The sequence below is a fragment of the Acidobacteriota bacterium genome, assembly GCA_040754075.1.
Classification (GTDB): domain Bacteria; phylum Acidobacteriota; class Blastocatellia; order UBA7656; family UBA7656; genus JBFMDH01.
In genome coordinates this window covers 1-57,671 of record JBFMDH010000014.1, presented here as the reverse complement: position 1 = coordinate 57,671, position 57,671 = coordinate 1, and the positions used below count along the sequence as shown (strand labels likewise).

Here is a 57,671-nt window from a genome sequence, read left to right as displayed (position 1 = left end):
CGGTGATTGGCAATTCACAACGCCTCAGCGCCTCGCTGCAAAAACGCAAGTAAAGCAGTACGATTCGGCGGTAACCGGCGGCTCATTGTGTGTGTTCAACCCACCCGCTGCCACAGGCGCTTGCCAGAATTCATTCGTTCTTCCCGAATACCAGTTGCCTGAAAAAAATGTGCTACACTGGCAACCGTTCTTGAGAGCATTTTGCGGTTGATTTTACCGGAAAAATTTTTAAGCAAGCGGTCTTTGACCGCGATGATTTTTAACAGGCGGTCAAAGACCGCTTGCTCAACTCAAGTAGCAGTGTATTGTCAAAAAGAATTCATTCTCGCAAACGTCTGCGATGGGTTTGAGGGGAATGCTTGATGAGAAAAGATTACAGCCGCACCGCCGAGGCGGTTGCCTTAGCCCGCGCCATACAACAGAATCTGCCGCCATCCCAACGCATACTCGACGACCCTTACGCATCGGCATTTATTCAACATCCATATTTGCGCCTGGTTGCCCGCAGCCCGATGCGCTCGCGTCTGCTATCGCGCTTTCTGGATTTCTGGGCAACCGGCGGGCAGGAATTCGTTGCCATTCGCGCGCGTTTTGCCGATGAACTGGCAAGCGAGATGGTTGGTCAAGGATTGCAGCAACTCGTGCTTTTAGGCGCGGGGTTTGATTCGATGGCGTTAAGAATTCAGCAAACGCTTCGTGGCGTAACGGTTTTTGAAGTCGATCATCCGGCTACCCAAAAGGTCAAACGCAGAGTCTTGGAACGGTTGGGCATCCCCGATAATCTGCGCTTTGTCGCCGTTGATTTTGAAAAAGATAACTTCGTTGAAAAATTGCAAGAGGCAGGATGCGCCAGCCATCAACTTTCACTGATTATCTGGATGGGCGTGTCGTACTATTTGACTGAGCAGGCGATGGCGCGCGCTTTAACGCAAATCCGTTTGTTGGGAAGCCAGGGGAGCAAACTCACATTCGATTATTTCTTGCAGGAAGTCATTGACCAGACCACGCCAAATGCCGAAGCGCGATTTGCAGCGCGCCGCGTGGCGCAACTCGGTGAACCGTGGCTATTCGGATTGCAACCCGAAGCAGTCGCTGATTATTTAAAGAATTTCGGATTCCGATTGATTCACGATTATGATGCCGAAGGGTTGCGACACAAATTTCATCTGCGGCGTTTCAAACCGATTGATTACGCGCACATCGTGGTTTGCGAACACGCGGGCAAGGCTTGAATGCACAAACGGCTGTCGGGTTTTAAATCGAAATTTGCCTTTCTATTTTCATTTGCTTACCCGCAGTTAATTCTCCAGCACAGCTTCCAACCGGCTCATAATCTGCTCTTTGCTCATCAAACCAATCAGCCGGTCAACCGCTTTGCCGTCTTTGAAAATAATCAATGTCGGGATGCTGCGAACATTAAACCGCACAGCCATTGCCTGATTTTCATCGATATTTAATTTGGCAATCTGCACGCGCCCGTCGAGTTCGCTTGCCAGTTGGTCAAGCACAGGGGCGAGCATTTTGCAGGGCGCGCACCAGTCAGCCCAGAAATCAACAACAACCGGAATCGCCGATTGCTCGACCACTTCGGCAAAATTGCTGTGGTTGACCATGACCGGCTCTGCGCCCAGAGACAAAGCCGTAGCGCAACGCCCGCAAATCGGAATGAATTTTTGCTTCAACCGATCAGCCGGGACACGATTAACGCTTCCGCAGGCTTTGCAGCGCAGCAGATGAACAACATTTGAATTCATAACCACCTAATTGATTTCAGGCTCAGGCAGCCTTCGGATGATGCGTCGTTGTGGAAGCCTGCGTATCGGCGGTTTGTGACTCTTTGGTTTCCGACGCCTGGCGTTTCAGGTCACCGAGAACATCCAAACCGATGGCGATAAACAAAACCGCTACGGCAAACGGAAATGCCGTGTAAAGGTAGGTGCCAACTAAACTGCTGCCCGTAAAGGTCAGGAATATGCCCCCGCCTGCTCCGCAGAAAACCGTCAACAACAACGCCAGAATGGTTCTGATGTATTTCATATTCACACCTCTCCGTCATGTTGAATTTTGAAATAATTCAGAATCGTTAAAGCAATCACCGAACCACACAAAAAATGGGGAATAGTCCAGAAAATCGCCACTATTTGCATAGAACAGGAAATGGTGTGCGACTTATTCCCCACCCACTAAAGACGCGCGAGGATTTTTTCGCGACGGCTCTCAAATACAAAAGCTAGCACAAGTAGACCTGCGACAAGCAACCCGAAATCCTCTTTCACCCCAAAGAGAAAAGCTGCCGTTGACCCAACCAATGACCACAACAGCGGAATGATTAACAATTGCCAGGGAACTTTTTTTTGGACGAATAAGAAGAAACCCAAAGTAAAAATGGTCAACGGGCAGGGCGTCACCCCAAACATGGGTGATTGGGGATAACCATGGTCGAATACATATCCGAGTGCCGGGTACAGCGCCATTGCATAAAGTATCAACAATCCCCCCACCAGGCTGCGAAGGTTTCTGCTAAAACTAAAAGAGAGCTGTTGCTTTACAAATCCAAACCACAGTAACAGCCCCCCCTGAATTATAAATACCAGACCAAAAATGTAAGCAGCCGGGTTAAGGCTGCTGAAATACATCAAGTGATAAAAAATTCCTGTCCATAACCAGAAGGCAGCCAATATCGCAGCTACCAGTTGGTCGCGCTTTGAAAATTTTGAAAGCGCCATCAGCACAGCAACGCCGCCGAGCGCATAGGCAATCACCTGAACGGGAAAAATTGCCCGATTATATGTCTCAAAAATGCTAAAGAATTGATCTGCGCTAAAGGGAAGATTCATTTTTTCCTCCCCTATCGGTTCATTCAAGCAAGTTGCAATTCATACCAGGCAGCCTTTTCCAATTCCAGGGTTCGCGGAAAAAGAACATTATTTTCCAGGTGAATGTGCTGGTGTAAATCTGCTTCAAATGACGGCAAGGCTTCATACAAAGTTTGATAACTGATGCAGGCATCCGCCGGAACCTGATAATTGTTGGTCATGGTTCGCATAATGCGCAGCAATTCACCGACGTTATCATGTTCCATCATCATCATCCTCACGGGGTTTTTCACGGTTCCGAAAAACGGCATCGGCGGTTTATGATGATTTTTCTGCGCCGATTCCAAAGCTTTCACGTAAGGAAACAGCACGCTCTCTTCCTTCATCATATGCGGGAGTAAATCTTCTGCCAGCAATTTAAATAATTCATTCAAGCGTAAAAGTTCAGGATGATTTTGGGCGTGCGCCTTGCAAACGCTGATCAGTAATTTTTCCAACCGTTCAATCTCCTGTTTGGTAAACACATGATGGGTTTGCACAATAAAATCAACCAGTGCAATAAGCGATTCCTGTTGCCAATTGTGATTTGGCAACGGCTCATGGTTTTTATCAAGCTCCATCAGTGAAGATAAAACCTCTTCAGTTGAAACCTGTGCAAGCTGGCAGGCTTCATTTAGCGAACGATTGCCGCCACAACAATAATCGATACCCAGTCGTTCAAATATCCGCGTGGCTCCGGGCAATTTAACCGCGACTTCTCTAACCGTATTGGATAAGGTAAAGCTCATAACTCCTCCGAGTGTGTAAAGTTTAATAATCTTTGTTGTGGTGCAAAACTCATACCCGAATAAATCTTCGCGTTAATCACCATTGCTGCGAAAAATTTCACAATTCAACCGGCGAATGATGGGCGTTATCGCAACCTGTATGGTTTTCTCACTGGTATTTTTCCGCAATCCCCCGAACTTGGAATCAATTTCCCGCTGGAATAGGTTTTGCTCTCTCACGCCCGTTAGAGGAAATTATGAAAAGAGAATTAATCACCTTTGACGGCAATGAAGCCGTCGCCCACGTTGCTTATCGAATCAATGAAGTCATTGCCATTTATCCAATTACGCCATCATCGCCAATGGGCGAATGGTCTGATGCCTGGTCTGCGGCGCATCAACCGAACATCTGGGGCATCGTGCCATCGGTCATTGAAATGCAAAGCGAAGGCGGCGCGGCGGGCGCTGTACACGGCGCATTGCAAACCGGTTCACTAACCACAACCTTCACGGCATCGCAGGGCTTGCTGCTGATGATTCCCAATATGTATAAGATTGCCGGTGAACTCACACCGATGGTCATCCACGTGGCGGCACGATCACTTGCCGCGCAGGGGCTTTCAATTTTCGGCGATCATAGCGATGTGATGGCAACGCGCGCCACCGGCTTTGCACTGCTTGCGTCAAATTCGGTACAGGAAGCGATGGATTTTGCGCTGATTGCACAGGCTGCATCGCTTGAGTCGCGCATTCCCTTTCTGCATTTCTTCGACGGGTTCCGCACCTCGCATGAAGTCGCCAAAGTCGAACTGCTCACCGACGATGATATGCGCGAAATGATTGACCTCGATTTAGTGCTGGCGCATCGCGGGCGCGCGCTTTCGCCCGACCATCCGGTGCTGCGCGGCACGGCGCAAAACCCCGATGTCTATTTTCAAGCCCGCGAAACCGTCAATCCTTTCTATGACAAATGCCCGGATATTTTGCAGAAGGCGATGGATAAATTCGCGGCAATTACCGGACGGCAGTATCACCTCTATGAATATCACGGCGCAACGGATGCCGAGCGCATTATTGTTTTAATGGGTTCGGGCGCGGAAGCGGTTCACGAAACCGTCGATTACTTAAACGCCCAGGGCGAAAAGGTCGGGGTGTTGAAAGTGCGCTTGTATCGCCCGTTCGATTCTAAACGTTTTGTTGAAGCGTTACCGGCAACCGTTAAAGCTATTGCCGTGCTTGACCGCACCAAAGAGCCGGGCAGCGCCGGCGAACCGCTTTATCAGGATTGCATCACCGCGCTTCACGAAGGAATGAGCAAACAATGGGGCGAACTCGAAGTCGCGCCGAAAATCGTCGGCGGGCGTTACGGGTTATCTTCAAAAGAATTCACCCCCGCGATGGTTAAAGCGCTATTCGATAATCTCAAACATGAACATCCGAAAAATCATTTCACCATCGGCATCAATGACGATGTGACCTTCACCAGTCTCGAATACGATGACCGTTTTTCAACCGAACCCGCAAGCGTAGTGCGCGCCATGTTTTATGGCTTGGGTTCGGATGGCACGGTCGGCGCGAATAAAAATTCCATCAAAATCATTGGCGAAAACACCGATAATTTCGCGCAAGGCTATTTTGTTTACGACTCCAAAAAAGCCGGAGCCGTCACCGTGTCCCACTTACGATTTGGTCCCGAACCGATTCGTTCAACCTATCTCATCACCCAATCGAATTTCGTCGCCTGTCATCAACCGATATTCCTCGAACGTTACGATATGCTTTCGGCGTTGGTCGAGGGCGGCACTTTTCTGCTCAACACACCTTATTCAAAAGAGCAAATCTGGCACGAGTTGCCGCAGACCATGCAGGAACAGCTAATCGAAAAACGCGCTAAATTTTTCGTCATTGATGCGACTAAAGTAGCCAGAGAAAGCGGCATGGGAACGCGCATCAATACGGTGATGCAGGTCTGTTTCTTTGCCCTGTCGGGCGTCTTGCCGAAAGCCGAAGCGATTGTCGCAATCAAAGATTCCATCAGGAAAACCTATGGCAAAAAAGGCGATGAAATCGTCGCGTTGAATTTAAAAGCGGTGGATGAAACCTTGGCGCATCTCTTTGAAGTTACGATTCCCGGCGATGTGACCGGCAACATAGCGATGCCGCCGCCGGTCTCGCCAACTGCTCCGACTTTTGTGCGCGATGTACTGGGAAAAATGATTGCCTGTCAGGGCGATTTATTGCCGGTGAGCGCCTTGCCTTGCGATGGCACTTATCCGACGGCAACCGCGAAATGGGAAAAACGCAATCTCGCATTGGAAATTCCGGTTTGGGATTCGCAGGTGTGTATTCAATGCGGCAAATGCGCGATGGTCTGCCCGCATAGTGTCATTCGCATTAAAGCCTATGACGCGAAATATCTCGAAGGCGCGCCCGAATCTTTCAAATCCTGTGATGCCCGCGACCGCGAATGGCAAGGGTTGAAATACACCATTCAGGTGGCACCCGAAGATTGCACGGGTTGCGGGATTTGCGTCGATATTTGTCCCGCGAAAAACAAAACCGAAACCCGGCTCAAAGCCCTCAATATGCAAGCGCAACCGCCGCTTCGCGAAAGCGAACGCGACAATTGGGATTTCTATTTAGAGATTCCCGAACTCGACCGTCGGTTGATTAAAAACTCGACGATTCGTCAACAACAGGTGCAGGAACCGCTGTTTGAATTTTCCGGGGCATGCGCCGGATGCGGCGAAACGCCTTACATCAAACTGGTCACTCAGCTTTTCGGCGACCGCACGGTGATTGCCAATGCCACCGGTTGTTCTTCGATTTATGGCGGCAATCTGCCGACCACGCCTTACACACAAAATGGCGAAGGTCGCGGTCCCGCCTGGTCGAATTCCCTCTTTGAAGACAATGCCGAGTTTGGTTTGGGGTTCAGATTGTCGATTGACCAGCAAACTGCCTTTGCCAAACAACTGTTGCCGAAATTCGCCAGTGTGGTTGGCGACGAATTGGTCGAACACATTCTGAATGCCGAGCAAAAAAATGAAGCGGATATTTATGACCAGCGCGAACGGGTTGAAATATTGAAACAGCAACTTGCCGGTCTCGATTCGGTTGAAGCGAAACAATTACAAAGTCTCGCCGATTACCTGGTGAAAAAGAGCGTATGGATTGTTGGCGGCGACGGCTGGGCTTATGACATTGGTTATGGTGGACTCGACCATGTCCTGGCAAGCGGTCGCAACGTCAACATTCTGGTACTCGACACCGAAGTCTATTCCAACACCGGCGGACAAATGTCGAAAGCCACACCGCGCGCGGCGGTGGCAAAATTCGCTGCCGGGGGCAAGCCCGTCGCGAAAAAAGATTTGGGATTGATTGCCATGACTTACGGCAATGTCTATGTGGCGCGGGTTGCGATGGGCGCTAAAGACGAACACACGCTCAAGGCTTTTCTTGAAGCCGAGGCTTATGACGGACCATCGCTCATCATTGCTTATAGTCATTGCATCGCGCATGGCATCAACATGGCGACTGGCATGCAAAATCAGAAAGCCGCCGTCGAATCCGGTCAATGGTTGCTCTATCGCTACAACCCCGATTTAACCGAAACCGGCGAAAACCCGCTTCAGCTTGATTCACGCGCGCCGAAGATTGCCCTTGAGCAATATCTCTATCGCGAGAATCGTTTCAAAATGCTCACCAAGAGTCATCCCGAAGATGCCAAGCGGATGCTCAAGGAAGCGCAAAAAGATGTTTATGATCGCTGGCGTTTTTACGAATACTTTGCCTCGAGAAAACCGGAACCGCCGGACGGTAACGGCAATATCGGTGGAAAGGAATTAGCGAAGTTGCAAAAGTGATGCCTCAGTGCGTGGACACCGGCTGTGATACCCGTGCAGTAGTCAACAACGGTTATTGCAGCCGGGCTGAATTTTTGTAAACCGGTGGGGATGGAAATTTCAAAGCAGTGAATAACTGAAAACGAAAGGTTATCTCATGAAGCTCAACACCTCTTATCTGGGAATGAATTTACGAACGCCGCTGATTGTATCGGCTTCGCCGCTTTCGGAAGAGCTTGACAACATCAAACGCATGGAGGATGCGGGCGCGTCAGCCGTGGTTTTGCATTCGCTGTTTGAAGAGCAACTCACCAATGACCGCTTTGAGTTGAATTATCATTTGAGTTACGGCACCGAAAGTTTTGCCGAAGCGTTGACCTTTTTTCCCGAACCGCTCGATTATCATCTCGGACCCGAAGGTTATCTCAATCACATTCGCAGAGCCAAAGAAGCCGTGAACATTCCGATTATCGGCAGTCTCAATGGTTCATCCATCGGCGGCTGGACGGATTATGCGAAAGAGATTGAACAGGCTGGAGCCGATGCCATCGAATTAAATATTTATTACATCCCGACTGACCCGGATATTTCCGGGGTTGAAATCGAGCACACCTATCTCGATATACTTGAAATGGTCAAACCCCATGTCAAGATTCCGGTTTCGATAAAGCTCAGTCCATTTTTCAGCAACCTCGCCAATTTTGCCAAACGTCTTGACGGTGAAGGAGCCGATGGACTGGTTTTGTTTAACCGTTTTTATCAACCTGACCTTAACCTCGAAGCTCTGGAGGTTTTTCCCAACATCATTTTGAGCACGCCGCAGGCAATGCGCCTGCCGATGCGCTGGATCGCCATTCTTTACGGGCGCATTCATGCATCACTTGCTGCAACCAGTGGTATCCATACGGCACAAGATGTGTTAAAAATGTTGATGGTCGGAGCAAACGTCACACAGCTATGCTCAGTCCTTTTTAGGCGCGGCATAGACCATATCAAAATCATTGAGCGTGATTTAATCGAATGGATGGCAGAACACGAATATGAATCGGTTCGCCAGTTGCAGGGCAGCATGAGCCAGAAAAACTGCGCCAATCCCAGCGATTTTGAACGCGCCCAATATGTGCGGGCGCTCCACAGTTACAAACCGGCTCATTTATAATTGCGCGGTCTGTACCAGTAGTTAACTAATTTTCAGGAGGCAAAGATGAGCGCACAAACTCTCACCATTACCGATAATCGAACCGGCAAGCAGTACGAAGTGCCGATTGACAACGGCACCATCAAAGCCATCGATTTACGCAAGATTAAAACCTCGGACGATGACTTTGGCTTGATGACTTATGACCCGGCATTTACCAACACGGCATCGTGCAAAAGTAAAATCACCTTGATTGACGGCGACAAAGGCATCCTCAGATATCGCGGCTATCCGATTGAACAACTCGCCGAACATAGTTCGCATCTCGAAACCGCTTATCTGATTTTGCATGGTGAATTGCCCGATGAAGCGCAGTTAAAGGATTGGACTTGGAATATCACGCATCACACCTTTATTCACGAAAACATCAAAAAATTTATTGACGGTTTTCATTATGATGCGCACCCGATGGGCATGTTGATTGGCACCATCGGCGCGTTGTCGACGTTTTATCCCGATGCCAAAGCTATTTTCAATGAAGACTCGCGCCGCAAACAGATTTCCCGGTTGATTGCCAAAGTCGCAACCATTGCGGCTTTTGCCTATCGTCACCGCATGGGACTTCCGTATGTTTACCCGGACAATGATTTGAGCTACCCCGGCAATTTCTTAAACATGATGTTTAAGACCACGGAGTTGAAATACCAGCCCGACCCGATTCTCGAACGCGCCCTGGATGTGTTGTTTATTCTGCACGCCGACCACGAACAAAATTGCAGCACCAATGCCATGCGTAGCATCGGCAGTTCGCAATCCGACCCCTATTCGGCAATCGCCGGCGCGGCTGCGGCGCTCTACGGGCCATTGCACGGCGGGGCGAATGAAGCGGTGTTGCGCATGCTCAATGAAATCGGCACTGTTGAACGCATCCCCGAATACATCAAGAAAGCCAAAGCCGGAGAGATTCGTTTGATGGGCTTCGGGCATCGCGTCTACAAAAACTATGACCCGCGCGCCAAGATTATCAAAAAACTGGCGTATGAAGTTTTTGAAGTGACCGGCAAAAACCGTTTGCTTGACATTGCTCTGGAACTCGAACGCATCGCCCTCGAAGATGATTATTTCGTGCAGCGCAAACTCTATCCGAATGTCGATTTTTATTCGGGAATTATTTATCAGGCGATGGGCTTTCCGGTGGAAATGTTCGCGGTATTGTTTGCCATTCCGCGCACCGCGGGCTGGATCGCCCAATGGGAAGAGATGCTGCTTGATACGGAGCAGAAAATCGCCCGCCCGCGCCAGATTTATCTCGGCAGCGATATACGCGATTATGTGCCGATGAAAAAACGCGGTTAATTGTTTTTATCCGGCAAGGGCTTTGGTTACCCAGGGCGCTTGCCGGATTTGTCTGCTTATCCCGCTCAGTCAAGCCCTCGAAATTGTTTGTGAGTCGTATCACCGATTTCAGTGATTCAACTCACAGACTGCCTGTAGCAATTGCAGTAAGATGACCTCGATAACATTAGGCTTGGCAATTTGATAATGACGATGAACAGTGAGGTTCATCAGCGGTTCTCAATAATATAAAAACCGTTCGTTGATGGGCTATCGGCTTTCACCTTGTAAACAATAGGAAACATCAACCTGAACGCAGTAAAAAACTCCTACGTCGTGCTTATTGAAAAATAACGAGTCGGAGGTGAGTTATGCTGAAAAGGTCTATTTTATTGGTGTTTTTTCTATTCTTTGGGATGATGTCGGTCTCAAAAATTTTCTCGGCTGCCCCTATTCAGGATTTATCCGCATTCAAAAATAACAGTTGTGTAAATTGTCATTCGCGTGCCGAAGGGTCGGCGCTCGAAGGCAGTCGCTATTATGAATGGCATATGTCTGTCCACAAAATCGAAGGCATCGGCTGCGATAAATGTCACGGCGGCAATGCGACTTCAAATGACAAGAAACTAGCGCATATGGGCGTGCTATCGCCCAAAGCCGGTGACAGCAAATTGCATCCGAAAAATTTGCCAGCCACTTGTGGTGCCTGTCATCAACCGATAATGACGGCTTTTGTCAACAGCAAACATGCGCAACAACTCAAAGGCGCAAATGTCGGACCGAGTTGCAATACCTGTCACCAACATATGGGGTCGGAAATTATTTACTCGGTTGAAGACATCGCCACCGTTTGTTCGAGTTGTCATGATGCCAATAAGGGCGTGATGCCGCGCAACCCTGAAATCAGTAAAAAATCGGTTGAGACCTTAAACGCCTTGCGCCGCGCCAACGGCGTAGTGGTCTGGGCTGAAGGGTTGATTAAAGACGCCCAGAACAAGAAGGTGAATGTCAGCGCCGAAGAGGTCAAAGTAAAGAATGTGCGCGAGATGCTGAAAGATGCCAAAGCCAGTTGGCACACCTTTACGCTGGATGACACACGCAAAAAAGCCGATGCGGTATTTGAAGCGGGCACCCGGGTAAAAGACGTGCTGAGAAACCGTTTGTATCCGCAATAAAGGTTGGCATCTGGGAATTTTTTCGCTACTTACAGGGGAACAGTAATTGCTCTGGCAGAGGTTTCATAGGCTGCCGGAGGGAGAATTTAACCATAATGCCAATCACCAAACGGTTAAATCATCGCCTGGGGGAAAAATTCAACAACGTATCGAGATCAAGGATGTGCGCAATCTAAGAGCAGTCGGTTACAGGGTTATTGTCAAACTTGAACTGGCAATAATCAAGGTTTGTAAACTTGTTCTTTCTTAATCATTACTTTTTTACAGAAGCAGTGAACCAGCTTCCGGCTTCTGAGAAAAACTACGCACTTTTTTGGGGTAATTCATCAAATTAGCCGGTTTCCGCAGTATGGCTAGTTTGATTTTGCTGTGGCGATCTTGAGTATTTGAGCACCGAGAAAACCCAACAGCCCTTATTTGAAGTTTCGGTTTTAAAGAATCGATTCTTTTTTCACAACAGGAGGCATCATAATGCGAACTCTTAAAATAGTTGTAGTAGCATTGGCGTTCTGTTTGCTTGCTTTAACGCCGCTTATGTCATCGCCAAGCGGCGGCTCGGCAACCGTTCTGGCAGAAAGCATGCAACCTGAACCCAACTCACCGCCCGCAGATACGAGTCAATATGTTGGCAGTGATTCCTGCGCTGATTGTCACGCCAATCAGGCAACCCACCTCGGAATAACCGCGCATCGCAAGCTAAGCGGTAAAAATGGGTCGGCTGAAAAACAGGGGTGTGAAGCCTGTCACGAGGGAGCCAAAGCCCACGTTGATTATTACAAGACAGCGCAAAAACTGATGGCGGAAGGTAAAGACGCTGAAGCTCAGGCGCTCTATGCCGATACGTCGAAAGCCAACGAAGCCAAGATGCGCTCGTTTAAAAGCCTGTCGCCGGCGCAATCCAGTCAGGTCTGTTTACAATGTCACGAAAATCAGCAAGGGCGCAGCGAAGAACGCTTCAACTATCGTCGCAGTGAACACGCGCGCCACGGGGTTGCCTGTCAGGATTGTCATTCATCGCATTCACCGAAAGTGACGGAATTTTTATTGAAAGATAAAGAGCCGGAAGGTTGCTATAAATGCCACGCCGACCAGAAGGCATCCTTTGCGCGACCTTTCCATCACAAGGTTCCCGAAGGCGGCATGAAATGCAGTGATTGTCACAATCAACACGGCAGCTTCCAACAGAAACAACTACGCGGTTGGGTGGGCGGCGAAGTCGGTTGTGTGAAATGTCACGCCGACAAAGCGGGACCCTTCGTTTATGAACATGCGCCTGTAAAAGTCGAAGGCTGTCAGGCTTGTCACACGCCGCATGGTTCAACCAATCCGCGAATGTTGAAACGCAATGAAGTCAGATTGCTTTGTCTTGAATGCCATTCAAACACTCCGGGGATTCCTGAAACCGGTGCCGGAGAAGGGCCACCAACCCCTTCATTCCATAATTTAGCGGCTGCCCGTTTCCAGAACTGCACCCAGTGCCACACCTTCATTCACGGGTCGAATTCGCATCCGGCATTTTATAGACCATAAGGAGAGAAACCATGAAAATCTTTAAACCAAATCCACGAAATTATCTTGGTCAGATGGCGACGGTTTTCGCGCTCTCCTTGTCTATATTAATGGCGGGTGAGTTGAAAGCCCTGGCGCAAAGCACGGTCGAAAAACTTGAAACCACGCAACAGGCGAAAAAGTCAGAAGACGAACTGGCACTGGCGCGAGCGGCAGTCATTAAGCCCACAGACAAGTCGGAAAAGCCTGACACCGGAAGCGTCATTGGCAACTATACCGTCAAGTCATCCATCGAGTTGGGCTATCGTTGGGTCGATATCGGGGGAAATGCCGAACGCTATCGCTCGGATTTAAATGTGCGCGACGGTTTTCGCGTCCTCGATTTTTCCATTGATGCGCGTTCGATTGACCCGCAAGGCGCGTTGTTCGATTTTCTACGCGCTGATGCCTCAAACGTCGGCGGCGATCAAACGCAGTATTTTTCACTGCGGGTAGATAAAACCCGCTACTACAAATTCGACGGCAAGGTGCGCAGGTTTTACTACTATCGCTCGCAAGCCAACATTGCCAACAATCAACACAATTGGGATATTCGTCAACAGGTCTCGGATTTCAATCTGAAACTCTTTCCGCAAAGAGCCGTCCGGGTGAACCTCGGTTATGGTCGCAGTTCGGGCACAGGACCTTTCGTCACGACTTATAACTCCAACGATCAGTTTCTGGTTGAAGGCAATGCCCGTTGGGAAGCCAATGATTATCGCGCGGGCTTTGATGCCTCAATCAATAGCTGGAATATCTTTGGCGAATATCTGTTTCGGGGTTTTCGCAACGATTCCGAACAATTCCAAAAAATCCCGCTCAATCGCGGTAATAATATAACTGATACTGCCGTATTGAACTTTTTTGATCGCGATACTCCGATTCGCTCGGATTCCGTGATTGTTCGCGGCGCGATCAACGGCAATATCGGCAATCGTGTGCATGTCCTGTTACAGGGGATGCACAACGATGAAGATGCCAAAATCAATCAGTACGATATCATTGCCGGAGTTGACACTTCCAATCGAACAGTCAACCGGCTCATTTTAACCACTTCCAATGCCAAACGTCCGAGTAAATCGGTTGACGCCTTGCTGTCGGTTGATGTGGCTGAAAACGTCACCATCAGCAATACCTCAAGGTTTTACCGATACCGAATACTGGGAAACCTGGGAGGAACAACCGCAACCACCTTGCGCACGGTAGCGGGTGCCACGACGAACACTTTAACGACATCCACCTTCCGGCATACCACGGATGTCACGTCTTACTGGAACACTTTACAGTTACAGTTCGGTCGCGGCAGAAGTTTTTCCGGCAATGTCGGATGGCGTTATACTTTCAGAGATGTCAAACTGATCAACACGACCACCGCCACGACCGCAGCCGAGCCGGAAACCGAACGCGAAAATACCAACACCTTCATCGGTGGTTTGCGGTTGCGTCCGGTTGACCGGGCAAACTTCTTCTTTGATTATGAAAATGGTTCAAGCGATAACGTCTTCGTTCGGGTTGCGCCATTGGATTATCAGAGATTTCGCGTGCGCGCCAACATCGGCATCACCGATGCGCTTTCTTTCAACACCACTTTCACGGCAACCGATAAAACCAATCCGACGCCGCAGGTTGAAAATGATTCCGACTATCGCGCTTTTTCGACGACGCTCGTGTGGGAACCGCAGGCGCGATTCTGGATTACCGGCGGTTATAATTATGATTCGGTAAAATCGACTGCCAACATTGCCTACTTCATCAGCAGTGTGTTGAATACCGGAAGGTCGCGTTATTACTCGCGGCAACACTTCATGTTCTTCGATTCGCGAGTTGGCGTAACCAATCGTTTAGACCTGTTTTTCGTCTATCGTTACATCAAAGATTTGGGTGCGCCCGGAGGCGTTGGCTTCTTCCCGGCTCCTTTACCCAATGATTTCATCACCTCTCTTCCCTTGAAGAGACACAACCCGGAAGCCCGACTGTCATTTCGCATCAATAACCACGCGACAGCCAACGTGAGCTACCGGCACTATAGCTACAACGAGAAGTTCAACATTCCGTTCTTCCAGAGTTACACGTCATCTTCGCCGGTGAATGTGTCGCCGACGGTGGTAGGGTTTAACAATCCCGATTATCGAGCAAACATTGTCACCACGAGTATGCGCTTTACCTTCTGAGGTATCGAGCTGCCGGAGATGACGGGCAATCTCATCATTACTTGAGCGATACAAAAAAATTCGCTTGAGTTTTAATGAGATTGCCCGCTCGGCATTGACGGAAAAAGAAACGGGAAACCATCACCATCCCGAAAATTTCATCCATATCACTAAATACAGTGGAAACTAAATTTCTTGAGGTTCAGAGTTACGCATTTATGCGTGAATCGCTTTTTTCTCACGCCTGAAGGCATAACTTTGAACGCTGAAAAATGTCAACTTACTTAGGTTCCAATGTACTAAATAAGGAAGCGAGGGCATATGAAAATACTCAAGGCATTGTTAGTGGTCGGCATAGCCGTAGTTAGTTTTTCAATCCTGGTTGAGCAAAACGCTTCGGCGATGCGCGGCATGGCAGGGGGAGATGGTGCAGCAACCTTCAAATCGAAATGCGCCAGTTGTCATGGCGCGGATGGAAGCGGCAATACCCCAATGGGAAGGAACTTAAAGCTGCGCAACCTGGGCAGCGCCGAAGTCCAGGCACAATCAGACGCGCAATTAAACAAAATTATATCGGGTGGCAAAGGAAAAATGCCGGGGTTTGGCAAAAGCTTAGGTGGCGCTCAAATTCAGGAACTTGTGGCTTTTATTCGTTCTCTGAAAAGGTAACCAGCGTAACGCTTCCCGGTTGTCTTCAGCGTTTGCTCTATCAACTCAAAGCCTGATCACCTGCCTGTCATGAATCCTCAATTGCCGACAGTCAGATGGGGTTTGCTTTTAGGAGTCGTATGGAAAAAACCAACACGCCACTAACGACGCGACGAAACTTCATTGACTATTTTCTGGGAACCAGTCTGGGCGCTACGCTCGTGGCAACCTTCTATCCTATCTTCAAATTTCTGGTTCCTCCACAAATTGCCGAATCGACGGAATCTTCAGTGGTTGCGGCAAAGGTATCCGAGCTAAAACCCAACAGCGGAAAAATTTTCAAATTCGGCAGCAAACCGGGCATCATCGTTAAAACCCCGACCGGGGAAATTCGGGCATTTTCAGCAACCTGTACCCATTTAGATTGCACGGTGCAGTATCAGGAAGGCACTCAACAAATTTGGTGTGCCTGTCATAACGGTCGTTATGATATGGCTGGCAAAAATGTTGCCGGACCTCCGCCCCGCCCTTTAGAGCAGTTCACGGTTAATGTTCGTGGAGACGAAATCATCGTCTCGAAAGGATAAATCATGAACATGAGCACGATAGCCGACTGGGTAAATGATCGCGCCGGTCTTGCGCCGCTAAAAGAACTGGCACAAAAAAAAGAGGTTCCTTTACATCGCCATTCGCTGTGGTATTACTTCGGCGGAATGACGCTTTTCCTGTTTTTCATTCAGGTAGGAACCGGCATTTTACTCCTGCTTTATTATCGTCCGAGCGCCGAAAATGCCTTTGAAAGCGTGCAATTCATTATGACAGAGGTGCAGTTCGGCTGGTTGATACGCTCGATTCACAGTTGGTCAGCCAACCTGATGATTGCCACCATGTTCATTCATATGTTCAGCGCTTTTCTGATGAAAGCCTATCGCCCGCCCCGCGAATTCACCTGGATTAGCGGTTCGTTGTTGCTGGTGATCGTCCTGGCATTTGGGTTTAGTGGCTACCTGCTGCCCTGGAATAAACTGGCTTTTTTTGCCACCAAGGTGGGAACAGATATTGCCGGGGTGGTGCCGGGAATCGGTGATTTTCTGCTGCGGTTTTTGCGCGGCGGCGACGAAGTGACCGGCGCGACCTTAACCCGCTTTTTCGGCTTTCATGTGGCAGTGCTTCCGGCGCTCATCACCGCCATTCTTTTTATCCATCTGCTTCTCGTACAGCGACAAGGCATGAGTGTGCCGCCGAGTTTGGAAGGCAAAGCGTTAAAGAAGATGAAATTCGTGCCGAATTTTCTCTTGCGTGATTTGATGGGATGGTTAATCGCCCTCGGCGCATTGGCAGCTTTATCGGCAATTTTCCCCTGGGAGTTAGGTGAAAAAGCCGACCCCTTTGCTTCGGCTCCGGCAGGAATCAAACCGGAATGGTTTTTCATGTTCATGTTCCAGACCCTGAAATTCATTCCCGCGAAAATCGGTCCCATTGACGGCGAGGTTCTTGGAGTATTGGCATTTGGCGCAGGTGGGTTATTTTGGTTTCTGGTGCCTTTTCTCGATAGAAAAACCGCACAGGGAAAACCCAGCCGAGGGTTCACGGTTATCGGCATCATCCTGCTGGTTTATATCGTGGGCATGACAATTATCGGGTATACACAATAGGGGTCAACCTATGACAAAAGCACGCATATCAAATAACCCTTCAAGCCAGAGAACGCATCAAGCAGTTAAATTAGTTGTGACCCTGTCTTTGGTCTTGCTGTTTCTGGTTATGGTTTCAAAGGCGCAAAAAGATGTAACGCCTTCCGGCAGCAATCAACCCATCCCGACTCCTGCCTCAGAAAAAGATAGTTGTCTGGAATGCCATAAGGAAATGGGCGATCAACTTGCCGCGCCGGTCACAGCGATGGAAGAAGATGTTCATAAAAAGCGTGGGCTGTCATGCGCCAATTGTCATGGCGGCGATCCCACATCGGATGACCCGACACTGGCAATGAGTCCCGCTAAAGGGTTCATTGCGCGACCCAAGCCCGTTGAGGTCGCGCGGTTTTGTGGCAAGTGTCATAGTGATGCCGAGTTTATGAAAAGGTTCAACCCTGCCCAGCGCGTTGACCAGGAAACCGAATACAACTCCAGCGTTCATGGTAAACGAATCAAACAGGGCGACGCCAAACCGGCTACCTGTATCAGTTGCCACGGCGCTCATGGCATTCGCGAAGTCAACAACCCCAATGCGCCGGTATTCGCGCTGAATGTCGCGCAAACCTGCGGGCAATGTCATGCCAATGCCGAATACATGAAATCCTATGGCATCCCGACCGACCAATTACATAAATATAACCAGAGTGTTCATGCGGAAGCCCTCATAAAAAAACAGGACTTATCTGCGCCGACCTGTAATGACTGTCATGGCAATCACGGGGCTGCGCCTCCCGGCGTCGCCTCCGTCAGCAATGTGTGCGGGACTTGTCATGCGCGACAGGCAGAGTTATTCGATAAAAGCCCGCACAAAACCCCGTTTGAAGCGGCGGATATGGCAGGTTGTGTCGTCTGTCATCAGAACCACCAAATCCTTACTCCCGCAGACAACATGTTAGGGGTCGGCGAAAAATCGGTTTGTACCAGTTGCCATACGGAAGATGCAGGGTTTCAAGGTTCCCAAAAGATGGGAGAATTGATTGTGGGATTGAATCACCACATTAACCAGACCGAAGATTTATTAAATAGAGTCGCCATCACCGGAATGGAAGTCAGTCGCCCCATGTTTGACTTAAAAGAGGCGCGCGATAAATTGATCAACGCCCGCGTTCTGATTCACAATTTCTCGCCGAGCGCCATCGAAACCGCCGTCAATCAGGGGATGGATATATCTAAAAAAGCGAATCAAGCCGGTCAGGATGCTTTGAGCGAGTTGCAATTCAGACGCAAAGGGTTGGCAGCATCCTTAATCATTATTCTTCTGGCGGTTGCCGCTATCTACCTGAAAATCAGACAAGTCGAACGCCGCGCTTTATGATTGACGGATAATCAGGGGCTGCGCTGTGCGACTTTAAATCGCTGGCGATAGGTTGTATTTCGAGTATATTTTTAAGCGGAATATCGCCTGACCTGATAATCAATTCGGTTCGGCTGGGCTGATGCGGTTCAGAAATCAATGCGATGGTTTGCGCATTCGTTCATTGTCTCTGGCTTCCCCGGCTCAAACAATACCTCGCGCAATCGTTCAGCGATTTGACAGAGAAAAAATCCTGAGGGCGTGTTTTGAAATTCATCTTCGCTGCTAAAGCAGCGAGAAGCTTACTACCAGAGATTGTCCGTCTGGCAACCTTCTCATTGCGCCTTCGGCTCATCTTTGATTTTCAAAACACGCTTTGAGCATTTCTATTCAGCAGACGAACTTCAATCCTGTGCTGAAGGCTCTTTGCTTTGTTTCTCCTCGGACGCCTTCATCTGTTCATAATCAAGCTCATGCTCTTCTTTGTAGTATTCTTCCGAAACCAATCCGTCCACCACTGCCCAGTTCAAGGGATAGACATCCGGGTCGAAAATGACGTTGTAGATGTGCCAGACCAGTATCGCCAGGGTTGCCAGTATGGCTTCGTACCAGTGAATGGCGAGCGCAATATCGATGAACCAACGCGGCAGAAAACCGAACATCTCAACCTTGAACCAGACCATCAATCCCGTCAGCCCCATGACGAATGTGCCCCAGACGACTGCCCAGTATTCGGCTTTCTCTCCATAGCCGAAACGCGCGAACTTAGGCTTCGTTGAAGCAAGCCCCAGGTAATAGCGCACATTCTGAATCAAATCCGAAAAATCTTTCCTGCGCGGCAAGAAATCTTTCAATCCGATGCGTCCCTCTTTGGTCAAGAGCATATAGAAAATATGAAACACGCCGACGGCAATCATCATCACACCGGCAATGCGATGACTAATACGCCGAACCGCTTCACTCGATCCCAGCAAATGACCAAGCCAGGAATCCGGATACTTCAGCGCAAATCCCGTGATGACCAGAGCGAAGAAGCTGGTCAACAGCAACCCGTGTTGCCATCGCTGAATGGTGTTCATGCGCACAATGGTGCGGCGTTCCAAGCGCCGACGCTCAACGGCTTTCTTGCGCCAGACCAGAATATTATGAATTGCCATTGCGCCGATGGTTACGCCAATTAAAATCAGGTATATCCATCGCACCCAGCGCGTGGCAACGCTACCGATATCCTCTGCGGTAGGGACATCGAGATGAACTTTACCAATGATAAATTGCTCGCCCGCTCCGATATGACACTGACCGCAGGTTTTAACCAGGTTGTCGCGATTAATCATCGATTTCGGATCCGAAGAAGGCAAAATATTATGCACCCCATGACAGCTCGCGCAATCGGCTGCCACGTCAGAGCCGAACTTTCTTGCCATTCCATGATAGCTGTCTTCGTAACTGCTGACCCGTTCGCCCTGGACGCCGAATTCCTGCGTCAAACGCACTCCCTGATGGCATTGGGCGCAAGCCGTGGTGCCAAGCGTGGAGCGCGCATCAATACGTGGTTTAATCGTATGAATGCCATGACAATCGGTGCAGGCGGGGGCTTGCGAAACGCCCCTTTCGACCGCCGCGCCATGCACACTCTGAATAAATTCGTTTACGACCTGTGAATGACATTTCGCACAGGTCTTTGGAATATTGGCTTTGAAGATTGGCGAAAGGTTGTTCGAGGCGGGCAGGATGTCATGGCTGTTATGGCAATCCGTGCAAACAGCGGCACCAATCTGACCGCGTGCGATGGCGCGCGCATGGGCGCTCTCTTCATAGGCAAGGAAGGGACGGTTGCTGATACCGGTGCCCTCCATCACGGATTTCTTGCTGTGACAGGAGCCGCAGGTATTGGCGATGTTCGCCCGGTTGATGGTCGATTTGGGGTCACTTTTGGGCAGGATTGCCGACATATCACCACCCGGCGCATGACAATCGAGACAACTGGCAGCCTTACCACCGTTCTTCAAGGCTTGAGCGTGGAAACCGTGATTGTAGGCTTCGTGCGCTTCTTTATGGAATAAAGCTCCTCCCAGATAAGGAAGCGTCTTGTTAGGTCCATGACATCCGGCGCAATCGAGTTGAACCGCTTTTGTAGCATCAGCGTCGGGTAGTTGCCCTGCGACATTCGACGGTGTTTGATTCTGCGCTTCCACAGGCGCTTTGGCTTGATAGATAACAAAGAGAAAGAAGAGGAAGAGTATCAGAATTGAGGCAGAACGCTTCATAAGCTAATCCCTTTCTGAGGAGCGGAAAATGCCTCCTGTGTTTTTGTCTACAGGCAGTTCAATAGACATAAGTGGTTCTATCAGCGAACCCATCAGGAATATATCCGAGAGTTGCGTGCTGATTATCTTGACAGGATTTACTCCTTGAGCGACTGCTCAGACTCCACCAGCGCCTTTGCTGGCGTTGCATTAAGGTTGTTTCCCAAGACTGGCATTTAGAGAATGCCCTTGAGAAATATTGCCAACAGATCATGGTTACTTTTTTCAGTCGCTTAACCTTGGTATTCATTACTTTCAGTTCATCACGATGGGAATGATTCAATCTTGTGGTTCCCATCAACGATTTGAAAAGAGCAACACCTGTACCGGATAAATAGCATTAAAAAGCCGCAGAGTTCAAACCAAAAGCGAACAACCGTTGTGCTGAATCCCGTTGGTTGTGTACTTTTATCCAACTGAATGCGAAATTTTTCCCAATCCCATGAGGCGATGCCTATTCCTCAATGATGTCTGTTTATGGCAATTTCCCCACATGCACAAAGCAATTCTCGCATTTTATGGAAAAAGTTCAGGGGTGAAGCCTTTGTGGTCATTCATTTGCTTAACTATGTGTGGGGTGATTAGATGTGATGAACATCACCGACACGTTGAGGATTTTTTGATAAAGGTCTAGTATCCGGTAAACCTGCAACTTGAGGGATACCAGCAGGGGTAAAAATCAATAAAGCATAGGTCATTTGATACTCAATGAATAATCGGGCAATTAAGCTGACAATCCTCCTGACCGTTGTGTTGTCGGCTTTCGTGTTTGTGCATCCGGGTTTAACAGCTAATAATGCGGAAGCTGAATCGCAACGACGCCCATCAACCACCCGTCGCCCGACAGCAGCCAGCAAACCGGGACGGTCGGCAAATTACTCACAATTCTCCCATCAGGTGGCAGCCCATCAGATGGCTTGCAATTCCTGTCACAAGTTTCCAACCGCGAATTGGAAAACCGCGCGCAAGGGCGAAGAGGCTTTCGAGGATGTCACCGATTATCCAACTCATGATTCTTGTTTGAATTGTCATCGCCAACAATTTTTCAAAGGCGCGCAACCGGCAATCTGCACCATTTGTCACACCAACCCGGGCCCGCGAAACAGCAATCGCCATCCCTTTCCAAACCCGAGCGAGGTTTTTGACCAATCACCCAAAGGCAAAGCCGCAGTTTCGCAATTTGAAATATTTTTCCCGCACGATAAACACGAAAGCCTGTTTGGAGAACTCAGAAAGCGTTCTGCGAGCTTGCAATTTGCGGCTTTTCGTAAATCCAGGCAAGGCGCGGCAAATGCGGTTTGCGCCAACTGTCATCAACTCTACAAACCACAGGGTGAGGCGAGCGATGAATTCGTCACTCCGCCGCCGAAAAATTTAAAAGATGATGATTTCTGGCTGAAAAAAGGCACCTTCATGAGTTCGCCGGGTAGTCACGCCAGTTGTTTTTCGTGCCACGCCGCGGGCGGCGGACTGCAACCCGAACCCACCGATTGTTCAATGTGTCACAAACTTTCGCCAGCCTCAAAGTTGACCTTGGAGCAAAGCGATTTCGATGCCAAGTTCGCAACCGCGATGGCAATCCAGGATAAACCCCTGCTGGAAAGATGGCAGCGTCGGCAGGCGTCGAAATTTCGCCACGAGTGGTTCAGCCATGCCGAACTCAAATGCACCGATTGTCATAAAGTTGCAACCATCAATACCGCTGATGGCAGAGGCGCAGAGGTCGATATCCTTTCGTGCGGCGGCAGCGGCAGCGGTTGTCACATTACGCCAACTGCTGATGAAGGCGGCGCATTGAATTTTGAAATCGACCAACGCAAAGCCAAAGCCGATTTCCAATGTAGCAAATGCCATCTTGATGAAGGCAGGAAAGCCATACCGGAGTCGCACGCCAAAGCGCTTTCGGCAATCACCAAAAAATAAACGGATGCGATATGCTTGAACGACCTGAACAACCTACCACTTCTCAAGATGCGCCTCTCGTACGCCGTTCAACACGGCGGCTTTCCTTACTGGTTTTGCTGATTGGCATTGCGGTTTTCGTGCTGGCAGTTTTTTCGGGCACAACAACCGTCGCGACCACCAAGGCTGCGGCTGGCGAAACGCCGGAACTTGATTTCGCGGCAATCGAACAGGGCGGCGACTTTTCAAAATTTTCGCATCGTCAGGCGGCGCACACCCGACTTCCCTGTCTGCTTTGTCATCGCCGTGAAACCAATTTGATTCAGCCGAAACGTCCGGGGCACACGCCGTGCGCGGGCTGTCACGCCGAGCAGTTTGCCAATCAGAGCAGCCCGATTTGTACGATTTGCCACAGTAATCCGGCAACCGCAAACCCCGAGGTGAAAGCCTTTCCGCGACTTGCCAGTTTCAATATGAAATTTGCCCATACGCAACACCGAAACGTGAACTGTTCGGTCTGTCACAAACCCACAGGGCGCGGCAATGTGGCGTTATCCATGCCTTCGGGATTTAATGCGCATACGGTTTGTTACCAGTGTCACACGTCGCGCGCGCAATCCGGCGGGCGGGATATTTCTTCGTGCGGCACCTGTCATCAACTGGGCAGTTACCGCCGCGCTTCGATTGCCGCAAAGGCTTTTCGGGTGAACTTCAGCCACGCAAAACATGGCAGAAGACAACAACTCAATTGCAACGAATGTCATCAGGTGAAATCAGGAGCTTCGCGCCAGCAGGTCACTTCGCCGCTCCCGACAAATCACTTAGCGCCTGAGCACGCTCTCAGTTGTATGAGTTGTCACAACGGCAAACGGGCATTTGGCGGCGATGATTTCAAGAGTTGTCAAAAATGTCACACCGGGCAGACCTTTCGTTTTTAATAAATGATTCACAGGTCTTTGCAATCTAACGGTAGGGGTGAAGCAACTTAAAGTCGGAAAAAATGATTCTCATGATTGCTTCATCAAATTTAAAAACACGGATTGGTCGAGGCTATTCCTGCTGACTGATTCGTTGAAAATGGGAGATAAGAAAGATGAAAAGAGTAAAAGCTTTTATTACCATGGCGCTTTTTACAGGATTAATCCTCGGCGCATACGATTCATCATTCTTTGCAACCTTGACCGCACAGGCGCAGGATGCTACGAAAATGCCGGATGTTGTCAAACTCGCAAAGGATAATAAACTGGGTCCGGTGACCTTCAGTCATACGAATCACACGACTAAAAATTACAACCTCGAAGGTAACGGACCGGTCGCCTGCATTGAGTGTCACCACACCGCGCAACCGGCAGCCGAAGCGGCAAAAAATCCGCCACTAAAAACCGCCTGGCCCGCGGATCGCACCACTACACTTACCGCCGATTTATTTCAGAAAGACCCGAAAGCCGCAGGCGTCGCGAGTTGCAACAATTGCCACGTCAAAACCGGCGAAACTCCGAAATTGGTTCCGGCAATTCCGCAGATTCAGCCGGAAGGCGCATCGGCTCCCTTAACCTTGAACAACCAGATGGCTTTCCATCGCAATTGTGCAGGCTGCCATGACAAAGTCTTAAAAGCTCGACCGGATGCCAAAGCACCCGGCATGCAAAAATGCGCTGCCTGCCATAAGAAATAAATACGCTTGGGAAACCTCAGGATGGGTAAACCATCTTTGGCGATTTATCCATCCTGATTATTTTTTAGGCAATCGACAGCAAATCAATTGCTCACCGGGATAGTGGTGAGCAATTTCAGTTCGATGGATTTTCAACGAAATTCTTTTTGAACTCAGCGATTGAAATTGTTCATCAGGTGAGCGCATTAGCTGACGCAGACTAAGCGAAAATGATTTCGTCTTTACGTGGCACATCGGTCAATTATTTTCCCGGTTAATAATTTCACCAAAGTTTGTTTGTCGAGTTAGTAGCTCCCTGTTGTGGTTCCATTTTTTAATGCTTCGAGGCAATTTCCTGGTCAGTCGTTTGCTTATTGCGGTTGTGTGAATCAGCCTTTGAACGGCTAGTCTTGTCAACACCTCGCGGAGGAAAAGCATGTTAAACAGGTTGAATCGGTTAGTAAAAGGTTCGCGCACCTTACAATTAACGCGCAATTTTATCAGTTTTGTGGGAATGGCGATTGCGATTGCCAGTGTCACAGGCATCATCTTTCTGTTTCTGGCAGAATCGCTGGGTTCTCGCGAAAGCCCATACCTTGGCATCTTCACCTATATTATCTTCCCATCCGTCATGCTTTTCGGTCTTGCCATCGTTATTGTGGGGATGTTGGTTGAACGGCACAGGCGACGGAAAATCGGCGACGAATCAATCGCCTATCCTTCGCTTGACCTCAACAACCCGCAAATCCGCAGAAAATTGTTGGTCTTTCTCGGTCTCTCGTTCGCCTTTCTTTTCGTGAGCGCCTTTGGCAGCTACCGCGCTTATGAATATACCGACTCGGTCGCTTTTTGCGGCGAATTATGCCATTCGGTGATGTCACCGGAACTCACGGCTTATAACGCTTCACCGCATGCGCGCGTCAAATGTGTCGAGTGTCACGTCGGTCCCGGCGCGGGCTGGTATGTGCGTTCAAAACTATCGGGCGCTTATCAGGTGTATTCCGTCATGTTCAATAAATATCCGCGCCCGATTCAAACCCCTGTGCATAATCTGCGTCCGGCGCAGGATACCTGTGAACAGTGTCATTGGCCCGAAAAATTTCATGGCTCGCAACTGAAAGTTTTCAATCGTTATGGCTATGATGAGAAAAATACGTTGCGGCAAACCCGCATGCTGTTGAACACCGGCGGCGGCAGCACCGTCACCGGCATGGTGGCAGGCATTCACTGGCATATGAACATCGGCAACGAAGTCACCTATTTTGCAACCGACGACCACCGCCAGAATATTCCCTGGGTGCGCCTCAAAGACCAGCACGGCAACATTACCGATTATGTCCTGGAGGGCGCTAAACTCACTCCCGAACAGATTGAAAAACCGCCCAAGCGCCGCGTCGATTGTGTCGAATGTCACAACCGCCCAAGCCATATTTATGTGCCACCTGACCGCGCCGTAAACGAAGCCTTCGTCGCCGAACGTCTCGACATCACCTTGCCTTATCTGAAACGCGAAGCGGTTAAAGTGCTCGACCAGCATTACGAAACCACAGGCGAAGCTGTAGCGGCAATCAAAACCGGACTGGAGAATTTTTATCGCGCCAATTACCCGGAGGTTTATTCCGCGAAAAGAGATGCGGTTGACCGCGCGGTTGCCGAAGTGCAAAGAATATTCCAAACCTATTTCTTCCCCGAAATGAAGGTTGACTGGCAAACCCATCCCGATAACATCGGGCACTTTTATTCGACGGGTTGTTTCCGTTGTCACGATGGTCAGCACAAGAGTCCATCAGGCAAAGTGATTTCCGCAGATTGCAATATCTGTCACACGGTTTTGGACCAGTCGAATGCCGGGGTTCAAGTGCCGATTAAGAACAGCGAATTTCAACACCCGGTGGAGTTGGGCAATTTGAAAGGCTTGAATTGTACGCAATGTCATCGCGGCAACCGCGCTTTTCAACACCCGGTGAATTTGGGCGATCTTTCCGAGTTCAAATGCACCGATTGTCATGCAGGAAAAGTTCACACCGGCGGAGGGCAATAATCAGAAGCTATATAGTTATGGATACCTGTTTCCCTAAAAAATAGGGGGATTTTCAGCAATTCCCGGTTTAGAAATTGGCGATGCCAATCTGCCCATTGTCGGGGTTGCAACTGTTGAAAATATGCTCAAATATCAGGGCGCTTGCGCTAAGGTCGCTCCGATTTTGACGCCCTTACGCCAAACTGGGAATGGCTGATTTTTGCGACTCGTGGAAAATTTCTCTAATAATTTTTGCCCCTTTGACGAATAGTATCTTCAAGGATAGTTCATAAAACAAACAGTGACGAGAGCATAGTTATGGGTAAAAAAATATTTATCCTTTCCACAATACTTATTTGTATATGTTCTTCGACTTTTTGCGATGTAATTATTACTCCCATTAAACCTAAGTACCGTTCTATTCGGTTCCCTGATGATTTACATGGATGGTTAACCGGTTATGGAAGAGTCTTTTACACTACTGATGGTGGAGAAACTTGGGAAAGGCAATTTATGCCTATTGATTCCTCTAAACCTGAATCCAGTAATAAAACTCCTTTAGGATTTGTGGGGTCAATCTTATGGGCAGATCAATACAGTGCAATGGTACGAAGTGAGTCAGGAATTATTACTTTTAACGCGAACCTGGGATATGGGTATGAGAACTTTTTGGCTAAAGACATCCTTTCGAGATTAGGGTATACCTTATTCACAGATAGAGTATCAGGATGGGGTGTAGGCCCGATGGGGAAAGTTTTTCTAACTAAAGATAAAGGGGAAACCTGGAATGTTCTACAAACTCCCCAACATGATGTCTTACATAATTTGTTTGCAGTTTCACCTGAAAATATCTGGGTGGTTGGTAATAACATATTACAGAATTCTACTGATGGTGGAAGAAATTGGAGATTGTGTCAGTTACCTTTTAGCCATGATCTCTTGTCAATCAAGTTTGTCAACGAGAATATAGGTTGGGCTTGTGGTTATAACGGTTTGATTTTGAAAACTGAAGATGCAGGCAAGACCTGGCAAAAAAAAGAAACTCTATACTCACATCGTACAGTGCTTAACGAACTATTGTTTATTAATGCGCATCAGGGATTTGTTGTAGGTACTAGATGGCATAAGAATGAGAATATGGATGAAGATACGCAGGAAGGTATAATTCTTTACACTGAGGATGGAGGTGATAACTGGAAGCAACTAATTACTAAACTTGGCGAGGATTTTATTGATATTGCTTCACCTCCAAATGGTCAAGTATGGGTAATAAGCCGTCAAGGTAAATTACTTCGTACAAAAGATAATGGTGCAACTTGGGATTCGATCACCATTGAATAAAATTAAGTGAGTTTTGTTAATACACGCAAAGCTTGAAGTATGATGAGGATGTAAAAGACTTCGATGGTATGAAGCATAGGCATCTCCAGCCGAAAATTTATTAAACCACCGGCGGGCAAAAAGACTGATGCGGGATGCCTGATGACTAAGGCCGTATATTTCGGCACGGATTCCCGAACAAACCGCCAGCCTCAACGACGGCACGGGGACGATGTGGACAGCGAAGTTCGTTTACAATCAATTCCATCAAGTCACCGCCAAGACCGATGCCCGTGGCGTGGTGACGAATTATTCATACGATGCGCTCAATCGCGTGACCGATTTCTAAGAACTGATGAAGCGTTCAAGCGCCGCTTTGTTACAGATAAACAGGTTTGAGCCTTTCAATTGAATGACCTGTTTGTTTTTCAATTCACCGAACAGACGGGTTACGGTTTCCCGCGACGAGCCGATCATCTGAGCAATCTCCGTATGGGTCAAAGAGATTTTCAAATGAATGCCGTTCTCGGTGTCTTTACCATCTCTTGCGCACCAACCGAGCAATAGTCTGGCGAATTTTTCAGCCACCGAATCCGCCAGCACCAACGATTTGATTTCCTGATACATGGTTTGATAATTGCGGCTGAGAATCTGCGCAGCTCTGAGGCTGGCTGCGCCGTGGGCTTCGAGAAACTGCATGAAATATTCCCGCCGGATGAAATTGACCTGCCCCGCTTCGAGCATTTCCGCCGACGCTTCGTAAGGCGCATTGGCAAGCGTGGCGCTGAGTCCGAGAATTTCGCCGGTTTCCGCAATACGCATCAGAGATTTTCCATTGCTCGAGGTCAGCGAAAATTTCACCCGCCCGCTGCACAAAATAAATACCCCGCGAGCCAGTTGCCCTTCGGCAAATATGCGGATTCCCGGTGAATAAAAATTGGTTTGAATGATGGCATCAAAATCACGAAGCACGGTTTCCGGTAAATCACAAAACGAGCCAGCGATTCGCAAATGGCATTGAGAGCACCGGTCGATAATGTCGAATGGATGGGATAAACTCATAGAGCTTTTCATTGAGCGTTCAACTCAATCCTCCTTGGAGATGAGTGTATAGCAACGAATGTTCCGCTTCTATAAGCCCGCTTCCCGTTATAGATTTTGCGCGAAATTCCACAATCCGGTTCGATTCTACAGTTTTCCAATGACTAAATGCAGCAAAAGTCTATGCGCACATCGTCGAATTCCGCAACCCGGTTTGGCATTGGGTTTGCCCTGTATGAAGTTTCGTTCGGGTTTTATTAACGATTGGGGATTTTTTCAAGTTTCTGGGGAATTATTGGACCGGTAAGCGCAAATCTACTTGCCGGAGAGTTTTTTACACAGGCTATGACTTTTTTAACCTTAATAACCTTTCACCAAAACTTAAATGAATTATTCATCCGTCATCAGGAAGCTTTGCTTGACGGCGATATTGAAGCAGCCACCGACCGCCTCGATGAATTCATCAAACAACTTCGCGAACACATGGATTACGAAGAAAAACACCTGCTGCCAGTTTATCAACGAGCGGGAGAAATTCGCGGCGGCGCGGTTGAATTTTTTACCGGCGAACATCGCAAAATGCTTGAACTGCTAGCCCGCATTCAGGATTCGCTAAATCTGTTTGCGACAAATCCCGAAAATTTGAAACGCCGTATTATTAAATTATTCGATGAAGAAGCGGCATTCAAAAGTCTGGTCGAACATCACGATATGCGTGAAGAAAATATTCTCTATCCGACGCTTGACCGTATCACCACCCCGGAAGAGAAAAAATATCTGCTGAATGATTGTCTTCATCGACAAGCGGCACATCAGTCTTTATAAGGAGAGTATCAAATGAGCATCAGTAAAAAATTGCGGTTACCCAAAGAACACGGGGCGTGGGCAATGCTATATGTCCCGTTTGCGCTTGGCACGATTGTCGCCGCTCAGGTTTCCTGGCAATGGCTCTTTCTGTTATTGGCAGTCAGCGGGTTATTTATATCGCGTGAATCCATGCTGGTCTGGTGGCGTGCCAGAAGTCGCGGACGCGACGCCAAAGGCGCAGACCGTATGCTGATGATTTATCTGGCAATTGCCGCTGCCTTTGGCGCTCCGCTCATTCTCATCTTTAAACTTTATGTACTTATTCCGCTCGGACTCTTCGGTATGGTCTTGTTGCTCATCAATGGCAAACAGGCGGTCAATCTGGAAGAGCGTTCAATCTTTGGCGAAATCCTCGCCATTTGCGGACTCACCATGACCGCGCCTGCGGCTTATTACGTCGCCACAGGCGAATGGAATCACACGGCTTTATGGTTGTGGTTGTTAAGCGCCTGCTATTTTTCCAGCAGCGTTTTTTATATTAAAGTGCGGGTTGCCGGTCTGCATCGCAATAAACCCAATGCCTTGCAAAGGGTTTCGCAACACTGCGCCTTTTATCATACCTTTCTGATCGTTGCGCTGGTGCTTTTTACCTTTACCAAAAGTCTTGAGCTTCCTATTCTCATCGCTTTTACACCGGCTATCAGTCGCGCCTTTATCGGGTTGCTCACACCCGGACGCAAAGTGAATCTGACACAGGCAGGTTTTTTAGAAGTGGTTTACTCGCTGATCTTTTTGATTTTCACGACGCTCACTTTCAGTTAAGCAAAAAAGCGTCAGTGAGATTTTGTTGAAGCGCGGTCAAAGACGGCTTTCTCAACCCAATAAAATATCAAAGCAAAATGCCGCGAAAACTAGCTTCCTCGCGGCATTTTGCTTTGACGATTTTTTTATATCAACGCAAAGCTTTTTGTCCTTTGCGCGAAAAATCTATCGATTCACCCAGAATTCTCGCGGCTTCCTGTGGCGCATGAAAACCCGTCGAATTTTCCGCTTCAACGAAATCCAGATAAAACTGCGCGAGACGTTGAAAATCCTGCGCGCCTGCCAGTTGTTCATCGGTTTTCCCGGCAGCCTTTGCCGCTTTGATGTCATTGATTAAATCCATCAACGCATCCATCGCCACATTGCGCAATTTAAACGTTCTCTCCTGAATCGTTTCAACGCGGGCTTTGAGTTCCTCTTCCGACCATTTGTGACAGGTCTGACAGGCAAGGTTGATATTGAGCAACGGCGAGCGCACATGATGGTCGCTGATTTTCAATGCGCCGACCCGTTTATAAGGCATATGACAATCGGCGCAGGCAACTCCCGAACGCGCATGGATGCCTTGATTCCACATTTCAAATTCAGGATGTTGAGCTTTCAAGACAGGCGCGCCGGTGTCTGCATGCGTCCAGTCCTTTTGTTTGACTTCATCGTAATAAGCCATGATGTCATCAATCTTCAAACCCTTTTGCCAGGGGTAAACCAGGCGTTTTTCGGGTCCTTTGAAATAGTATTCAACGTGACATTGTCCGCAGACGAAAGCGCGCATTTCCTGCCGGGTTGCCATTTTGTTGACATCATAATTGGCAATGCCCTGCGAAGCTTTGAGTGCTGCCATGCCTTCGATAAAGCCCGGACGGGTGACGCGCAATTGCATATTCGAGGGGTCATGACAATCGATACAACCGACCGGATGTTCGACCAGTTTGCGAGCTTCGGTGTAAGACATCTGATTCATCGCTTCAAAGCCTTTAATCAAATCGCCGCCGCCCAGTTTTTTATAAGGCACATAGACCGACGCATGACATTGCATGCAGGTGCCCGGCTGTTGGGCTGCCTGCTGACGTTCGGTGAAGGTCTGGTCATCAAGCATATAGGCGTGCCCGCGTTCTTCGCGAAAATCTTTTGAAAAGGCATAACCCGCCCACATGGCTTTAAGGCGCGGGTCTTCTTCGAGTTTCGATTGCGCGACCACCGAGCGCGGGTCGGCTTGCGTCGGCGAACGCGGCAAGGCTTCACTGCCGCCGTAGCGCGTGCGAATCTGGTCGACCGTGCGTTTATACCCGTCATATTGCAGAGGGAAATTTTTTCCCCAGACTTCCGGGTCTTCGGTCTCATCCGTCAAGTCAACGACGCGATAGAAAGGATTCCGACCTTCCTGTTTGCGTTCAAAGATATTGATGAGCAACGCTGCCCCGGCAATCGCGCCGAGGGTTGCAATCAGTGCCGTAATTAAAACAAATTTTCGGGTACTCCAGGTTCTTGCAGCAGGTGGTTTTTCATTGATGGATTCGCTCATAGTTTTCTCTCAACATTTCAATGAAGATGTCCGACGTTGCGATGGCAACGCAGGCAGGATGTCTCATTCTGCTCACTCATCGCATGCGGGTTCTCGATGGCATCGACAATCTCTTGATGACATTTGCGACAGGCTTTTTCGGTTATGTCCCGATTATGCGGTTTGATTTGAATCGGCTCGTGAAAACGACCGGTGGTAAAGCCAAATGAATGCCAGAAACCATTCGAGGCTTTGGAATAATATTTCGCAAAAAAACCGGGCGGCGTGTGACAATCATTACAGGTGGCAACCGACCGGTGACTGGATTTTTCCCAACCGTCGTATTGCTCCTGCATGATGTGGCAATTTGCGCAGGACGCGGGGTCATTGAGCAGGTACGAATAACCTTTGGCGTAAATGAAGGTGTATGACCCTAAACCCACAGCCAGTCCAACCATAACGCCAAGCACAATGCTTTGAATGGTGCGTTTATTCATTCAACCCTTCAGCTAAATCGAAAATTTCAGGTTATCACTTCAAGTTAATGAATTAGGGAATAAATATACTAGGGTGACCAATTATTTGCTTAACTAAAGCAATTATTTTTAACCGCGTTTTCAATAAAGAGCATGACGGTTTAGCACCGGCATTATAAAAGCTTTTGCCATTTTTGTATATCGATGCCGCGCCGCGCCGCCATCTCACTGCCAATTAAAGCGAGTTCCCGGGCATTCAGCAAGTTGCCGGCAAGCGGAAATATTTCTGTATCTTCGACGGTGATATGTCTTTGATAAATGGTTTGCAAATCTTTGAGCAATTGGCTCAAGCGGTGCAAGCGTTCAGGCTCAAGCCGCCCTTCATCAAGCCACGCCTGACCAAGCGTTTCAACCTCAGCATGAAGTTTTTCCGCAATAAGATGTTCCTCATGCAAGGGTTCAAGTTTTGCCAAAGCATCGGTAACCGCTGCCGATTCCGAAGCCAGCATTCGCGGAAATACCGACTCCTCTTCATCGAGCGTATGATTCGGCGCGGAACGTTGAAAATAATCGAGCGCCTTTTGCAAAGCTTCGCGCTGTTCATCATTCAAGGCAGCGCCTTGGGCTTGTTCCGTGACGGTATTGAGCAGGCGCAAAAATTTTTCGATGCGCCGATGGCAATCACTGAGCATCCCCAAAGGATTAGTAAAATCATTTTCCGGTTTGTTGCCGATAGAAATTGGCATCGCTGTTTTTCCTCTCTGAACCGGTCGGGAAAAACATTTCAGATTTCCCGACCGACTTCAAAAAGATTTTACTTCAATCTTGTGCCATTGGGCACATCTTCGCCGAAGGTCGCAAGCACCGGGCGACCGTCTTCGCCTACGGACGCGGCAAGCAGCATGCCGTTTGATTCAAAACCACGCATCTTGCGCGGCGCAAGATTTGCCACAATGATGATTTTGCGACCGACGACTTCTTCGGGTTGGTAATACTCAGCAATGCCAGCGAGAATCTGGCGCGGCGCGGCTTCGCCGACATCAATCTGCAAGCGCAAAAGTTTATCGGCTTTCGGCACCCGCTCAGCTTCCAGAACGGTCGCGGCGCGCAGTTCGACTTTAATGAAATCCTCAATGCTGATTTTCTCAGAACCGGCTACAGGAGCCACTTTCGCGGCATCGGTTGGTGGTTGAGATGGCTGAGTCTCTGCCGATGGCGCTGTAGCTTTTTCATTTACCACTTCACTTTTTGCAACGCCTTCATTGGTCGTCACGTTTTCCGAACTGCCTGCTGCCTGCTGCGTACTGCCTGCTTCATTTTCAATTTCTGCCATAATTTTTTCCTTATTCAATTTCGGGAATGCCCCGCTGATGGTTTCAATTTTTTGCACCGCTAAAGGTTCGTTACTGAACTGAATGCCGCGCGGGTCAATTTCTAAAGGGTCGCCTGCAAGCCCGGCTTGCTTCCAGATTTCTCTTGTCGCATTTGGCAAAACCGGCGCGACCAGTAATACCAGATGGCGTAACGCTTCATACGCAGTAGAGATTACCACTTCAAGTTTAGCGCGCTGGCTGTCATCTTTCGCCAGTTTCCAAGGCTGATTATCGGTGATGTATTTATCAACCGCAGCAATGCCACCCCAGGCGGCTTCCAGAGCGCGTGAAAAGTTGAGCACCGAATATTCTTCATCAAACTTCGCTTCGGCAGATTCAATCGCTTCTTGGATGGCTTGCGAACCGGCATCAAAAACTCTTGGCGGCTTGCCTGCGAAATAGTTTTTCACCATCGTCAGTGTGCGATTTGCCAAATTGCCAAGCCCGTTTGCCAGGTCAGCATTGACGCGATCAATCAACGCGCCGTAACTGACTTCGCTGTCCTGTCCGAACGGCACTTCGCGCAACAGGAAATAACGAATCATATCGTTGGTGAAATGTTGATGCAGGGTTTCCAGCTTTATCGCATTGCCGAGGCTTTTGCCCATCTTCTGCCCTTCTCTGAGCAGCATACCGTGAACAAAGACCGTGCGTGGCAATGCGATTCCTGCGCCCAACAAAAATGCAGGCCAGTAGACCGCATGAAACCGTAGAATGTCTTTGCCAACCAAATGCAAGGCATTAGGTTGTTTTACACCGTTCACTTCATTCGTCCAGTATTTATCGAAGCCATCGTAAGTATCGTTGCCCCAGCCGAGCGCCGTGATGTAATTCGACAAGGCATCAAGCCAAACGTACATCGTATGGGCTTCATCATCCGGCACCGGGATGCCCCATTTCACAGACACACGGCTGACGGATAAATCTTTGAGTCCGCTGGCAACGAATGAAATAACCTCGTTGCGCCGCGCTTCGGGCTGCACAAACTCAGGATGCTTTTCATAAAGTTCAAGCAAAGGTTTTTGAAACTGCGAAAGCCGAAAGAAATAACTCTCTTCAGCAACCCGCTCCAAGGGTTTCAAATGCGTTGGGCAAGTTGGATTTTCATCGCCCGTTTCGACCTCTTTAAACTCATTGCAGTTAGCGCAAAACCAGCCTTCATAACTGCCTTTATAGATATGTCCGCGCTCCTTCAAAATCATCCAGAGCTTTTGCACGGCGGCTTCGTGCGCCGGGTCTGTGGTGCGAATCCAACGATTGTAATTGATTTCAAGCCGCGCAAAAGCGGCTTTGAATTTATCGACGATTTCATCAACGTGTTGTTTAACCGGTATACCGCGCTCGTCGGCTTTGCGTTCGATGTTGATGCCATGTTCATCTGTGCCGGTTAAAAAGAACGCCTCAACGCCGCGTTGTCGCTGATACTTGGTCAGCGCATCGGCAACCATCGTCGTGTAAGCGTGCCCGATGTGCGGCTCGGCATTGGTGTAATAAATCGGTGTGGTAACGTAAAAAGTTTTGTTCATAGTTCCTCGAAGTAAATCAGTGATAAGTGATGAGTGATGAGTTGTGGCTCACTCATTACTCATCACTCATCACTCATCACTTCAATAATGTCATCGCTTCGGCGCGGGTTGACGGGTTTTTCAAAAAGCCGCCGCGCAGGGCGCTGGTGACGGTTTTCGCGCCAGGTTTTTTTGCGCCGCGCATTTCCATGCACATATGCTCGGCTTCGATGACCACCATCACCCCCCGCGCCTGTAATTCTTTATACAGCAGGTCGGCAATCTCGGTTGTCAGGCGTTCCTGCAATTGCGGTTTTTTTGCGAGCAAATCCGCGACCCGCGCCAGTTTCGATAAACCGACGATGCGCCCGTCTTTCGGAATGTAAGCGATGTGCGCGACGCCTTTGAATGGCAGCAAATGGTGTTCGCACAATGAATGAATGGGAATGTCTTTGACAATCACAATCTCATCGTGGGTTTCATCGGGAATGAAGTGGATGAATTTACTGGCATCCTGATGCAATCCCGCGCAAATCTCTTCAAACATTTTGGCGACGCGATGCGGCGTGCGCTCCAATCCCGGACGATTCGGGTCTTCGCCGATGCCTTCCAAAATCAGTCGTACCCCTTGTTCGATTTTCGCAAGGTTGATTTCGCGTTCAATCTTTTTTTTATTGTTCCGTTTTGAATTCACCATCAATTTCTCTTCTTTTCCCGATAAGCCGCTATCGCCGCCTGTTGCACCGCAATCAGCGGCACATTTTTTTCATTCGCCAGTTTCGCGCAATCGTCATATTCGGGTTGAAAGTTAAACAACCGCTTGTTCTGATGCGCGACTTTAATTTTCACAACCCCGTACTCGGTTTCAACGGTTTCAAAAAACCGTTCAAGAGTTCGCCTTTTCATTTCACCGTAGCGAATGCCCAGCGTCGTCGTCTCGGTCAAAATCAAATTCGTCAGCGCCTCGAATTTATCAACTTCACAAAGCACCGTGAGCAGCACTGCGGGTCTATCTTTTTTCATCTGCACCGGCGTGAAAAAAACATCGAGCGCGCCAAGTTGCAAAGCCTTTTCCATCACGAACCCACAGGCTTGCGGATTCATATCGTCAATATTGGTTTCAATGACCATAATCTTCGGCGCATCAACTTCGGCAGTTTTTATTTCGCCGAGCATGATGCGTAAGGCGTTCGGAAAGCCATGCGGGTCGCGACTTCCTGCGCCGTAACCGATTTTTTCAATCCGCATCTCAGGCATTGCGCCGAAACTTTCGCAAAGCGTCGCAATGATTGCCGCGCCGGTCGGAGTGACGAATTCGCCTTCGCGGTCGCCCGCAAAAATTGGAATGTCGCGCAACAACTCTGCGGTTCCCGGTGCGGGCACAGGCATCACGCCATGCGCCGCAATGATGGAACCAAAGCCAACACGCAAAGATGAGCAGATAATTTTTTCAACGCCGAGCATCGCAAATCCGATTGCCGCGCCGACGATGTCAATAATCGAATCGACTGCCCCGACTTCGTGAAAATGCACATGGTCAAGGGTTGCACCGTGAACGCGGGCTTCGGCTTCACCCAATTTTTCAAATATCCGAATCGAGGTATTTTTTACACTCTCGCTTAAATCGGATTGGGCAATCATCTCACGAATTTCAACCAACGCGCGCGCCGGTTGTTTTGCATCATCAACCGTGACCTCGAATTTCGTTGCCGCAAAGCCTGCGCGTTTGACTTTACTGACGTTCAGGTCGTAACCCGTGAGACCAAGTTTTGCGAGTTCCACCTGCAAGGTTGCAAACGCCACGCCTGCATCAATCAGTGCGCCGACCACCATATCGCCGCTGATGCCTGCAAAACCGTCGAAATATAAAATCCGCATCAGCCGCGCTCCTTCAAAAACTGCGACAAAATTTCGCCCGCTTTTCCGAGTATCGTCACATCTGCCATAAACGAAATATCTGTTTGTTCGGGATTGACTTCAATCACTTTCGCGCCGCTTTGTTTGGCAACAATCGGAAGCGATGCCGCAGGATACACCACCGCCGATGTGCCGATAACGAAAAATAAATCAGAACGCGCGGCGGCTTCTTCGGCGCGGTCAAAAACCCCTTCGGGTAACATTTCGCCGAACAACACCACATCGGGTCGCGCCGCATTGCCGCATACGAAACAGAGCGGCGGGTTTTGTTCAAGCGGCGACTCGCGCACCTCAAAGGTACTGCGACACCTGAGACAGCGTGCGCGGCAGATGTTGCCGTGCAATTCCAGAACATTGAGACTGCCGGCAGCGCGATGCAAATCATCAATGTTTTGCGTAATCAAAGTGAAATCCGCAAACCGTCTTTCCCACATCGCGAGCGCGTGATGACCGGGGTTGGGCTGTAAGTCTTTCAACATTCCGCGCCGGTAATCGAACCATTCCCAGACCAGTTTTGGGTCTGATGCCATCATTTCAGCCGATGAAAGTTCGCTGACCGGACGGCCTCGCCAACTCCAAATCGCTGTATCGCCGCCGCCGCGAAAAGTCGGCACACCGCTTTCGGCAGAAATGCCTGCGCCCGTCAGTATGGCAACGCTTTGCGCATTGTCGAACATAGTCTGCAATTCATTTGTGACTTCGGTCAGTAACATCGTAAACGATTATCTTACCAGCAAAAATTTGGATACTAAAAATCGGTAGCGGATAAAGTCAAGGAAAGAAGTGCGCGAAAAGACAAGCGTGCCCTTTCGCGCATCACATATTCATATTGAGAGGCGCGGTAATAGATGAAAATTTTGAAGTGGTTTGTATGGTCATGATTTTTTCAACCAACTCTTCAAAGTTTTTTGCCGAATAAATCGGCAAGTCCTTAACCTGAACGTTACGCTCAGCGAATTTGTTGCGAATGATTTCAGATATTTTTTCATCGGGTTCAACGGTGTTCACATAAAATGCGTTCATCCGATGAACCATTCGTATAGCCGATGATTTGATTTCACTGCGCGACGGGTCAACCACCATGATTGAAAAATCGGCGGGAAGGTATTTCAAAAAACTGGTTCCTTCGATGAATACGCCCGCGCTCTGCACGCGGCTTAACGCTTCGTGGATTCCCGCTTCGAGTTGGTCATTGGTGCAAATCAACCAGTGAACATTGCGCGCTCCGGCTTCCCAATAACGTCCGGTGTCTTTACGCGGCACGCAGGTCAATTCTCTTCCGCTATAAATCGTCGGGCGCTCACCAAGAAGCGGCGATACACAACACGTCTCAGGGTCTTTGCCGCAAGAGCGATAATGACCGCGCGAAATTTTTATTGCTTCCCTTCCCGGAAAGCGTTTGAGCAATTCGCACATCAATGTCGTTTTGCCAACATTCGATGAAAAACCGGAGATGGAAACGATGATTGGACGCATCGTTTGAACTATAACATAAAAGGCGAAGCGCTGACCCGTATAGCTTACGCCATTCAAGCCAACGCCTCGCCTACCTGAGAAACGTCTTCAGGGTTAAAAAATCAGCTAATCATATTGAGCATACCTGATGGCATACTGAGCATTCCTGAACCCGAACCGGTTCCGACATCGGAAAGTTGCAACATTAAATTCTGCCGGTTGGTGGCGTACATCAACCCGTCTTCCAACGCGATAATGCCATCGCGAATCATGCGTTCGATTTCCGTATCGAATACCTGCATGCCCTCGAGGTTGCCATCTTTCATCGCATCATAAAGCGATTTGCCTTCGCGTTCACCTTTTTCAATATACTCGCGGGTGCGCGCCGTCGATTTCAAAATTTCGATTGCCGCCACGCGACCTTTGCGGTCAGCGCGCGGAATCAGGCGTTGCGAAACGATAAATTTAAATGCCGCCGACAACCGCATACGAATGACGTGTTCCTGATTTTTCGGAAACAAGCCAATCAATCGTTCGACGGTCTTCACGGCGTCTGTGGTGTGCAATGTCGAAAGCACCAGGTGTCCGGTTTCCGAAGCTTCCAAAGCGACTTCGCAAGTTTCGAGGTCGCGAATCTCACCAACGAGAATGACCTTTGGCGCTTGTCTGAGTGCCGCTCTCAACGCAAAGGCAAAGTTCGGCGTATCGGTGTGCAACTCACGTTGATGAATCGTGCATTTTTTATGGCGATGCATGAATTCAATCGGGTCTTCGATGGTGACGACGTGGTAATACTTGGTTTCATTAATCAAGTCGATGATTGCGGCAAGCGTCGAAGATTTACCGGAACCTGTGGGACCGGTGACCAGCACAATGCCGTTTTTCAAATCGGCGACTTCTTTTAAGACCACCGGGATAGTCAAATCTTCAAAGGTCGGGACATTGTTGGGAACCACGCGCATGACAATCGCGTGAGTGCCGCGTTGCATAAAAATATTGACGCGAAAGCGTGACAGACCGGGCAAGCTGAAAGAGATGTCCGCCGAGCCTTGTTCTTCGAGCGACTGGGCAGCGGTTTTGTTATTGCCGATTAAGGCTTTGGCAATGCCTGCGGTGTGGGCAGGCGTGAGCATTTCCATTCCGGGAATATTGACGGGCGTTAGTTTTCCGATGAGTTCGACCTGAGGCGGTCGACCGGGAGAGAAAATCAAGTCAGAAATTTTATCCGAGATTGACAGCATTTGCTGTACAACTTGGGAAAAATTGATAGTTGACATAGCTGCACTCCGAAGCTGTTCGTTATTTTTTAGACCTTAAAAACCGATTGGTCAGACATTCAGCCAATAAGCATTTGGGGTATAGAGATATTCTATTTCGGGAAAGGGGCAGGTGAAGGGATAAGCGGTTTACGCGGGTTGAAGCCACGCACAACCCGATATTAATCGCAATTGAATCAAAGTCAATAGTTCAAATTTCAAGGTTGATTTTTGGTCACGGTACGCGGGCGAGTAACTGTGGAAAGTTCGTTGGCGCGCTCAAAAATATAGTAAGTTTCGCCGCGATTGGCGCTGCCCAGATAGAGCCATTTACTCGCAATCAGAGTGCCGGGTTTTGCGCCTTTAACGGCTTTCATCCCGCCCTCAATCAGTTGGCTGATTTCGGCGCTGGTGACGACGTGCAAATCGGGAACCACATCTTCGCCGGTGTCTTTGATACGTTTGAGCACCATCTGGCGTTGAATGGCAAGGCGGTTTTTCGAGCGCATATAATCCTGGCGATTGATTTCGCCGTGTTTGATTTGAAATTCCAACTCTTCCTCTTCGTGGCGACAGAGTTCAAGAAAAGATTTTACTTCAGGACCGTATTCGGTTTCTTGCAAAGGTTGCGCCTGTAATGACAGGCAACCAATAAAAACGATTGGAATCGCCAGCCAGGATGTAATCAACCGATTGAACCGCATAATGATTTTTTAATTTCTCCGCGAACATTTTTCAAACCTTCTCAGCCTCGTATGCCGCGTCGAGCAGTTCAATCGGATGCGCCACAGCGACGTTCAGATGGGTCATTCGCGCGCCTGCGCCGATTTGCATGATACAACCGGGATTGGCTGTAGCGACGATTTCTGCGCCGGTTGCTTTGATGTTGTCGAGTTTGGTTGAAAGAATTTCGCTGCTCAACTCGGGGTGTTGCAAATTATAAATGCCTGCGCCGCCGCAACAATTTTCCGCGCCCGACAACGTCCGAAATCGTAAACCCGGAATCATCTTTAATAAGTCAACCGGCGGACTGACGATTTTTTGCGCGTGCATTAAATGACAAGGGGCATCATAGGTCACACGTAAATTTAAACTGGCATCCGGTATGTCAACGCCTTGTTCGATTAAAAACTCAGAGACATCTTTAACCTTGGCGGAAAATTCGCGAGCGCGTTCGGCAAACTCCATATCGTGTTCAAACCAATCTTTGTACTCTTTCATCGCCGCGCCACAACCTGCGGAATTGACGACGATTGCCTCGCAACCACTTTGTAAAAAAACTTCGATATTCTTGCGCGCCAGTTGTTTCGCTTCGTCCATATAACCTGCGTGAGCGTGCAACGCGCCGCAACACATTTGCCCGTCGGCTTCAACAATCGCGCACCGGTTACGTTGCAACACACGCTCCGTTGCGCGGTTGGTTTCAGTAAACAACCCTTCCATGACACACCCGCGAAGCACCCCAACGCGGGTTGCTGTACTGGTTGGCGAATTTTCAGGCAACGATTTATTAATCGAATCTTTGGTTAAATCATCACGGGTACTTTTTGCCTGTCGCTTCGCAAACGGCGAACGGCTCGCCAGCAGCACCGCAAGCGCGAATTGCAATTGCCCGCTGGCTAAATTTGCTTGCAACGCCAGTTCTGCGAGTCCGCTGTCTCGGAACCAGCGCGTCAGTTTCATTGCCAGTTTGAGCAATTGCGGGCGCATAAAAATCTGCCGCAACACGAAACGCGCCACAGGAGCCGTTTTCGCGTCGCTCTCCTGATGGGCTTCAACAATTTCCGCGCGCGCCGCTTCAAGCAAATGTCCATACGGCACACCCGATGGACAGGCGGTTTCGCAAGCCCGACAACCCAGGCAAAGGTCTATGTGTTTGGCAAAGGTTTCACCAAGCGGCAGTTTGTCTTCAACCCGCGCGCGCATTAAATAGACGCGCCCGCGCGGCGAATCGTTTTCATTTCCGAGCACGCGATAAGTCGGACACGACGGCAAACATAAACCACAATGCACACAGGTGAGCAACTTGTCGTTGTTGGATTCGAGTAAGGAATGCAGATGAGTTTTCTTGGCAGTATTCATTTATTCATTCACCGGAGAACACAAAAAATTTCCGGACGCTTCTTTGTGTCCCGGTGGCTCTGTGGTTTTCCTTTAAATACCCGCGACAAATTTTCCAGGATTCAGCAGCGATTCCGGGTCGAAATTGCGTTTCATGCCTTTCATTAAAGGCGCAAGCGTTCCGACATCATTCCAGGCGTCGGCTGCCTGACGCACGGCTTCCGGCGCGCGTTCGACAAACAAGGTTCCGCCAAGGCAAGCCGCTTCAACGCGCATCTGCTTAATCAAATCAATAGATTGTTGATTGCTGCCTTCAAAGCCTAAACGGATGATGCCTACCCCGACATCCGCCGTTGCAATTTTCACCTCGGACATTTTGAGCAATTTTTCATAAACGCTTGTGGCGCTGGCAAGCGGCACACTGATGCGCACGGCGCAGTAGGTTTTTGTATCAAGGTTTGCGACTTCCGACCACAGCCGCTCGGCTTCATCTTCGTTCAAAAGATTGAGATAAAAATCCTCATCCAATAAATTCGTCGTCTCTTCGATTTGATTTTTAACCACCGTTTCACTATCGCCAAAGCGCACCAGTAAAGCGTCTTCATTGGCAATCGAAGAAATGCGACTGATTAAATAGATCGACGCCGGTTGCAGATGAGTCGAATTCAAGATGGCTTTGGCAATATCCGCGAGTCGCGCAGGATTTTTTGCGGCAATCATCAGGGTTGCCATTTGTTCGGGTAACGGGCGCAATTTGAAATTGAGTTCGGTAATCACCGCAAGGGTTCCGAAACTGCCGACATAGAGTTTATTCAAATCATAACCGGCAACATTTTTGACGACGCGCCCGCCGCATTTGCTTTCGGTTCCGTCAATGTGCGCGAGCCTCAACCCAATGACATAATCGCGAGGCGTGCCAAATCCGAATCGCAATGCGCCGCTTGATGCGCAGGCGGCAATCGCGCCCAGCGTCGAATCAACTGAACCGGGCGGGTCAAACGGCAACCATTGTCTTTCGGTTTTCGCGATGGCATTGAGAGTTTGCAAAGAGATTCCCGCTTCAACCGTAACCGTCAAATCCGCCGGGCTGTAATCAATCACGCGGCTCAGGTTTTGCAAACTCAAAATCACTTCGCCGCGCCGCAAGGGATTACCGCATTCGAGCCAACTCATCGCGCCCGCGGGGATAACCGCCGCGCCCTGTTTTGCACAGATGTTTAAACATTCAGCGACCTGTTCGGTTTCGGCAGGTTTCACGATGAGTGGTGGGGTGATTGAATCAATGTGCAGGGCTTGATTTTCAAGCAGATTGTTCGTGCCCACTACGGATTCAAGCAAACGGGCGAGGATTTTGTGGTCTTGTATCATTAGGGTCGTTGGTCTCTTAAAAATTAAAAATCCACACTTGCAACTTCGATGGCTTGCAGGTGAATTAACGGACAGGGCACGGAGACTTTCGCGGTTGTAGAATCATCATTGGCAAACGCTGCCTGAAAGAAGGCGTTGAAATCGTGCGCGAAAGTATCAAGTTCCATCGACATAAAAATTTTCGGCAAGCGATGCGCCTTATCCATCACCCGCGCATACAATCCGCGCGCGCCAATCAAATTATTTTTATCATAGTGATGCAATGCGACAGCGGCTTGAATGAGTAATTGATAAAACAGACGTTTCTCATCAGATGACCGCACCCAGATTTCTTCCCAGATTTCGTGGGCTTCAAAATATCGTCCGCCATTGAAATGGCGAATGCCTTCGAGGTATTCGCCGGGATAAATGCGGCGCTGCTCTTCATCGAAAAGGCTTTCGGGGCTGGCATCAAAATTGGCGATTAAGGTTTGCTGCTCTTCGAGCGATTTTTCAAATCGCAGAGAAAAGGGACCAGCCTTGATGACATCACCTTCGGTCAATTCCATCCAGGTGATGCGTTCGCCATTAACAAAAGTTCCATTGCCGCTCTCGTTATCAACGACGAAAAATTTATCGGCGGTGCATTCAATAAAAAAATGTTCTCGCGAAACAGTTGGGTGATTCAACACACAATGGCAGGAGAGGTGCCGACCGAAAACCATTTTGTCGGCGTGAAGTTCGATGGCTTCTCCTCTACGCGAATTGGAATCGAATCGCAAAATTGCCATAGAGGATTTATTTTGCGGGAAACCCTGAGATTCTTCAAATGCTTCTATCGCCCGGCACCTGAATTTATAATGAATTTAAAATCAAGCAATGGAATCAAGGTTGTTTAACGCTTGATTAATTATCGCCAGCCAACTGCCAGCGCGTTGCATCTTTGGGAAATTGCGTCCACGCCAGGACTTTTTTCGGGCGAAACATCAGCACACCTTCACCTTTCTGATACATTTCCGGCGGCGGCGCATAGCCATATTTTTTCTTTGAAGCCTCTGCAAGCTGAACCGCGAACTCATAGGTTGGCGCATGATATTCGTGCGCTTCACCTTGCAGAATCACCACATCCATCGCGTTTTCCAGATGAATGCACACCGCCGGATTTTCTTTGATATTGCGATGTCGGCGGGTTTTCGGACTGCCGCCAAAATAGAGCCGGTCGTCAATCCAGATGCCGTCAACCGGTGTGGCGTGCGGTTGTCCGGCACTATCGACTGAACAAACCCAGTAACGTTCGGCGGCATTCATGCGCTCAGCCACATGCGACCAATCGAGCATCCCTTTGCGGTTTTTCGGAATACCATAATCCGGCATATGTGGGCGAGAGGCGGTCGGATTGGTTTTCACCTCCGCGATTTTCTTTCCGATATTTTTTCTCGTCGTCGGCATTGCACGCTCCTTTCACCAATGAGTTTTATAAGCGAGTGATCTACGCCATCTGCAATTTCAAATCCACCGACCGCGCCTTCTGTTTATTCGGCTATTTCCGTTTGGTTCGTCGGCTATCCTGAAATTGTAAAAAAAATCGGCATCGAAAGTCTTGGCGTTTTTTGATATGCGTTGAGAGGTTAAAAGATTCTGCAACTGCCCGGCGAGGTTTTCATAAATTTGCGAAATTGTTTGTAAAATCGGCTTAAATCGTTATAGCCGGAATCGAACGACACATTGGCAATCTTTTCGCCCTGCGACAATTTCCAGATGGCAAAATGCAGGCGGACCTTGTGCAGATAGGTTTTCGGCGCAAGCCCGTAATCTTTTTTAAACTGTCTGGTGAGATGCGGGTGCGACACCTTGAGCGTTCGCGCGATGGCGGCAATCGAAGGCGACGCCAACCAATTTTCATCAATGATTTTTTTGGCGCGTTTGGCAAGCAACGAGGGTTTGGTGTTGATTTCAATGGATTGAAACCGGCGCGGCGTTTTTAATATCTCAATCATTTCATCGGCATTTTTCGGCAGCGCCGCAATCGGCAAATCGAAAATCAACGGCACTGTCATCCAGGATGCCGGGGCAGTGGTTGAAGCCGCGCCGATGCCTGCCCAACGCATCTTCACATCCGCAATGGAAATTTTAATGATAGAAAATGGCGCATAGAACACGGCGAAAAATTCGGATTGCGGATTGATGAGTTTGCCATCCCGAATATAAGCGATTTTGCCGCTTTCCACTTTGATAATTTCAAACATCCACCCGCACCCGGCGACAAACACCTCCGAACCTTCGCCTGCGAATTTCGCCGCTTCCGCGATCCAAATCATTTCCTGTTGTGATTTTTTGGAATTGTGGCGATTCTTTACCGCAAAGTCATCATCCGGCAATTCTCTGTAAAGAAACTCTCGCGCCATAAATTAAGGCAATACAAGAAAAGTTTTATCCGGCGATAAATCGAATGTGTGAATGGTAACCGAATGTTTTCTTAATTATGCTTCGATAGTTGTTACCGAGCAATTTCCAACGCGCAGCCAAATCACCTTTGGCGGACTGCCATGCAGTCCGCTCATTTGTTGAAAGTCCGAATCTTTAGAAATGATTGTGAAACCGTTTTTCTCTGCATAGTCTCAAATTTCTTTATCAGTTGTCTCTCGCAACCCTACTTGACGGACATGAACGCTGTCGGGATAAATATCGGCAAGCGATTTAACCAACCGATGAGTAAGGTTTTGGTCAAAGAGAAGTTTCATCAATTCTCATAAGGCGGCGTGGCAAGTTTTCGCTCACGGTCTGCGGCGTAAGCTAAACAAGCGCGAATATCTTCAGCGGTCAAATCAGGAAAATCTTCTAATATCTCTTCCTGAGTCATGCCGCTTGCGAGATATTCCAAAACATCCGTGACCGTCATTCGCATCCCGCGAATGCAAGCCTTTCCACCTCTCTTGCCCGGCTCAATAGTAATGATGTCTTGATAGTTCATAATCGAATGATGTCAAATCATACCACTTGATATTATTTGCCATAAAGAAATTTCTCTTGTTTCTAATTCCCTTATCTCTATTGTTGATTCATCATCCGTCTTCAACTTCATTCCAAAGTAAAACTGCAATAACGGCAGGTTTTGGTTGCGGGAATCATTTTGCCGGGATTGCAAAGCCCGGTTGGATTAAAAACATTTTTTACCGCCAGCATGCGTTCCAAATCGGCATCCGAAAAAATCATTTCGATGTAATCAATCTTATCCAAGCCGATGCCGTGTTCGCCGGTAATCGAACCACCGGCATCAACGCACAATTGCATAATCTCTTTACCTGCGAGTTTGACGCGCCGCGCTTCATCCGCATCACGCCCGTCATAACTGATGTTCGGATGCAGATTGCCATCTCCTGCATGAAAAACATTGGCGACATTCAATTGGTACTTCGAGGCGATGGCATAAATTTCATCGAGCACTTCGGGAAGTTTCGAGCGTGGAATCACCGCGTCCTGCACCATCAAATCGGCGGAGACTCTGCCCATCGCTCCGAATGCGCGCTTTCTTGCGCCCCAGAGTTTCGCGCGTTCGGCGTCGTCTTTGGCAACACGCACGGCACGCGCGTTATTTCGCAAACAGATTTCCGCAGCTTGCGTGGCGGCTTCATCAATGCCAACCTGCAAGCCATCAACTTCGATAATCAAGAGCGCCGCAACATCGGTCGGAAAGCCTCCGGCGAAAATCGAATTTTCAACCGCCACAATCGTCGCGCGGTCAATCATCTCCAGAGCCGCAGGCAAAATTCCGGCGGCAATGATTTCCGAAACCGCGCGGCTCGCGTCGGTGACGGTCATAAATTCGGCAAGCAGGGTTTTCACGCTTTGTGGCAAACGTGTGAGTTTCAAAGTGATTTTCGTCGCAATGCCGCAGGTGCCTTCGGAACCCACGAACACCCCGGTTAAATCATAGCCCGTAAAATCTGCCGTGCTGCTGCCGATATTGATGATTTCGCCCGATGGCAAAACCACTTCAAGCGCGAGAATGTGATTGACGGTTGCGCCATATTTCAAACAATGGGGACCGCCGCTGTTTTGCGCAACATTGCCGCCAAGCGTGCATGCCATTTGACTCGAAGGGTCTGGCGCGTAATGAAAACCGGCTGGCGATGTGGCTTGCGACAGATGAACGTTAATGACGCCGGGTTCAACCACAGCAATGCGATTTTCATAATCGACCTGCAAGATGCGATTCATTCTTGCGGTTTCAATGGTGACGCCATTGTTCATTGGCAGTGACCCGCCCGTCAGTCCGGTGCCCGCGCCGCGCGCTGTAAACGAAATCTTTTCTTCAGCAAGGATGCAAACGACGGCTGCAACCTCTTCGGTGTTTTTGGGAATCACCACGGCGGCAGGCAATTGTTTGACGATGGTCAGCGCGTCCGATTCATAAACGACAAGTTCATCGCGTTCGGTTAAAACATAGCGTTCACCAATCGCGGCTTTGAGTTTATCAACAACACGCTGCGGCAGTTTGTGGTGTGTTTGGGTTTGCAGTGATGGTTGCATTTTCAGATTAGTTACGAAATAAGATTAACCGCGAATCCATAGCCTTTTGCGTTGCGATATAGCGGGCCGTCCAATGTCCATAACTCACAACTCAGTTCTTCAGCTAAGGCTAAGTATGCTGCATCATAAGCGTTTTGACGACCAAGCATAATTGAGATTTCAATCACTCGTTTCGGATTAGACAGATGATGATATTGAACAGGTAGCACATCCACCTTGCCTAAAGCCTCATCCAGGTCGCTCTGTATTAAAATGCCTGCAACAATGAGCCGGGGTACGGCATTGGCAAATTCATAGCGCGATAATTCAGGCGCGTGAATTTTGACCCCGCTATCAATCCAATCTGCAAATCGTTCTAATACCAAAAGTCCGCGAGAATCATTGCCAGCCATGACGACAAACAAATTAGCATCTACTACAACGTTATTTTTCAAATCGTCGGCTTGCTGCATCTCTGCCCTCACGTATTAGAACTTCTGCATCAAGGGGTGGAAGGGTGTGATACTTTTCTCGCAAATCCGCCAAAGCTTCAAGGGCAAGTTTTTTTTTGAATTCCTGCTCTTGTGTTACACCTTGAGATAGGTCTGTTTGACTTACTTCTTCGATATCTTTACTCATAACGCCTTCACCTCGTTGTTTTGATGTCAGCTTAATACTTAGGCACAGTCGGGTCAACATCATCAGACCAGCGCAAAATGCCGCCGACTAAATTCTTCACGCGGCGGAAGCCAGCCTGCTTCATTAACTCAACCGCCTTGCCGCTACGCACGCCGCTCTTGCAATGCACCACGATTTCATTTGCGGTCGAGAGTTCATGCAATCGTTCGGGCACAGTCGCAAGCGGGATCAACGTTGAACCGGGAATGCGCCCGATGGCAAATTCCTGCGGTTCGCGAACATCAACCAAAACGAAATCATCGCCTCGAGCAATTTTGGTGTTCAATTCAAGCGGGGTAATTTCATATTCTTTTCCGACAGTCACTTCGTCGTGCTGTATCACACCGCAAAATTCCTGATAGTCAATCAACTCATTGATGGTGCGGTTTTCGCCGCAAATCGGGCAATCGGGATTTTTTCTGAGTTTCAATTCGCGAAACCGCATCTTCAACGCATCGAACAACATCAACCGCCCGATCAAGGAATCGCCTTTGCCTAAAATTAACTTCACCGCTTCAATCGCCTGCATCACGCCGATAATGCCGGGCAACACACCAAGCACGCCACCTTCCGCGCAACTCGGTACTAAGCCGGGTGGCGGAGGCTCCGGATACAGACAGCGATAACAGGGACCCCGTTTCGCATCGAAGACCGTCGCCTGTCCTTCAAATCTGAAAATCGACCCGTAAACATTGGGTTTTCCGAGCAGCACACAAGCATCATTGGTTAAATAGCGCGTTGGGAAATTATCTGTCCCATCAATGATGATGTCGTAATCTTTGAATAGCTCCAGCGCGTTTTCCGAAGTCAAAGCGGTTTCATAAGTGTCGACTTGAACGAACGGATTGATTTCGTTAATGCGTTCTTTGGCGGATTGCAATTTTGATTTTCCAACGTTGGCGGTGGAATGAATGATCTGCCGTTGCAGGTTGGTAAAATCCACAACGTCGAAATCCACGAGTCCCAATCGCCCGATGCCTGCGGCTGCCAGGTACATAATCAATGGTGAACCTAAGCCCCCTGCGCCGATGCAGAGCACACTTGCGGCTTTTAATTTCTTCTGCCCCTCAAGCGCAACTTCGGGCATGATGAGATGGCGACTGTAACGCAGGATTTCATCGCGGCTCAACTCAACCTCATCTTTCGCGCTTTCCTTCACACGGTTTTCTACCACCGCCGAACCTCCGGCAATTGACGGAACGATGCTCAAGGTATCGCCTTCTTTAACAGTGGTGGCGCCTTTTTCAAGATGTCGCGCATCTTCGTCGTTGACATAAATGTTGACGAACTGGCGCAATTCGCCGCGTTCGTTATAAAGATGCTTTTTCAATGCCGGGTATTGGCGAGTAAGCGAATCGAGCGCCGTATTGACGGTGTTGCCCGCAACCGCCACTGTGTCATTGCCGCCCGTAAAATTTCTAAGCGCCGTAGGTATTAAAATATTGATTGACATAACACTCTCCTCATTCGTTGCTATTTTTTAATTTCAATCGCGCGGTCAAAACCGCTTGTTCAACCTCGAACGATTTGTTTAACGTCGGTCGCTGACCAACATTCAATCCATCGCATCATTTTCAACCAAATAAAAAAGCCACGAATCACACAAACGGTGCGAATAGACAGAGATTGCTTTTGCCGTCAGACGAGCCAAAAAGCAATCTAGTTTCTACAACAACAACAAGTCATCGTGTCTATTCGAGTTTGTCTAATTCGTGGCGAATGTCTTTTAACATTGAGCAAGACCTGCCTGCTCGGTTTTTTACCGGCGCGAATCGCTTTGCGCCGCTTCATTCTTCCACTATCACTATTTCTTCCTGCTCGAATTTCTCGTAGTCAGGTTTCGTAAAAGAGTTAAGCACGGATGCCCGACCTTTTTCAACCGAAACGATGATATATGAATCGGAGGGCCAGCAACTGTGGTCTAAATCAAACCCCGATGGACGTGCCGGATGATCAGGGTGCGAATGATAAAACCCGATGACCCCAAATCCCTGCTCGCGGGCTCGCAGTTCCGCCTGACGCGATTGTTCAGGGGTTATCAAATAACGGTTTGCCTGCGACTCGCTCCCTTCATTTTTCGTCCATTCATTAATCGCCCGATGCACGATGCGCAACACATTGATGTCACCCGCTTTTTCGCCAATCAGGAATCCGCAACATTCGTGCGGATAGGTTTCTTCGCCGTGCTTTTTAATTTCGTCCAGGTGCGCTGGTGTGACCTTAATCAAAAGTTCAAACTCCAAATTCGGATTTAACAGGGATGAGCAAGATGATAAGAATAAATTTTATCCTGCTTATCCTGCCTACCCTGGTTTATTCGCCATTCCAAAAATCTTCACTCAAATATTTATCGGCGCTGTCGGGCAAAATAGCGACCACCACACCGCTTTGCATTTTCTTCGCGACGTTTACCGCACAGGCAACCGCGGCAGCAGATGAAATGCCAACCAGCAAGCCTTCGCGTCTGCCTAAAAGTCTGGCATATTCGTGCGCTGCTTCGGTGCTCACTTCTAAATTTTCATCGGCAATCGAATCATCATAAATGCCCGGCACAATCGCTGTCTCCATGTGTTTCAACCCTTCAAGCCCGTGAAAAGGCGAATCGGGTTGAAACGAAATACAGTGAATTTGCGGATTCAATTCTTTCAAGCGGCGGCTTGCGCCAACAAAAGTGCCGCTGGTTCCGAGTCCCGCAACAAAGTGTGTAATCCGTCCCTGCGTTTGATTCCAGATTTCCGGCGCAGTGGTTTCGTAATGCGCCCGCCAGTTCGCATCATTGTTGTACTGGTCTGCGTAAAAGTACAAATCCGGGTTTTCGCTGTAAAGCCGGCGCGCTTCGCGAATCGCCCCGTCCGAACCTTCCAGGGGATTGGTTAAAACCAAATCCGCGCCATAAGCTTTTAAAATGCGTTTGCGCTCTTCACTGGCGTTTTGCGGCAAAGCGAGTTTCACGCGGTAGCCTCTGGCTGCGCCTAACCAGGCATAAGCGATGCCGGTGTTGCCTGATGTCGCATCGAGCAGAATTTTATCGCGCGTGAGTTTGCCGCTGCGTTCGCCTTCTAAAATAATATTGAGCGCCGGTCGGTCTTTTACGGAACCGCTGGGATTGAACCATTCGGCTTTGGCATAAATTTCAACGCCTTCAGCCGCAAGTTTTTTGAGTTTCAGCAAAGGCGTATTGCCGACCAATTGCCAGGCTTCCTGCGGCGCGCGCGCGCGGGTGATAGCAGCGTCTTCAACAGACGAAACGATTTCAGCGGGGGACAAAATTGAATTCGTTTTCATACTTCTGTGTTCAAGGATAACATCACGAACAAGCCCTGGCAAAAACTCCTCTGTAGACCTTCGTATCAATAAGCGCCCAACACCTTCACACCCAACAAAGACCCGCTCGATATTTTGCCTTTTGCCTTTCATCGTTGAAAGCGTCGCCCGTCACTTTCCCTTTGGCAAAATTCTCTCGTTAAAGCGACGCTTTCAATCTTTAACCGCATAAAACCGCGCCGCCATTCACATTTAAAATTTCGCCCGTGATGTGGCGCGCCAGGTCTGTGGCGAGAAATAGAATCGGTCCCGCTACGTCATCGGCTGAAGCAACGCGACCGAGCGGAATGTTGCGATTGATTTTTTCGAGTTCGCGCGTATCGCGCAGCGGTTCGGCAGATAAATCGGTATCGACCCAGCCCGGCGCAACACAATTGACCGTCACCCCATATTCGCCAAGTTCAGTAGCCAAGGATTTGGTCAACGAAATAATCCCGCCTTTGGACGCCGCGTAATGCGAATGCAAAGCCTCGCCGCGCTGCCCTGCGGTCGATGACACCGTGATGATGTGACCGCTGCGTTGTTGTTTAAAAAGTTTTGCCGCGAAGTGACAGCACGCATAGACACTTTTGAGGTTGGCATCTATCGTCTCCTGCCACTTCGCTTCATCAAGTTCATCAATTGCGCCCGTCGTCCAGATACCGGCGTTTGCGACCAGCACATCCAATCGCCCGAACTGGGCAAGCGTTCTTTCAAACAAAGCGCGCACATCTTCAAATCGCGAAACATCGGCTTGCACGGCAATGGCGCGCGCATCAAGCGAATGACAATCGCGAACCACCCGATGGGCATCAGCTTCATTGCGAAAATAATTGACCACTACCGCAGCGCCCGCTTTTGCAAATTTCAACGCCGCCGCCGCGCCAATGCCACGCGACGCGCCGGTAATGAGTGCCACTTTATCTTTTAAATCAATCATCCTGCTTCTCTATTCCATCAAGGTAATAACCAACAAAAATATCCGAGAGCGTGACCGGCTCCCCTTCTCCCGCGCTCCCTTTCTCCCCATCTTCCTTTTCATCCGCCAGCGATTGCCGGAACGATGGAAATTTCTGCGCCATCCGTAGTGCGCGTGGCTAAATCATCGAGGAAGCGAATGTCTTCGCCGTTCACATAGATGTTGATGAAGCGACGCAAATCGCCGTTCTCTTCGCACACCCGCGCGCGAAACCCCGGATAGTTTGAATCGAGGGTTTCAATCAATTCTTTAATCGTTGTGGCTTGCGCTTCGACCTCTTCTTTGTCATTGGTGAATTTACGAAGCAGGGTCGGAATAATAACTTTTAGTGACATAATCATTTCTCCTTTATTTCATTCGCAGGTGATATATAAAACCACCTGCACTCATTACTCATCACTCATTACTCATCACTCATTACTCATCACTTGATTAAGCCGTTGCTCTCAATGCGCCGATGGCGGCTTCAAAAGCGATTAATTTCGGTTCGATGATTTGCGGCGGCGCGAGTTCGATGGCTTCCTGAGTTTTCAATCCGTTACCGGTGATGGCAATTACCGTGAGTTCATCGCGTTTGAGGTGTCCCTGTTCAATCAGCTTTTTCGCAACCGCTACGGTGACGCCACCTGCGGTTTCGGCAAACACGCCTTCGGTTTCGGCAAGCAAGCGAATACCGTCAACGATTTCCGCGTCGGTTACATCCTCAGCCCAGCCGCCGCTTTTGGCGATAATGCCGGCGGCGTGATAACCGTCGGCAGGGTTGCCAATCGCTAATGATTTCGCGATGGTGTTGGGCTTTACGGGGCGAATTTTGGTGGTGCGTTGTTTAACGGCTGTGGTGATGGGATTGCAACCCGTGGCTTGCGCGCCGTGAATTTTGGTATTGGCTTCACCCGCAAGGAGTCCCAATTTTTCAAACTCTTTGATGCCTTTGTAAATTTTGCTGATTAATGAACCGCCTGCCATCGGCACAACGATATTGTCGGGCGCGCGCCAACCGAGTTGTTCGACGATTTCATACCCGAAGGTTTTTGAACCCTCACCATAAAACGGTCGCAAGTTGACATTCACGAATCCCCACGAAAAACGGTCGGCGATTTGGGTGCACAGGCGATTGACATCATCATAATTGCCGCGCACGGCAATCACCCGCGCGCCAAAAATCTGCGTCGCGACCACTTTACTTTTTTCGAGATTATCGGGAATCAGAATGTAAGCCGGGAGTCCTGCGGCAGCCGCTTGTGCAGCAACGGAATTTGCGAGATTGCCCGTTGATGCGCAACCAACCGCCTGCAAGCCGAATTCCCGCGCCTTGTTGATCGCAACCGAAGTCACACGGTCTTTGAACGAAAGCGTGGGCGCGTTGACGCTGTCGTTTTTGATGTAGAGGCGTTCGACGCCAAGCGCCCGCGCCAAACGGTCTGCGCGAATGAGCGGCGTAAAGCCGCTGGCGCGTCCAACGACGGGTTCCTGTTCAAGCGGCAACAGTTCACGATAACGCCAGAGATTTTTTTCTCGTTGTTGAATGATGTCGTGTGAAAGATGGCGGGAAATAGCCTGGTAATCGTAATCGACTTCAAGCGGCGCAAAACATTCTGAGCAACCGGCAATCGGTTCTTTAGGATATATTGCGCCGCATTCGCGACATTGCAGATTTTTGACGAAACTCATATTTGTACTCTCCTTTTCAAAACAAGCAGTTGGCTGATGGCGGATTTGTGTTCAAGGGGTTTACCTCAATTCACCAGACAAAAATAAAAAGCCCCGCGCCAAACATGACGCGGGGCATCGTATAGAGTACACCGGACTGTTTAGCAGTTTTTTACGTGGAGCAAGTTGCCTTAAATCGCCACAAAAAACAGTGCAAAGAACCAAAATGAAAAAGCCCCGCGCTAAACTGCGCGAGGCTTTTAAAATTTCTCTCCGCGGTTTAGCACATTTTTTACGTGGAGCAATTTGCTTAAATCACCACGATGACGTTGAAGGCTCAGAATACTAATTCGCTAAAGTCAAAGTCAAGAAAATTATTTTTATTTTTTAATAAGCCGCCGTAGTTTTATCAAATGATACGATTTTTAAACCGGGCATTCAGCGCCAACCCGGTCTTTCAAACTTCGGTTGCTTCTTTCTTTAAAGTGGTAGCGACGCCAACTTCACCGATAGCCGCTTGCGGATTGTTGATGTAACTTTGCAGTTGTTCGACGAGTCCGGTCTTTAGCCAACGTTTCCCGTCTTCCGCGCGATTCATCTTGTATAGACCGAGGTCGATGTAATAACGCTCAACCGAACGACGCCCCAAACGATAACGCCAATCGACCATGGTAAATAACGGAAACCACGTATAACCTATCACCGGCACGCCTTTTTCGCGCAGTTGTTTTACCGTTTCAACCGACTGTTCAAGCCATTGCGAACGCACTTCATCGCTTCCGAAGGCGCTGGTTTCGGTAATCATCACCGGCGTTTTATAACGCTCATAATAATCTTCAATCAACGAAAAGAAGCCGACGCCATCGTGTTCAATGGCGCGATACGAGAGACGGCCTTTAGGGTCGATATAAATCTGCTGCGTAGACCATTGCGGATAAAAATTCATTCCCAAGACTTCAATGGGAATCGGGTGTTCGGCGATTTCCGCAAGATCGTGCGGCGAAGCGCCCGAACGCAACAACCAGCCATACAGCGGATGGTCGTAGCCGACTTGACCGGTAATCAAATCGAAAAAGAGATAACCGCGTCGCTGATCTTCGATGGCTAAAATTTCCAAATCGTGACGGATGGCGCGACTCAACCCCGTGGCTTCCACCTGCACCATCACCGAATCCGGGTCAATCGCTTTAATCGCATTGACCGTTTTAATCACCCCCTTGACGATTTGCAGCATCACCCGCACATAGCCGCTATCGCCTTTCAAATATGGCGGCCAGGCACCGCGTTTGCCGCACATCAAAGCATTGACCACAGGTTCATTGAGCGGCGTGTAATATTTGACCAGGTGCCGGTAACGTTGCGTGAAAGCACTGACATAATCGGCAACCGCCTGCGGATATTCGTTATTGGCAAATTCACGGCGCAACCAGAACGGACAGCCATAATGCATGAGGTCAACGATTGGCGTGATACCTAACTCTTCAATCAGGTAAGGCAACACTTCATCAATCCAGCGCCAGTCAAATTCGCCGCGCGCCGGTTCAACGCGATACCAGGGCACGCCCCAACGCGCGACCTGCAAACCGCTCTCACGCAAAAGCGCCAAATCTTCGCGCCAATGGTCGTAATGCCCCATTAACTCGTATTCATCAAGCGCCCGATGACCCACTTTGGTCTGCGGCACAAAGGTATCTTCTATGCCGCTCGCCCATATGAAATTCTCCGGCTCCAAGCCTATCTTTACATCACTCATTCTTGCTTGTGATTGATTACCGACTCAAAAAAGCGATTGCCATTCAGAGCCTGTTTCTCCTTCAATTCGTTTGGCAAAAAATATCGACGCCCATACTAAGCAATTATCCGATGGCTGTCACGGCTAATCTATCAACCGCGGGGAAACCCGCTGCGCCCTCCAGTCCGATTCGTTCCGCCAGTACCGGAACCTTAATTTCTCCGATGCTTTGCCCTTCGAGATGGATGGTTAAAAACTTCCCTCGCTTGCGAAAACGAAATTGTTGATAATCGTAAGGGCTAAAATCTACAGGCAGAGAAAAATATTGCGATTCCTGGGCATCCCCATATTGCAATGCCCAGTTTTCACCGGCTTTCAAAAGCCTTAAAACCGCTCCCCCACCGTCACCATCAAGCGCCGGTAGAATGCCATATAAGGGCTGAGTAGGGGATTCGGCACAGGCTTTCAGGTTGACCAGAAGTTCATAATCAATGGGCAAGGGACCCTTGGTAATGATTGAAGACGATGGCTGCCCTGCAAACCGCAGGCTCTTTTCCCGAATCGTCCAACCTGCATCTTGCGAATGGGTCACGTAGTTATAAGCCAGTGGCAGCGCAGACTCTTCCATAAATAAATCATTCCAGCTATGGGTCAAGGAAAAGCCCGCAAAAGCTGCTGCCGTCTCTTCGGTCAGCAAAGCGATAGATAGCGGTTGCAGGCGCACCGGCGCTTGCCAGCGGATGGCATTCTCGTCCATTGAAATATGCACAGCCAAACCATTGACCTCCACGCTTAAAAGGTGAAATGCCCAGCAATTGAAATGCGCGGGCAAGGTAAACTCCTGTTTGCGACGCTCGCCCTCATGGGCATTTAAAGGCAACCATTCGATTTCAACAAGACAATTTGCCGGTCGGATTTTGAAACTCACAACCGTTTCCTCAGAATTATTCAACGCAAAACCATATGCGCCTTTTCTGTCCAGATGCGGTAATAATTTCAATCCCAATTCGGCAATGAAATAAGGCGTTTGGTAACGACAAAGCGCCGTTGCAATTCCCGTATCCACCTCCTGAATCGCTTGTCCATCACGCGCGACCCATTTGCCGCCTTCGCATTGCCATTCAGTTCCCAAATCCACATCGTGATGCACATTAAAATAGTCAATGATCGTCGGCGGATTGGGAGATGGTTGCGGCGTGGTGGTCGCGCCAATCACAAACATGCGTTCGCCAACCCAATCCAGACGGTCTATCGCCAAAACCCGCGCCTGATTATCACTTGACCAGCGATGATACACACAAAACCATTCGCGATTATCGAGTCCGCGAACCACAGAGTTATGACCGGGACCAATGACCCGATGAGGAATGGTTCTGAGTATCGGCAAGGTCTGTTCACCGTCAGCAACTTGTTCCCATTCATCCTCTCTTAGCACGCGGTCACTGACGGCATAACTCACCCCGTAAGTTTTATTCTGCCAATTGCCGCCGCTGAACATTTCGTAATATTTGCCTTTGTGTTCTATGTACATGACAAAAGTTGAGTAACTTGTCGAAACGCAATCTGTTGGAAGCGATCCCAGAGATTGCATAATATGCGCCGCAAATGATTCAAACCAGACCGAAAAATACTCGTCGCCTTCCGCCC

Annotated in this window: 53 protein-coding genes and 1 pseudogene (1 of these 54 running past the window's edge); 20 read left to right on the top strand and 34 right to left on the bottom strand. The window is 49.0% G+C overall.

Annotated features, from left to right (window positions below; all coding sequences use genetic code 11):
• Both AB1757_16205 and AB1757_16200 read left to right on the top strand, forming a co-directional pair.
• Positions 1 to 53, top strand: partial view of a cation-translocating P-type ATPase gene (locus AB1757_16205; GenBank protein ID MEW6128583.1) — the 3' portion only. 2,497 nt of this gene lie to the left of the window's left edge; only the last 53 of its 2,550 coding nucleotides appear in the window; its start codon lies beyond the left edge, outside the window; its stop codon occupies positions 51 to 53.
• Between the two features lie 309 nt (positions 54 to 362).
• The gene (locus AB1757_16200; protein ID MEW6128582.1) at positions 363 to 1,232 is read left to right on the top strand and encodes an SAM-dependent methyltransferase; all 870 of its coding nucleotides are present in this window, start codon (positions 363 to 365) and stop codon (positions 1,230 to 1,232) included.
• Between the two features lie 66 nt (positions 1,233 to 1,298).
• Here AB1757_16200 and trxA read toward each other — a convergent pair whose 3' ends face one another.
• The 4 genes from trxA to ric all read right to left on the bottom strand — a co-directional run bounded on the left by trxA (position 1,299) and on the right by ric (position 3,604).
• Positions 1,299 to 1,754: a thioredoxin gene (gene trxA, locus AB1757_16195; GenBank protein MEW6128581.1), complete on the bottom strand. Its 456-nt coding sequence runs from the start codon at positions 1,752 to 1,754 to the stop codon at positions 1,299 to 1,301.
• Positions 1,755 to 1,776: 22 nt separating this feature from the next.
• Positions 1,777 to 2,037: a hypothetical protein gene (locus AB1757_16190; protein ID MEW6128580.1), complete on the bottom strand. Its 261-nt coding sequence runs from the start codon at positions 2,035 to 2,037 to the stop codon at positions 1,777 to 1,779.
• A 146-nt stretch (positions 2,038 to 2,183) separates the two neighbouring features.
• A complete protein-coding gene (locus AB1757_16185) occupies positions 2,184 to 2,837 on the bottom strand; it encodes a DUF6064 family protein (GenBank protein ID MEW6128579.1) in 654 nt (217 codons plus the stop codon).
• Positions 2,838 to 2,860: 23 nt separating this feature from the next.
• Entirely contained in the window at positions 2,861 to 3,604 is a 744-nt protein-coding gene (gene ric / locus AB1757_16180) for an iron-sulfur cluster repair di-iron protein (GenBank protein MEW6128578.1), read from the bottom strand.
• Positions 3,605 to 3,840: 236 nt separating this feature from the next.
• Here ric and nifJ point away from each other — a divergent pair, with 236 nt between their 5' ends.
• The 10 genes from nifJ to AB1757_16130 all read left to right on the top strand — a co-directional run bounded on the left by nifJ (position 3,841) and on the right by AB1757_16130 (position 18,431).
• Positions 3,841 to 7,449, top strand: coding sequence for a pyruvate:ferredoxin (flavodoxin) oxidoreductase (gene nifJ, locus AB1757_16175; protein ID MEW6128577.1), 3,609 nt, complete (start codon positions 3,841 to 3,843; stop codon positions 7,447 to 7,449).
• Between the two features lie 136 nt (positions 7,450 to 7,585).
• Positions 7,586 to 8,587: a dihydroorotate dehydrogenase-like protein gene (locus AB1757_16170; GenBank protein ID MEW6128576.1), complete on the top strand. Its 1,002-nt coding sequence runs from the start codon at positions 7,586 to 7,588 to the stop codon at positions 8,585 to 8,587.
• A 45-nt stretch (positions 8,588 to 8,632) separates the two neighbouring features.
• On the top strand, positions 8,633 to 9,922 hold the full coding sequence (locus AB1757_16165; protein ID MEW6128575.1) for a citrate synthase: 1,290 nt from the start codon (positions 8,633 to 8,635) through the stop codon (positions 9,920 to 9,922).
• Positions 9,923 to 10,272: 350 nt separating this feature from the next.
• Positions 10,273 to 11,076, top strand: a complete 804-nt coding sequence (locus AB1757_16160) for a hypothetical protein (GenBank protein MEW6128574.1) — start codon at positions 10,273 to 10,275, stop codon at positions 11,074 to 11,076.
• 471 nt (positions 11,077 to 11,547) lie between these two features.
• Positions 11,548 to 12,606 carry a DmsE family decaheme c-type cytochrome gene (locus tag AB1757_16155; GenBank protein MEW6128573.1) on the top strand — a complete coding sequence of 353 codons (1,059 nt, stop codon included), beginning with the start codon at positions 11,548 to 11,550 and terminating at the stop codon, positions 12,604 to 12,606.
• A gap of 11 nt (positions 12,607 to 12,617) precedes the next feature.
• The gene (locus AB1757_16150; protein ID MEW6128572.1) at positions 12,618 to 14,795 is read left to right on the top strand and encodes a hypothetical protein; all 2,178 of its coding nucleotides are present in this window, start codon (positions 12,618 to 12,620) and stop codon (positions 14,793 to 14,795) included.
• Positions 14,796 to 15,095: 300 nt separating this feature from the next.
• Positions 15,096 to 15,443 carry a cytochrome c gene (locus tag AB1757_16145; GenBank protein ID MEW6128571.1) on the top strand — a complete coding sequence of 116 codons (348 nt, stop codon included), beginning with the start codon at positions 15,096 to 15,098 and terminating at the stop codon, positions 15,441 to 15,443.
• 119 nt (positions 15,444 to 15,562) lie between these two features.
• Complete coding sequence (locus AB1757_16140; protein MEW6128570.1) at positions 15,563 to 16,009, top strand: ubiquinol-cytochrome c reductase iron-sulfur subunit; 447 nt, start codon at positions 15,563 to 15,565, stop codon at positions 16,007 to 16,009.
• Positions 16,010 to 16,012: 3 nt separating this feature from the next.
• Positions 16,013 to 17,077: a cytochrome bc complex cytochrome b subunit gene (locus tag AB1757_16135; GenBank protein MEW6128569.1), complete on the top strand. Its 1,065-nt coding sequence runs from the start codon at positions 16,013 to 16,015 to the stop codon at positions 17,075 to 17,077.
• A gap of 76 nt (positions 17,078 to 17,153) precedes the next feature.
• Positions 17,154 to 18,431, top strand: a complete 1,278-nt coding sequence (locus AB1757_16130; GenBank protein MEW6128568.1) for a cytochrome c3 family protein — start codon at positions 17,154 to 17,156, stop codon at positions 18,429 to 18,431.
• A gap of 383 nt (positions 18,432 to 18,814) precedes the next feature.
• Here AB1757_16130 and AB1757_16125 read toward each other — a convergent pair whose 3' ends face one another.
• Positions 18,815 to 20,677 carry a cytochrome c3 family protein gene (locus AB1757_16125; protein MEW6128567.1) on the bottom strand — a complete coding sequence of 621 codons (1,863 nt, stop codon included), beginning with the start codon at positions 20,675 to 20,677 and terminating at the stop codon, positions 18,815 to 18,817.
• Between the two features lie 747 nt (positions 20,678 to 21,424).
• On the opposite strand from AB1757_16125, the gene AB1757_16120 reads away from it, so the two are divergent.
• From AB1757_16120 to AB1757_16095, 6 genes are all read left to right on the top strand, one after another.
• On the top strand, positions 21,425 to 22,639 hold the full coding sequence (locus tag AB1757_16120) for a hypothetical protein (protein ID MEW6128566.1): 1,215 nt from the start codon (positions 21,425 to 21,427) through the stop codon (positions 22,637 to 22,639).
• An 11-nt stretch (positions 22,640 to 22,650) separates the two neighbouring features.
• Positions 22,651 to 23,556: a cytochrome c3 family protein gene (locus tag AB1757_16115; protein ID MEW6128565.1), complete on the top strand. Its 906-nt coding sequence runs from the start codon at positions 22,651 to 22,653 to the stop codon at positions 23,554 to 23,556.
• A 155-nt stretch (positions 23,557 to 23,711) separates the two neighbouring features.
• Positions 23,712 to 24,293: a cytochrome c3 family protein gene (locus tag AB1757_16110; GenBank protein MEW6128564.1), complete on the top strand. Its 582-nt coding sequence runs from the start codon at positions 23,712 to 23,714 to the stop codon at positions 24,291 to 24,293.
• Between the two features lie 415 nt (positions 24,294 to 24,708).
• Entirely contained in the window at positions 24,709 to 26,313 is a 1,605-nt protein-coding gene (locus AB1757_16105; protein ID MEW6128563.1) for a NapC/NirT family cytochrome c, read from the top strand.
• Between the two features lie 297 nt (positions 26,314 to 26,610).
• On the top strand, positions 26,611 to 27,633 hold the full coding sequence (locus AB1757_16100; protein MEW6128562.1) for a YCF48-related protein: 1,023 nt from the start codon (positions 26,611 to 26,613) through the stop codon (positions 27,631 to 27,633).
• A 211-nt stretch (positions 27,634 to 27,844) separates the two neighbouring features.
• Positions 27,845 to 27,961: an RHS repeat domain-containing protein gene (locus AB1757_16095; protein ID MEW6128561.1), complete on the top strand. Its 117-nt coding sequence runs from the start codon at positions 27,845 to 27,847 to the stop codon at positions 27,959 to 27,961.
• Here AB1757_16095 and AB1757_16090 read toward each other — a convergent pair.
• Complete coding sequence (locus AB1757_16090; GenBank protein MEW6128560.1) at positions 27,958 to 28,674, bottom strand: Crp/Fnr family transcriptional regulator; 717 nt, start codon at positions 28,672 to 28,674, stop codon at positions 27,958 to 27,960. The genes AB1757_16095 and AB1757_16090 overlap by 4 nt on opposite strands.
• 324 nt (positions 28,675 to 28,998) lie before the next feature.
• Here AB1757_16090 and AB1757_16085 point away from each other — a divergent pair, with 324 nt between their 5' ends.
• Positions 28,999 to 29,478 carry a hemerythrin domain-containing protein gene (locus AB1757_16085; GenBank protein ID MEW6128559.1) on the top strand — a complete coding sequence of 160 codons (480 nt, stop codon included), beginning with the start codon at positions 28,999 to 29,001 and terminating at the stop codon, positions 29,476 to 29,478.
• Positions 29,479 to 29,490: 12 nt separating this feature from the next.
• A complete protein-coding gene (locus AB1757_16080; GenBank protein ID MEW6128558.1) occupies positions 29,491 to 30,282 on the top strand; it encodes a YwiC-like family protein in 792 nt (263 codons plus the stop codon).
• A 130-nt stretch (positions 30,283 to 30,412) separates the two neighbouring features.
• Here AB1757_16080 and AB1757_16075 read toward each other — a convergent pair whose 3' ends face one another.
• From AB1757_16075 to AB1757_15940, 28 genes and pseudogenes are all read right to left on the bottom strand, one after another.
• A complete protein-coding gene (locus tag AB1757_16075; protein ID MEW6128557.1) occupies positions 30,413 to 31,804 on the bottom strand; it encodes an ammonia-forming cytochrome c nitrite reductase subunit c552 in 1,392 nt (463 codons plus the stop codon).
• A 17-nt stretch (positions 31,805 to 31,821) separates the two neighbouring features.
• Positions 31,822 to 32,280: a cytochrome c nitrite reductase small subunit gene (nrfH, locus tag AB1757_16070; protein ID MEW6128556.1), complete on the bottom strand. Its 459-nt coding sequence runs from the start codon at positions 32,278 to 32,280 to the stop codon at positions 31,822 to 31,824.
• Between the two features lie 152 nt (positions 32,281 to 32,432).
• Positions 32,433 to 33,005, bottom strand: coding sequence for a hemerythrin domain-containing protein (locus tag AB1757_16065; protein MEW6128555.1), 573 nt, complete (start codon positions 33,003 to 33,005; stop codon positions 32,433 to 32,435).
• Between the two features lie 68 nt (positions 33,006 to 33,073).
• The gene (gene metG / locus AB1757_16060) at positions 33,074 to 35,158 is read right to left on the bottom strand and encodes a methionine--tRNA ligase (GenBank protein MEW6128554.1); all 2,085 of its coding nucleotides are present in this window, start codon (positions 35,156 to 35,158) and stop codon (positions 33,074 to 33,076) included.
• 76 nt (positions 35,159 to 35,234) lie between these two features.
• Positions 35,235 to 35,834, bottom strand: a complete 600-nt coding sequence (gene folE / locus AB1757_16055) for a GTP cyclohydrolase I FolE (GenBank protein ID MEW6128553.1) — start codon at positions 35,832 to 35,834, stop codon at positions 35,235 to 35,237.
• Positions 35,834 to 37,015 carry a nickel pincer cofactor biosynthesis protein LarC gene (gene larC, locus AB1757_16050; GenBank protein ID MEW6128552.1) on the bottom strand — a complete coding sequence of 394 codons (1,182 nt, stop codon included), beginning with the start codon at positions 37,013 to 37,015 and terminating at the stop codon, positions 35,834 to 35,836. Before larC ends, folE begins: the two co-directional genes overlap by 1 nt.
• Positions 37,015 to 37,767, bottom strand: coding sequence for an NAD-dependent deacylase (locus tag AB1757_16045; GenBank protein ID MEW6128551.1), 753 nt, complete (start codon positions 37,765 to 37,767; stop codon positions 37,015 to 37,017). The genes larC and AB1757_16045 overlap by 1 nt, the downstream gene beginning before the upstream one ends.
• A gap of 103 nt (positions 37,768 to 37,870) precedes the next feature.
• A complete protein-coding gene (locus tag AB1757_16040; GenBank protein MEW6128550.1) occupies positions 37,871 to 38,530 on the bottom strand; it encodes a hypothetical protein in 660 nt (219 codons plus the stop codon).
• A gap of 101 nt (positions 38,531 to 38,631) precedes the next feature.
• Positions 38,632 to 39,786, bottom strand: a complete 1,155-nt coding sequence (locus tag AB1757_16035) for a PilT/PilU family type 4a pilus ATPase (protein ID MEW6128549.1) — start codon at positions 39,784 to 39,786, stop codon at positions 38,632 to 38,634.
• A 197-nt stretch (positions 39,787 to 39,983) separates the two neighbouring features.
• Positions 39,984 to 40,469, bottom strand: coding sequence for a hypothetical protein (locus AB1757_16030; protein MEW6128548.1), 486 nt, complete (start codon positions 40,467 to 40,469; stop codon positions 39,984 to 39,986).
• A 31-nt stretch (positions 40,470 to 40,500) separates the two neighbouring features.
• Positions 40,501 to 41,847: a heterodisulfide reductase-related iron-sulfur binding cluster gene (locus AB1757_16025; GenBank protein MEW6128547.1), complete on the bottom strand. Its 1,347-nt coding sequence runs from the start codon at positions 41,845 to 41,847 to the stop codon at positions 40,501 to 40,503.
• Between the two features lie 72 nt (positions 41,848 to 41,919).
• Positions 41,920 to 43,194: an FAD-binding oxidoreductase gene (locus AB1757_16020; protein MEW6128546.1), complete on the bottom strand. Its 1,275-nt coding sequence runs from the start codon at positions 43,192 to 43,194 to the stop codon at positions 41,920 to 41,922.
• Between the two features lie 23 nt (positions 43,195 to 43,217).
• Positions 43,218 to 43,964: a DUF309 domain-containing protein gene (locus tag AB1757_16015; protein MEW6128545.1), complete on the bottom strand. Its 747-nt coding sequence runs from the start codon at positions 43,962 to 43,964 to the stop codon at positions 43,218 to 43,220.
• A gap of 115 nt (positions 43,965 to 44,079) precedes the next feature.
• Positions 44,080 to 44,622: a pyridoxamine 5'-phosphate oxidase family protein gene (locus AB1757_16010; protein ID MEW6128544.1), complete on the bottom strand. Its 543-nt coding sequence runs from the start codon at positions 44,620 to 44,622 to the stop codon at positions 44,080 to 44,082.
• 179 nt (positions 44,623 to 44,801) lie between these two features.
• A complete protein-coding gene (locus tag AB1757_16005; GenBank protein MEW6128543.1) occupies positions 44,802 to 45,578 on the bottom strand; it encodes an AraC family transcriptional regulator in 777 nt (258 codons plus the stop codon).
• Between the two features lie 75 nt (positions 45,579 to 45,653).
• Positions 45,654 to 45,914: pseudogene (locus AB1757_16000) on the bottom strand (DUF5615 family PIN-like protein).
• Entirely contained in the window at positions 45,914 to 46,144 is a 231-nt protein-coding gene (locus AB1757_15995) for a DUF433 domain-containing protein (protein ID MEW6128542.1), read from the bottom strand. Before AB1757_15995 ends, AB1757_16000 begins: the two are co-directional and overlap by 1 nt.
• A gap of 107 nt (positions 46,145 to 46,251) precedes the next feature.
• Positions 46,252 to 47,703 (bottom strand): FAD-linked oxidase C-terminal domain-containing protein, encoded by a 1,452-nt coding sequence (locus AB1757_15990; GenBank protein MEW6128541.1) that lies wholly within the window; start codon positions 47,701 to 47,703, stop codon positions 46,252 to 46,254.
• Positions 47,704 to 47,714: 11 nt separating this feature from the next.
• Positions 47,715 to 48,155 (bottom strand): type II toxin-antitoxin system VapC family toxin, encoded by a 441-nt coding sequence (locus AB1757_15985; GenBank protein MEW6128540.1) that lies wholly within the window; start codon positions 48,153 to 48,155, stop codon positions 47,715 to 47,717.
• Positions 48,127 to 48,321 (bottom strand): hypothetical protein, encoded by a 195-nt coding sequence (locus AB1757_15980; GenBank protein MEW6128539.1) that lies wholly within the window; start codon positions 48,319 to 48,321, stop codon positions 48,127 to 48,129. The genes AB1757_15985 and AB1757_15980 overlap by 29 nt, the downstream gene beginning before the upstream one ends.
• A gap of 31 nt (positions 48,322 to 48,352) precedes the next feature.
• On the bottom strand, positions 48,353 to 49,813 hold the full coding sequence (locus AB1757_15975; protein MEW6128538.1) for a ubiquitin-like small modifier protein 1: 1,461 nt from the start codon (positions 49,811 to 49,813) through the stop codon (positions 48,353 to 48,355).
• Positions 49,814 to 50,147: 334 nt separating this feature from the next.
• The gene (locus AB1757_15970; protein ID MEW6128537.1) at positions 50,148 to 50,588 is read right to left on the bottom strand and encodes a M67 family metallopeptidase; all 441 of its coding nucleotides are present in this window, start codon (positions 50,586 to 50,588) and stop codon (positions 50,148 to 50,150) included.
• 85 nt (positions 50,589 to 50,673) lie between these two features.
• Complete coding sequence (locus AB1757_15965; protein MEW6128536.1) at positions 50,674 to 51,645, bottom strand: cysteine synthase family protein; 972 nt, start codon at positions 51,643 to 51,645, stop codon at positions 50,674 to 50,676.
• 199 nt (positions 51,646 to 51,844) lie between these two features.
• Entirely contained in the window at positions 51,845 to 52,603 is a 759-nt protein-coding gene (locus tag AB1757_15960; protein ID MEW6128535.1) for an SDR family NAD(P)-dependent oxidoreductase, read from the bottom strand.
• A gap of 98 nt (positions 52,604 to 52,701) precedes the next feature.
• Positions 52,702 to 52,977 (bottom strand): MoaD family protein, encoded by a 276-nt coding sequence (locus AB1757_15955; GenBank protein ID MEW6128534.1) that lies wholly within the window; start codon positions 52,975 to 52,977, stop codon positions 52,702 to 52,704.
• A 97-nt stretch (positions 52,978 to 53,074) separates the two neighbouring features.
• On the bottom strand, positions 53,075 to 54,313 hold the full coding sequence (gene thrC / locus AB1757_15950) for a threonine synthase (protein ID MEW6128533.1): 1,239 nt from the start codon (positions 54,311 to 54,313) through the stop codon (positions 53,075 to 53,077).
• Positions 54,314 to 54,749: 436 nt separating this feature from the next.
• Positions 54,750 to 56,045, bottom strand: a complete 1,296-nt coding sequence (locus AB1757_15945) for a family 1 glycosylhydrolase (GenBank protein MEW6128532.1) — start codon at positions 56,043 to 56,045, stop codon at positions 54,750 to 54,752.
• A 103-nt stretch (positions 56,046 to 56,148) separates the two neighbouring features.
• On the bottom strand, positions 56,149 to 57,671 hold a 1,523-nt coding region (locus tag AB1757_15940; GenBank protein MEW6128531.1), incomplete at its 5' end, for a hypothetical protein.

Bases quoted from the DNA above. Each gene is read 5' to 3' on its own strand.
- AB1757_16150 (MEW6128572.1), top strand. From the start codon at position 12,618: ATGAAAATCTTTAAACCAAATCCACGAAATTATCTTGGTCAGATGGCG.
- AB1757_15990 (MEW6128541.1), bottom strand. From the start codon at position 47,703: ATGCAACCATCACTGCAAACCCAAACACACCACAAACTGCCGCAGCGT.
- trxA (MEW6128581.1), bottom strand. From the start codon at position 1,754: ATGAATTCAAATGTTGTTCATCTGCTGCGCTGCAAAGCCTGCGGAAGC.
- AB1757_16190 (MEW6128580.1), bottom strand. From the start codon at position 2,037: ATGAAATACATCAGAACCATTCTGGCGTTGTTGTTGACGGTTTTCTGC.
- AB1757_16160 (MEW6128574.1), top strand. From the start codon at position 10,273: ATGCTGAAAAGGTCTATTTTATTGGTGTTTTTTCTATTCTTTGGGATG.
- AB1757_15985 (MEW6128540.1), bottom strand. From the start codon at position 48,155: ATGCAGCAAGCCGACGATTTGAAAAATAACGTTGTAGTAGATGCTAAT.
- AB1757_16040 (MEW6128550.1), bottom strand. From the start codon at position 38,530: ATGCGTCCAATCATCGTTTCCATCTCCGGTTTTTCATCGAATGTTGGC.
- AB1757_16155 (MEW6128573.1), top strand. From the start codon at position 11,548: ATGCGAACTCTTAAAATAGTTGTAGTAGCATTGGCGTTCTGTTTGCTT.
- AB1757_16065 (MEW6128555.1), bottom strand. From the start codon at position 33,005: ATGCCAATTTCTATCGGCAACAAACCGGAAAATGATTTTACTAATCCT.
- AB1757_16015 (MEW6128545.1), bottom strand. From the start codon at position 43,964: ATGGCAATTTTGCGATTCGATTCCAATTCGCGTAGAGGAGAAGCCATC.
- AB1757_16010 (MEW6128544.1), bottom strand. From the start codon at position 44,622: ATGCCGACGACGAGAAAAAATATCGGAAAGAAAATCGCGGAGGTGAAA.
- AB1757_16095 (MEW6128561.1), top strand. From the start codon at position 27,845: ATGTGGACAGCGAAGTTCGTTTACAATCAATTCCATCAAGTCACCGCC.
- AB1757_16105 (MEW6128563.1), top strand. From the start codon at position 24,709: ATGTTAAACAGGTTGAATCGGTTAGTAAAAGGTTCGCGCACCTTACAA.
- nrfH (MEW6128556.1), bottom strand. From the start codon at position 32,280: ATGAATAAACGCACCATTCAAAGCATTGTGCTTGGCGTTATGGTTGGA.
- AB1757_16140 (MEW6128570.1), top strand. From the start codon at position 15,563: ATGGAAAAAACCAACACGCCACTAACGACGCGACGAAACTTCATTGAC.
- AB1757_16185 (MEW6128579.1), bottom strand. From the start codon at position 2,837: ATGAATCTTCCCTTTAGCGCAGATCAATTCTTTAGCATTTTTGAGACA.
- AB1757_15960 (MEW6128535.1), bottom strand. From the start codon at position 52,603: ATGATTGATTTAAAAGATAAAGTGGCACTCATTACCGGCGCGTCGCGT.
- ric (MEW6128578.1), bottom strand. From the start codon at position 3,604: ATGAGCTTTACCTTATCCAATACGGTTAGAGAAGTCGCGGTTAAATTG.
- AB1757_16125 (MEW6128567.1), bottom strand. From the start codon at position 20,677: ATGAAGCGTTCTGCCTCAATTCTGATACTCTTCCTCTTCTTTCTCTTT.
- AB1757_16100 (MEW6128562.1), top strand. From the start codon at position 26,611: ATGGGTAAAAAAATATTTATCCTTTCCACAATACTTATTTGTATATGT.
- AB1757_16020 (MEW6128546.1), bottom strand. From the start codon at position 43,194: ATGATACAAGACCACAAAATCCTCGCCCGTTTGCTTGAATCCGTAGTG.
- AB1757_16110 (MEW6128564.1), top strand. From the start codon at position 23,712: ATGAAAAGAGTAAAAGCTTTTATTACCATGGCGCTTTTTACAGGATTA.
- AB1757_15945 (MEW6128532.1), bottom strand. From the start codon at position 56,045: ATGAGTGATGTAAAGATAGGCTTGGAGCCGGAGAATTTCATATGGGCG.
- metG (MEW6128554.1), bottom strand. From the start codon at position 35,158: ATGAACAAAACTTTTTACGTTACCACACCGATTTATTACACCAATGCC.
- AB1757_16005 (MEW6128543.1), bottom strand. From the start codon at position 45,578: ATGGCGCGAGAGTTTCTTTACAGAGAATTGCCGGATGATGACTTTGCG.
- larC (MEW6128552.1), bottom strand. From the start codon at position 37,015: ATGCGGATTTTATATTTCGACGGTTTTGCAGGCATCAGCGGCGATATG.
- AB1757_16090 (MEW6128560.1), bottom strand. From the start codon at position 28,674: ATGAGTTTATCCCATCCATTCGACATTATCGACCGGTGCTCTCAATGC.
- AB1757_16145 (MEW6128571.1), top strand. From the start codon at position 15,096: ATGAAAATACTCAAGGCATTGTTAGTGGTCGGCATAGCCGTAGTTAGT.
- AB1757_16080 (MEW6128558.1), top strand. From the start codon at position 29,491: ATGAGCATCAGTAAAAAATTGCGGTTACCCAAAGAACACGGGGCGTGG.
- AB1757_16045 (MEW6128551.1), bottom strand. From the start codon at position 37,767: ATGTTACTGACCGAAGTCACAAATGAATTGCAGACTATGTTCGACAAT.
- AB1757_15995 (MEW6128542.1), bottom strand. From the start codon at position 46,144: ATGAACTATCAAGACATCATTACTATTGAGCCGGGCAAGAGAGGTGGA.
- AB1757_16030 (MEW6128548.1), bottom strand. From the start codon at position 40,469: ATGCGGTTCAATCGGTTGATTACATCCTGGCTGGCGATTCCAATCGTT.
- folE (MEW6128553.1), bottom strand. From the start codon at position 35,834: ATGGTGAATTCAAAACGGAACAATAAAAAAAAGATTGAACGCGAAATC.
- AB1757_16035 (MEW6128549.1), bottom strand. From the start codon at position 39,786: ATGTCAACTATCAATTTTTCCCAAGTTGTACAGCAAATGCTGTCAATC.
- thrC (MEW6128533.1), bottom strand. From the start codon at position 54,313: ATGAGTTTCGTCAAAAATCTGCAATGTCGCGAATGCGGCGCAATATAT.
- AB1757_16085 (MEW6128559.1), top strand. From the start codon at position 28,999: ATGACTTTTTTAACCTTAATAACCTTTCACCAAAACTTAAATGAATTA.
- AB1757_16115 (MEW6128565.1), top strand. From the start codon at position 22,651: ATGCTTGAACGACCTGAACAACCTACCACTTCTCAAGATGCGCCTCTC.
- AB1757_15965 (MEW6128536.1), bottom strand. From the start codon at position 51,645: ATGAAAACGAATTCAATTTTGTCCCCCGCTGAAATCGTTTCGTCTGTT.
- AB1757_15980 (MEW6128539.1), bottom strand. From the start codon at position 48,321: ATGAGTAAAGATATCGAAGAAGTAAGTCAAACAGACCTATCTCAAGGT.
- AB1757_15955 (MEW6128534.1), bottom strand. From the start codon at position 52,977: ATGTCACTAAAAGTTATTATTCCGACCCTGCTTCGTAAATTCACCAAT.
- AB1757_16075 (MEW6128557.1), bottom strand. From the start codon at position 31,804: ATGAGCGAATCCATCAATGAAAAACCACCTGCTGCAAGAACCTGGAGT.
- AB1757_16165 (MEW6128575.1), top strand. From the start codon at position 8,633: ATGAGCGCACAAACTCTCACCATTACCGATAATCGAACCGGCAAGCAG.
- AB1757_16120 (MEW6128566.1), top strand. From the start codon at position 21,425: ATGAATAATCGGGCAATTAAGCTGACAATCCTCCTGACCGTTGTGTTG.
- AB1757_16170 (MEW6128576.1), top strand. From the start codon at position 7,586: ATGAAGCTCAACACCTCTTATCTGGGAATGAATTTACGAACGCCGCTG.
- AB1757_16135 (MEW6128569.1), top strand. From the start codon at position 16,013: ATGAACATGAGCACGATAGCCGACTGGGTAAATGATCGCGCCGGTCTT.
- AB1757_16025 (MEW6128547.1), bottom strand. From the start codon at position 41,847: ATGAATACTGCCAAGAAAACTCATCTGCATTCCTTACTCGAATCCAAC.
- AB1757_16200 (MEW6128582.1), top strand. From the start codon at position 363: ATGAGAAAAGATTACAGCCGCACCGCCGAGGCGGTTGCCTTAGCCCGC.
- AB1757_15975 (MEW6128538.1), bottom strand. From the start codon at position 49,813: ATGTCAATCAATATTTTAATACCTACGGCGCTTAGAAATTTTACGGGC.
- nifJ (MEW6128577.1), top strand. From the start codon at position 3,841: ATGAAAAGAGAATTAATCACCTTTGACGGCAATGAAGCCGTCGCCCAC.